General features: G+C 60.5%; 60 protein-coding genes and 1 pseudogene (2 of these 61 only partly in view). 32 read left to right on the top strand and 29 right to left on the bottom strand.

Annotation, left to right across the window (positions count from 1 at the left end):
• The 3 genes from KVG85_RS04225 to KVG85_RS04235 form a co-directional block, all read left to right on the top strand.
• Positions 1-546: the 3' portion of an acyltransferase family protein gene (locus KVG85_RS04225; RefSeq protein WP_217863052.1), read on the top strand. 480 nt of this gene lie to the left of the window's left edge; 546 of the gene's 1,026 nt are visible here — the last part of the coding sequence; its start codon lies beyond the left edge, outside the window; the stop codon is at positions 544-546.
• A 62-nt stretch (positions 547-608) separates the two neighbouring features.
• On the top strand, positions 609-1,166 hold the full coding sequence (locus tag KVG85_RS04230) for a YceI family protein (protein ID WP_217863053.1): 558 nt from the start codon (positions 609-611) through the stop codon (positions 1,164-1,166).
• 88 nt (positions 1,167-1,254) lie between these two features.
• Entirely contained in the window at positions 1,255-1,941 is a 687-nt protein-coding gene (locus KVG85_RS04235) for a GNAT family N-acetyltransferase (RefSeq protein WP_217863054.1), read from the top strand.
• A 64-nt stretch (positions 1,942-2,005) separates the two neighbouring features.
• On the opposite strand, the gene KVG85_RS04240 is transcribed toward KVG85_RS04235, so the two are convergent.
• Positions 2,006-2,446 (bottom strand): hotdog fold domain-containing protein, encoded by a 441-nt coding sequence (locus KVG85_RS04240; RefSeq protein ID WP_024013379.1) that lies wholly within the window; start codon positions 2,444-2,446, stop codon positions 2,006-2,008.
• A 159-nt stretch (positions 2,447-2,605) separates the two neighbouring features.
• Between KVG85_RS04240 and KVG85_RS04245 the strand changes: the two genes are divergently transcribed.
• A complete protein-coding gene (locus KVG85_RS04245; RefSeq protein ID WP_217863055.1) occupies positions 2,606-3,226 on the top strand; it encodes a TetR/AcrR family transcriptional regulator in 621 nt (206 codons plus the stop codon).
• A 216-nt stretch (positions 3,227-3,442) separates the two neighbouring features.
• Here the strand turns inward: KVG85_RS04245 and KVG85_RS04250 are convergent, their stop codons facing one another.
• On the bottom strand, positions 3,443-4,567 hold the full coding sequence (locus KVG85_RS04250) for a DmpA family aminopeptidase (RefSeq protein WP_217863056.1): 1,125 nt from the start codon (positions 4,565-4,567) through the stop codon (positions 3,443-3,445).
• Positions 4,568-4,640: 73 nt separating this feature from the next.
• On the bottom strand, positions 4,641-5,744 hold the full coding sequence (locus KVG85_RS04255; RefSeq protein WP_217863057.1) for a polyamine ABC transporter substrate-binding protein: 1,104 nt from the start codon (positions 5,742-5,744) through the stop codon (positions 4,641-4,643).
• A gap of 111 nt (positions 5,745-5,855) precedes the next feature.
• On the opposite strand from KVG85_RS04255, the gene KVG85_RS04260 reads away from it, so the two are divergent.
• Positions 5,856-6,635, top strand: a complete 780-nt coding sequence (locus tag KVG85_RS04260; protein WP_217863058.1) for a helix-turn-helix transcriptional regulator — start codon at positions 5,856-5,858, stop codon at positions 6,633-6,635.
• A 122-nt stretch (positions 6,636-6,757) separates the two neighbouring features.
• On the opposite strand, the gene KVG85_RS04265 is transcribed toward KVG85_RS04260, so the two are convergent.
• A complete protein-coding gene (locus KVG85_RS04265; RefSeq protein WP_217863059.1) occupies positions 6,758-7,699 on the bottom strand; it encodes a class I SAM-dependent methyltransferase in 942 nt (313 codons plus the stop codon).
• On the opposite strand from KVG85_RS04265, the gene KVG85_RS04270 reads away from it, so the two are divergent.
• From KVG85_RS04270 to KVG85_RS04290, 5 genes are all read left to right on the top strand, one after another.
• A complete protein-coding gene (locus KVG85_RS04270) occupies positions 7,698-7,880 on the top strand; it encodes a hypothetical protein (protein WP_217863060.1) in 183 nt (60 codons plus the stop codon). The genes KVG85_RS04265 and KVG85_RS04270 overlap by 2 nt on opposite strands.
• A gap of 18 nt (positions 7,881-7,898) precedes the next feature.
• Positions 7,899-8,312 (top strand): response regulator, encoded by a 414-nt coding sequence (locus KVG85_RS04275; protein ID WP_217863061.1) that lies wholly within the window; start codon positions 7,899-7,901, stop codon positions 8,310-8,312.
• Positions 8,313-8,369: 57 nt separating this feature from the next.
• On the top strand, positions 8,370-9,038 hold the full coding sequence (locus tag KVG85_RS04280) for an HAD-IA family hydrolase (RefSeq protein ID WP_217863062.1): 669 nt from the start codon (positions 8,370-8,372) through the stop codon (positions 9,036-9,038).
• Positions 9,039-9,413: 375 nt separating this feature from the next.
• Complete coding sequence (locus tag KVG85_RS04285) at positions 9,414-10,211, top strand: SDR family NAD(P)-dependent oxidoreductase (protein ID WP_217863063.1); 798 nt, start codon at positions 9,414-9,416, stop codon at positions 10,209-10,211.
• Between the two features lie 21 nt (positions 10,212-10,232).
• Positions 10,233-10,643 (top strand): SRPBCC family protein, encoded by a 411-nt coding sequence (locus KVG85_RS04290; RefSeq protein WP_122691913.1) that lies wholly within the window; start codon positions 10,233-10,235, stop codon positions 10,641-10,643.
• A 142-nt stretch (positions 10,644-10,785) separates the two neighbouring features.
• Here the strand turns inward: KVG85_RS04290 and KVG85_RS04295 are convergent, their stop codons facing one another.
• Together KVG85_RS04295 and KVG85_RS04300 are read right to left on the bottom strand one after the other, a co-directional pair.
• A complete protein-coding gene (locus tag KVG85_RS04295; RefSeq protein WP_110600882.1) occupies positions 10,786-12,180 on the bottom strand; it encodes a sensor histidine kinase in 1,395 nt (464 codons plus the stop codon).
• Positions 12,158-12,841 (bottom strand): response regulator transcription factor, encoded by a 684-nt coding sequence (locus KVG85_RS04300; RefSeq protein ID WP_016775228.1) that lies wholly within the window; start codon positions 12,839-12,841, stop codon positions 12,158-12,160. Before KVG85_RS04300 ends, KVG85_RS04295 begins: the two co-directional genes overlap by 23 nt.
• Positions 12,842-13,149: 308 nt before the next feature.
• On the opposite strand from KVG85_RS04300, the gene KVG85_RS04305 reads away from it, so the two are divergent.
• The gene (locus KVG85_RS04305; RefSeq protein ID WP_016775227.1) at positions 13,150-14,079 is read left to right on the top strand and encodes a hypothetical protein; all 930 of its coding nucleotides are present in this window, start codon (positions 13,150-13,152) and stop codon (positions 14,077-14,079) included.
• A gap of 179 nt (positions 14,080-14,258) precedes the next feature.
• Here KVG85_RS04305 and KVG85_RS04310 read toward each other — a convergent pair whose 3' ends face one another.
• Complete coding sequence (locus tag KVG85_RS04310; protein ID WP_073471264.1) at positions 14,259-14,618, bottom strand: DUF6124 family protein; 360 nt, start codon at positions 14,616-14,618, stop codon at positions 14,259-14,261.
• A 13-nt stretch (positions 14,619-14,631) separates the two neighbouring features.
• Positions 14,632-14,997 carry a DUF6124 family protein gene (locus KVG85_RS04315; RefSeq protein ID WP_217863064.1) on the bottom strand — a complete coding sequence of 122 codons (366 nt, stop codon included), beginning with the start codon at positions 14,995-14,997 and terminating at the stop codon, positions 14,632-14,634.
• Positions 14,998-15,488: 491 nt separating this feature from the next.
• On the opposite strand from KVG85_RS04315, the gene KVG85_RS04320 reads away from it, so the two are divergent.
• The 4 genes from KVG85_RS04320 (at position 15,489) to hcnC (ending at position 19,238) form a co-directional block, all read left to right on the top strand.
• The gene (locus KVG85_RS04320; RefSeq protein ID WP_217863065.1) at positions 15,489-16,028 is read left to right on the top strand and encodes a hypothetical protein; all 540 of its coding nucleotides are present in this window, start codon (positions 15,489-15,491) and stop codon (positions 16,026-16,028) included.
• A 237-nt stretch (positions 16,029-16,265) separates the two neighbouring features.
• Entirely contained in the window at positions 16,266-16,580 is a 315-nt protein-coding gene (locus KVG85_RS04325) for a (2Fe-2S)-binding protein (protein ID WP_095182029.1), read from the top strand.
• Positions 16,577-17,986, top strand: coding sequence for a cyanide-forming glycine dehydrogenase subunit HcnB (gene hcnB, locus KVG85_RS04330; RefSeq protein ID WP_217863066.1), 1,410 nt, complete (start codon positions 16,577-16,579; stop codon positions 17,984-17,986). The genes KVG85_RS04325 and hcnB overlap by 4 nt, the downstream gene beginning before the upstream one ends.
• Complete coding sequence (gene hcnC / locus KVG85_RS04335) at positions 17,979-19,238, top strand: cyanide-forming glycine dehydrogenase subunit HcnC (RefSeq protein ID WP_217863067.1); 1,260 nt, start codon at positions 17,979-17,981, stop codon at positions 19,236-19,238. Before hcnB ends, hcnC begins: the two co-directional genes overlap by 8 nt.
• A gap of 121 nt (positions 19,239-19,359) precedes the next feature.
• On the opposite strand, the gene KVG85_RS04340 is transcribed toward hcnC, so the two are convergent.
• On the bottom strand, positions 19,360-21,168 hold the full coding sequence (locus tag KVG85_RS04340; protein ID WP_024013370.1) for a monovalent cation:proton antiporter-2 (CPA2) family protein: 1,809 nt from the start codon (positions 21,166-21,168) through the stop codon (positions 19,360-19,362).
• A gap of 250 nt (positions 21,169-21,418) precedes the next feature.
• Between KVG85_RS04340 and KVG85_RS04345 the strand changes: the two genes are divergently transcribed.
• A complete protein-coding gene (locus tag KVG85_RS04345) occupies positions 21,419-22,333 on the top strand; it encodes a LysR family transcriptional regulator (protein WP_217863068.1) in 915 nt (304 codons plus the stop codon).
• On the opposite strand, the gene KVG85_RS04350 is transcribed toward KVG85_RS04345, so the two are convergent.
• Together KVG85_RS04350 and KVG85_RS04355 are read right to left on the bottom strand one after the other, a co-directional pair.
• Positions 22,323-23,093, bottom strand: coding sequence for a substrate-binding domain-containing protein (locus KVG85_RS04350; RefSeq protein WP_217863069.1), 771 nt, complete (start codon positions 23,091-23,093; stop codon positions 22,323-22,325). The two genes, KVG85_RS04345 and KVG85_RS04350, sit on opposite strands and share 11 nt — an antisense overlap.
• Before the next feature lie 12 nt (positions 23,094-23,105).
• Positions 23,106-24,398 (bottom strand): MFS transporter, encoded by a 1,293-nt coding sequence (locus KVG85_RS04355; RefSeq protein WP_016775219.1) that lies wholly within the window; start codon positions 24,396-24,398, stop codon positions 23,106-23,108.
• Positions 24,399-24,850: 452 nt separating this feature from the next.
• On the opposite strand from KVG85_RS04355, the gene KVG85_RS04360 reads away from it, so the two are divergent.
• Positions 24,851-25,159 (top strand): RcnB family protein, encoded by a 309-nt coding sequence (locus tag KVG85_RS04360; protein ID WP_217863070.1) that lies wholly within the window; start codon positions 24,851-24,853, stop codon positions 25,157-25,159.
• A gap of 88 nt (positions 25,160-25,247) precedes the next feature.
• Positions 25,248-25,760: a hypothetical protein gene (locus tag KVG85_RS04365; RefSeq protein ID WP_217863071.1), complete on the top strand. Its 513-nt coding sequence runs from the start codon at positions 25,248-25,250 to the stop codon at positions 25,758-25,760.
• A 1-nt stretch (position 25,761) separates the two neighbouring features.
• Here the strand turns inward: KVG85_RS04365 and KVG85_RS04370 are convergent, their stop codons facing one another.
• Together KVG85_RS04370 and KVG85_RS04375 are read right to left on the bottom strand one after the other, a co-directional pair.
• Positions 25,762-26,073: a protealysin inhibitor emfourin gene (locus tag KVG85_RS04370; protein WP_217863072.1), complete on the bottom strand. Its 312-nt coding sequence runs from the start codon at positions 26,071-26,073 to the stop codon at positions 25,762-25,764.
• A gap of 14 nt (positions 26,074-26,087) precedes the next feature.
• Positions 26,088-27,134: a M4 family metallopeptidase gene (locus tag KVG85_RS04375; RefSeq protein WP_217863073.1), complete on the bottom strand. Its 1,047-nt coding sequence runs from the start codon at positions 27,132-27,134 to the stop codon at positions 26,088-26,090.
• A 131-nt stretch (positions 27,135-27,265) separates the two neighbouring features.
• Here KVG85_RS04375 and KVG85_RS04380 point away from each other — a divergent pair, with 131 nt between their 5' ends.
• Positions 27,266-27,601 carry an FKBP-type peptidyl-prolyl cis-trans isomerase gene (locus KVG85_RS04380; protein WP_217863074.1) on the top strand — a complete coding sequence of 112 codons (336 nt, stop codon included), beginning with the start codon at positions 27,266-27,268 and terminating at the stop codon, positions 27,599-27,601.
• Between the two features lie 32 nt (positions 27,602-27,633).
• Positions 27,634-28,044: a hypothetical protein gene (locus KVG85_RS04385; protein WP_071172861.1), complete on the top strand. Its 411-nt coding sequence runs from the start codon at positions 27,634-27,636 to the stop codon at positions 28,042-28,044.
• Positions 28,045-28,077: 33 nt separating this feature from the next.
• Here the strand turns inward: KVG85_RS04385 and KVG85_RS04390 are convergent, their stop codons facing one another.
• From KVG85_RS04390 to ftrA, 3 genes are all read right to left on the bottom strand, one after another.
• Positions 28,078-28,389 carry a helix-turn-helix domain-containing protein gene (locus KVG85_RS04390; protein WP_071172860.1) on the bottom strand — a complete coding sequence of 104 codons (312 nt, stop codon included), beginning with the start codon at positions 28,387-28,389 and terminating at the stop codon, positions 28,078-28,080.
• A gap of 3 nt (positions 28,390-28,392) precedes the next feature.
• Positions 28,393-28,716: a type II toxin-antitoxin system RelE/ParE family toxin gene (locus KVG85_RS04395; protein WP_217863075.1), complete on the bottom strand. Its 324-nt coding sequence runs from the start codon at positions 28,714-28,716 to the stop codon at positions 28,393-28,395.
• A 191-nt stretch (positions 28,717-28,907) separates the two neighbouring features.
• Entirely contained in the window at positions 28,908-29,897 is a 990-nt protein-coding gene (ftrA, locus tag KVG85_RS04400) for a transcriptional regulator FtrA (protein ID WP_217863076.1), read from the bottom strand.
• Between the two features lie 101 nt (positions 29,898-29,998).
• Between ftrA and KVG85_RS04405 the strand changes: the two genes are divergently transcribed.
• The 4 genes from KVG85_RS04405 (at position 29,999) to KVG85_RS04420 (ending at position 33,675) form a co-directional block, all read left to right on the top strand.
• Positions 29,999-30,427: a rhodanese-like domain-containing protein gene (locus KVG85_RS04405; RefSeq protein WP_217863077.1), complete on the top strand. Its 429-nt coding sequence runs from the start codon at positions 29,999-30,001 to the stop codon at positions 30,425-30,427.
• 251 nt (positions 30,428-30,678) lie between these two features.
• Positions 30,679-31,458 carry an ABC transporter substrate-binding protein gene (locus tag KVG85_RS04410; RefSeq protein ID WP_071172858.1) on the top strand — a complete coding sequence of 260 codons (780 nt, stop codon included), beginning with the start codon at positions 30,679-30,681 and terminating at the stop codon, positions 31,456-31,458.
• A 206-nt stretch (positions 31,459-31,664) separates the two neighbouring features.
• Entirely contained in the window at positions 31,665-32,777 is a 1,113-nt protein-coding gene (locus tag KVG85_RS04415; protein WP_217863078.1) for a succinylglutamate desuccinylase/aspartoacylase family protein, read from the top strand.
• Between the two features lie 181 nt (positions 32,778-32,958).
• Positions 32,959-33,675, top strand: coding sequence for an alpha/beta hydrolase (locus KVG85_RS04420; RefSeq protein ID WP_217863079.1), 717 nt, complete (start codon positions 32,959-32,961; stop codon positions 33,673-33,675).
• On the opposite strand, the gene KVG85_RS04425 is transcribed toward KVG85_RS04420, so the two are convergent.
• Both KVG85_RS04425 and KVG85_RS04430 read right to left on the bottom strand, forming a co-directional pair.
• Entirely contained in the window at positions 33,665-34,222 is a 558-nt protein-coding gene (locus tag KVG85_RS04425) for a DcrB/PsbP domain-containing protein (RefSeq protein ID WP_122603026.1), read from the bottom strand. The genes KVG85_RS04420 and KVG85_RS04425 overlap by 11 nt on opposite strands.
• 85 nt (positions 34,223-34,307) lie before the next feature.
• On the bottom strand, positions 34,308-35,081 hold the full coding sequence (locus KVG85_RS04430; protein ID WP_217863080.1) for a hypothetical protein: 774 nt from the start codon (positions 35,079-35,081) through the stop codon (positions 34,308-34,310).
• A gap of 146 nt (positions 35,082-35,227) precedes the next feature.
• Here KVG85_RS04430 and KVG85_RS04435 point away from each other — a divergent pair, with 146 nt between their 5' ends.
• From KVG85_RS04435 to KVG85_RS04450, 4 genes and pseudogenes are all read left to right on the top strand, one after another.
• Positions 35,228-35,764, top strand: a complete 537-nt coding sequence (locus KVG85_RS04435; protein ID WP_041476996.1) for a chalcone isomerase family protein — start codon at positions 35,228-35,230, stop codon at positions 35,762-35,764.
• A gap of 131 nt (positions 35,765-35,895) precedes the next feature.
• A complete protein-coding gene (locus tag KVG85_RS04440; RefSeq protein ID WP_437182193.1) occupies positions 35,896-37,164 on the top strand; it encodes an Nramp family divalent metal transporter in 1,269 nt (422 codons plus the stop codon).
• Between the two features lie 166 nt (positions 37,165-37,330).
• Positions 37,331-38,551 carry a putative DNA modification/repair radical SAM protein gene (locus tag KVG85_RS04445; RefSeq protein WP_024013352.1) on the top strand — a complete coding sequence of 407 codons (1,221 nt, stop codon included), beginning with the start codon at positions 37,331-37,333 and terminating at the stop codon, positions 38,549-38,551.
• Positions 38,548-39,363 (top strand): annotated as a pseudogene (locus tag KVG85_RS04450) (TIGR03915 family putative DNA repair protein); the annotation flags it as partial. The gene KVG85_RS04445 and the pseudogene KVG85_RS04450, both read left to right, overlap by 4 nt.
• A gap of 276 nt (positions 39,364-39,639) precedes the next feature.
• On the opposite strand, the gene KVG85_RS04455 reads toward KVG85_RS04450, so the two are convergent.
• From KVG85_RS04455 to KVG85_RS04475, 5 genes are all read right to left on the bottom strand, one after another.
• Positions 39,640-40,659 (bottom strand): branched-chain amino acid aminotransferase, encoded by a 1,020-nt coding sequence (locus KVG85_RS04455; RefSeq protein ID WP_016775201.1) that lies wholly within the window; start codon positions 40,657-40,659, stop codon positions 39,640-39,642.
• 215 nt (positions 40,660-40,874) lie between these two features.
• Positions 40,875-42,248 (bottom strand): dihydrolipoyl dehydrogenase, encoded by a 1,374-nt coding sequence (gene lpdA, locus KVG85_RS04460; RefSeq protein WP_217863082.1) that lies wholly within the window; start codon positions 42,246-42,248, stop codon positions 40,875-40,877.
• Positions 42,249-42,252: 4 nt separating this feature from the next.
• Positions 42,253-43,527: a dihydrolipoamide acetyltransferase family protein gene (locus KVG85_RS04465; RefSeq protein ID WP_122603023.1), complete on the bottom strand. Its 1,275-nt coding sequence runs from the start codon at positions 43,525-43,527 to the stop codon at positions 42,253-42,255.
• Complete coding sequence (locus tag KVG85_RS04470) at positions 43,528-44,586, bottom strand: alpha-ketoacid dehydrogenase subunit beta (RefSeq protein WP_003224000.1); 1,059 nt, start codon at positions 44,584-44,586, stop codon at positions 43,528-43,530.
• Between the two features lies 1 nt (position 44,587).
• Positions 44,588-45,823, bottom strand: coding sequence for a 3-methyl-2-oxobutanoate dehydrogenase (2-methylpropanoyl-transferring) subunit alpha (locus KVG85_RS04475; RefSeq protein WP_130888718.1), 1,236 nt, complete (start codon positions 45,821-45,823; stop codon positions 44,588-44,590).
• A 185-nt stretch (positions 45,824-46,008) separates the two neighbouring features.
• Between KVG85_RS04475 and bkdR the strand changes: the two genes are divergently transcribed.
• On the top strand, positions 46,009-46,497 hold the full coding sequence (gene bkdR / locus KVG85_RS04480) for a Bkd operon transcriptional regulator BkdR (protein ID WP_041476986.1): 489 nt from the start codon (positions 46,009-46,011) through the stop codon (positions 46,495-46,497).
• Between the two features lie 87 nt (positions 46,498-46,584).
• Here bkdR and KVG85_RS04485 read toward each other — a convergent pair whose 3' ends face one another.
• Entirely contained in the window at positions 46,585-47,448 is an 864-nt protein-coding gene (locus KVG85_RS04485; RefSeq protein ID WP_217863083.1) for an MBL fold metallo-hydrolase, read from the bottom strand.
• Positions 47,449-47,540: 92 nt separating this feature from the next.
• Here KVG85_RS04485 and KVG85_RS04490 point away from each other — a divergent pair, with 92 nt between their 5' ends.
• The 3 genes from KVG85_RS04490 (at position 47,541) to KVG85_RS04500 (ending at position 50,104) form a co-directional block, all read left to right on the top strand.
• Positions 47,541-47,882, top strand: coding sequence for an ArsR/SmtB family transcription factor (locus KVG85_RS04490; RefSeq protein ID WP_016775194.1), 342 nt, complete (start codon positions 47,541-47,543; stop codon positions 47,880-47,882).
• Between the two features lie 166 nt (positions 47,883-48,048).
• Positions 48,049-49,293, top strand: coding sequence for an NAD(P)/FAD-dependent oxidoreductase (locus KVG85_RS04495; RefSeq protein WP_217863084.1), 1,245 nt, complete (start codon positions 48,049-48,051; stop codon positions 49,291-49,293).
• Between the two features lie 10 nt (positions 49,294-49,303).
• Positions 49,304-50,104 carry a sulfite exporter TauE/SafE family protein gene (locus tag KVG85_RS04500; RefSeq protein WP_217863085.1) on the top strand — a complete coding sequence of 267 codons (801 nt, stop codon included), beginning with the start codon at positions 49,304-49,306 and terminating at the stop codon, positions 50,102-50,104.
• 85 nt (positions 50,105-50,189) lie between these two features.
• Here KVG85_RS04500 and KVG85_RS04505 read toward each other — a convergent pair whose 3' ends face one another.
• The 5 genes from KVG85_RS04505 to KVG85_RS04525 form a co-directional block, all read right to left on the bottom strand.
• Positions 50,190-51,470, bottom strand: coding sequence for a TRAP transporter large permease (locus KVG85_RS04505; RefSeq protein WP_197891844.1), 1,281 nt, complete (start codon positions 51,468-51,470; stop codon positions 50,190-50,192).
• Entirely contained in the window at positions 51,470-51,997 is a 528-nt protein-coding gene (locus KVG85_RS04510) for a TRAP transporter small permease (RefSeq protein WP_110600937.1), read from the bottom strand. The genes KVG85_RS04505 and KVG85_RS04510 overlap by 1 nt, the downstream gene beginning before the upstream one ends.
• 75 nt (positions 51,998-52,072) lie before the next feature.
• On the bottom strand, positions 52,073-53,047 hold the full coding sequence (locus KVG85_RS04515) for a TRAP transporter substrate-binding protein (protein ID WP_130911358.1): 975 nt from the start codon (positions 53,045-53,047) through the stop codon (positions 52,073-52,075).
• Positions 53,048-53,108: 61 nt separating this feature from the next.
• Positions 53,109-54,002 (bottom strand): SMP-30/gluconolactonase/LRE family protein, encoded by an 894-nt coding sequence (locus tag KVG85_RS04520; protein ID WP_217863086.1) that lies wholly within the window; start codon positions 54,000-54,002, stop codon positions 53,109-53,111.
• A 43-nt stretch (positions 54,003-54,045) separates the two neighbouring features.
• A protein-coding gene (locus KVG85_RS04525) for an NAD-dependent epimerase/dehydratase family protein (protein WP_071172841.1) crosses the window boundary here: on the bottom strand, positions 54,046-54,351 show its 3' end. The gene runs 519 nt beyond the window's last position; 306 of the gene's 825 nt are visible here — the last part of the coding sequence; its start codon lies off the right edge, out of view; the stop codon is at positions 54,046-54,048.

Genomic DNA, 54,351 nt, shown 5'->3' on the forward strand with positions numbered 1-54,351 from the left:
GCGTGCCTTGGCTTTATCAATACCGACATCTATGGATATCGTCTGCTGCCGGGCGTGTTGTTCATTTTCCTGTGCGGCTGTTATCTGTACCAACGCAATATCAGAGCAATGGTCGTTGTCACCGGCACAGCCGTTGCGGCGGGACTGATGTTTCTAGCGATCATGGTCGGATGGATTGAGCGTCGTCCGTTCAATGCCGAAGTCACTCTCGGTATCGCCGTGGGCATTCCCCTGGTCTACCTGTTGACCAAACTCAAGTTCCACCGGATGGACGAGTTCCTGGGCAATATCAGTTATGGCGTGTTTCTCAACCACTTTGTGGTGATGTATCTACTGCGAGGTTTTTGGCCCGTCGCGTATGACGCCCACGTTGTAGGAGCGGTGCTGGCGTTGTCATTTTTCTGCAGTGGCCTGACGTATTACTGCGTCGAGCGTCCGGCGCTGAAGTTGCGACACCACCTGCGCGGCAGGGCGAAGGAAAGGCCGGTTCAACCGGATAGCGCCGAGAAAATTGCATCTCCTGTGGGTGAGCGTGAACTGGCATAACGCTCTGCTGTTTGCTTAAGTCAACCAAGGCCCTCGACGACACACGCCGCCAGGAGAATGTCATGACGTTGCGATTGCTGCTGTTTGCCGCGTTTACATCGTGCGTCATGGTCGGTGCGCAGGCCGCTGAATACAACCGGGTCAACACCAGCGCCAGCCAGATCAGTTTCACCTATCAGCAGATGGGCTCGCGAATGTACGGCACCTTCGGCAAGTTCGAGGCGACGCTGGACTTCGATACCGACGACCTCGGCAAAGCCCAAACCACGCTGCATATCGATCTCGCCAGCATTGATGCCGGCAGCGAGGACGCCAATACCGAACTGGTAAAACCGGCGTGGTTCGATACTGAAAAATTCCCGCTCGCGGTATTCAAGTCCTGCCGTTTCACCCAGGTGGCCGAGCATCGTTACCAAGTCGCCGGTCAGCTCACGCTCAAGGGCATCACTCGCGAGGTCGAGGTGCCGGTGCAGTTGAAACCGGACAACGCCATCGGCATCTTCGACGGTGAGCTGGTGCTCAATCGAGAGGAGTTCGGCCTCGGCGCAGGGGAGTGGGCTGACAGCGTGGTGTCGAGGGACATCAACATCAAATTCAGGGTGGTGGCGCCACAACAGTGACGGTTCAATAGATCCGGCCACGGTATGATGTCGCGGTTCGTCGACGGCTCTGATCATCGGCAACGTTTTTTATCGCCGGAGTTTGCCCATGCCACGCATCACCCACTACACCTCCCCATGCCCGGAAAGCGTCAACAGCCAGATCCTGCAAATGGTCGTCGATTACCTGACCGACATCAGTGCGGTCGGCCTCGGTCCAAGCAATCTGCTGTACAACGTTTATCAGTACGCGGTCGGTTATGAGGTGCATCTGTACCTTGAGGCGTTGAACGGGCAGAAGGGCACCGAGGTGGAATTGCTGGTGGCCACCGATGATGAGGATCCGGAGCAGGTCATCGGATTCCTCATCTGTCTCCCGGTGCAGGGCGACTGGGAGGCGTGCAGCGTCGCCTACATGGCAGTGCGTGAAGGCCATCGGCGTCAAGGTGTGGCGCGGGCGCTGCTCGCGGACATGGTCGGGCGCTATCCGCATGCGGAACTGGCCTGCAGCATTGGCAAGGTGCCGTATTTCGAGGCACTGGGTTTTGAAGTGATCGGCCAGCGCGAAACCCAGGTGCTGATGAGCACGCGGCATTACCGCAGCAACGGCCTGCGCGGGTTCATCGACACCACGCCGATCTATCGCTCGCTGGAAGTGCAGCAGATTCACACCTATCTGCTGCAGAAGAACGGCAAGCGCGCGATGCTCGATGCGGAAAAACAACGCGATCGCCATCTGGACCAGACCAGCCGCCACGTAGAAGAATTTGTCCGTCAGCGCCTGACCCTGCACTGATCGTCGGCCAATCAAAAGCCCTTGCTGCGCATCCCGCGGCAAGGGCTTTTTTGTGCCTGCAATCTCAACCGAGCTTGACGTTCATGGTGATGCGCGCGGTGAAGACTTTTTTACCCTCGCAATCGTGAATGTCGACGTTGACTACCTTGTCGCCATCACTTTGCCAATCCACACCTTCAGCGCTGGCCACAGCGGTGACGTCGGTTTTCGCCTTGGCCAGATATTCCACGGTCATGCCTTTGGGAATCCAGCGCGCGCCGGCCGGGATCGACACGTCGGTCATCATTCCGCCGGCCAGTTCTGCCGCGTTGCACATGGCGATCGCGTGCACCGTGCCGAGGTGGTTGGTGATTTCCTTGCGAAACGGCACTTGCACGGTGGCGGCATTCGGGCGCAACTCGGAAATCAGCGGATTGATGCTGCTGAAGTACGGGGCGAACTGGCAGGCCATTTTGCTGAATGCATCCGGGCCGACGCTGTTGAACATGCTGAGAGATTGACTCATGGGAAGCCTCGCTGGGTAGTTTGCAGAATGATGTTCCGTTACAGAATTATGTTCTGTAACGGAACGGTATTCTGTTCGCGGCAAATCTGTCAACCTAGGCGCGATTTGTTCACGGGCACGTGACGCCTTTATCAACCTCCTTTTTTGGACCCGAGCAGCATGGACACCGCCGATATACTGGAACGCAGCTACCCCGGCCGCCGCGCCGAACTCAAACGCGATATCTTTCGCAAGGCCCTGAGCCTGTTCAATGAACAGGGGATCGAGGCCACCACCATCGAAATGATCCGTGCCGAGTGCGACACCAGCGTCGGCGCGATCTATCACCATTTCGGCAACAAGGAAGGGCTGGTCGCGGCGCTGTTTTTCACCGCGCTGGAGGATCAGGCGCGTTTGCGTGATGCGTATCTGGACGCGGCCAATACCACTGAAGAAGGCGTGCAGGCGCTGGTCTTCAGTTATGTCGACTGGGTCGAGCAACAGCCGCAGTGGGCGCGTTTCCAGTACCACGCGCGGTTCGCCGTGACCAAAGGCCCGTTCAAGGACGAGCTGGCCGAGCGCAACAAGACGCGCAACCTGCGTCTGCGCCAATGGCTGACGCAATCGGGTCGCGCCGCCGAACTGCAGGATTTGCCTGCCGAGCTGCTGCCATCGCTGATCATTGGCCAAGCGGACAGCTACTGCCGAGCCTGGCTGGCAGGGCGAGTGAAAGGCAGCCCGAGCGCCTATCGCGAAGTGCTCGCGCAAGCGGCATGGCGTTCGATTCGCGTCGAGAACTGAAATACGTAGACAAAAAAGAGCCTCAAAGCTCTTTGATGGGGAGGAAGTAGAGCCCGTGAGGCTCAAGAGGCGTGTGAAGCAAAGCGTGGGCTTGATTGGGGTTCAGAACACCCACGCCTACGCAGCGCCGGATCAATCCAGTCACCGCGTACCTTCATCCTAGGAGCGTGCAATGGACGGCTCAAGTACCGCCAGTCGTCCCTGCACAATGCCGGTTCATGCCGGACGCGATCCCGGCCAACCGGATTTTTTCAGCGCCGCCAGAAGCGTCTGCCCATCCAGGCCCGGCACCGAATGGCCGTTGCCCTCGCTGCTGTCGCTGGCGAGCAGGGCATTGATGATCGCTTCTTCAACGGCTTCGGTCGCGGCCAGAAACAGCTCGCTGATGTGGTCGTTGTTAACCATGCGCAAACCGTCACAGGTGGCTGCGCGTTTAGCCTCGTAAGCGGCAGGCGGGACGTGATCATTGCCGGTGGCGAAGGCAATGAAGATGTCGCCGCTGTGGTCCTCGTTACCGCCGCCGGTACGCGCCAGGCCCAGGCTGGCACGCTGTGCCAGACGCGTGCATTGATGGGGCAGCAGCGGCGCATCGGTCGCCAGGCAGACGACGATCGAGCCCATGCCCGGGTGCGGCAGCGCTGCCCGCAGGAACGGTGAATCCTTCTGTTCCATATAGCGCCCGACCGGGTAACCATCGACGCGTAATTCACTGCGAATGCCGTGGTTGGCCTGCACGATCGCGCCGACGGTCCAGCCTCCCTGGGCAGCACTCAGACGGCGCGATGCGGTGCCGATGCCACCCTTGAACTCATGGCAGATCATGCCGCTGCCACCGCCCACCGCACCTTCGCGCACCGGCCCGTCCACGGCGCCGTTCAGCGCCTCGGCGACATGCTCGGGTTTGACGTGAAAGCCGTTGATGTCATTGAGCAGTCCATCGAAGGTCTCCAGCACCACCGGCATATTCCAGTAAAGCCGCCCGTCATCCGGCTGTTGCTCACGGTCCAGCACAATCAGCGCATCCCGCACTACACCGAGGCTGTGGGTGTTGGTAAAGGCAATCGGACTGGTCAGCAGACCGGCCTCGCGAATCCATTCCAGGCCGGTCGCATCACCGTTGCCATTGAGTACATGCACGCCGGCAAAGCACGGTTGCTGGCTGGTCGAGCCTGGGCGCGGCTCGATCAGCGTGACGCCGGTGCAGATGTCACGGCCGCTGCTGCCGCGCCCGCGTACATTGCTGTGACCGACGCGCACCCCCGGCACATCGGTAATGGCGTTGAGCGGGCCGGGTTGCATCTGGCCAATCAGGATATCGAGATCACGGGCACGCGGATTCATAAGATTCAGTCTCTTCATTCAAAAGGTCGGGCGGCTTACCGCTCGGATGAGGCAGGCAGATTTCTTGCGCGGACTATTGGCCGTTCTTGACCTTGCTCCACACCCGCGTACGCACGCGTTCGGCGGCTTTGGGCAAGGGTTCGAGGGTGTAGAGGGTGGCCATGGCGGCAGGGGACGGGTACACCGCCGGGTTGTCGCGAGTTGCTGCTGCCACCAGCGTTGTCGCGGCGCGATTGCCGTTCGGGTACGACAGGTGATCACTGACCGGCGCGATCACCTCCGGTCGCAGCAGGTAATCGATAAACGCCAGGCCTTGGGCGCGATTGGGGGCGTCCTTGAGCAGCACCAGAGTGTCGAACCACACCGGCGCGCCTTCCTTTGGCAGGCTGTAGGCGATCTTTACGCCGTTGTTGGCCTGCTCGGCGTTGGTCTTGGCTTCGAGCATCGCCCCGGACCAGCCAACTGCCACGCAGATATTGCCGTTGGACAGATCGCTGATGAACTTCGAGGAGTTGAAGTAGGCGATGTGCGGGCGCAGCTTGAGCAGCAGCGCTTCGGCTTTTTTGTAGTCTTCGGGGTTGGTGCTGTTCGGCGGCAAGCCCAGGTAATGCAGAGCGACCGGCAGCATCTCCGACGGCGAATCGAGCATCGCCACGCCGCACTCGCCCAGTTTGGCCAGATTGGCTTCGTTGAACAGCAACTCCCAGGAATCCACCGGCGCTTTGTCACCCAACGCCGCGCGGATTTTGTCGACATTGTAGCCAATGCCGTTGGTGCCCCACAGGTAAGGCACGGCGTATTGATTGCCCGGATCGTTGACCGCGAGTTTCTTCAACAGCTCGGGGTCGAGGTTCTGCCAGCCTGGCAGTTGATCGCGAGGCAACGGGGCGAGGGCGCCGGCCTTGATCAGGGTCGGCAGGCTGAAGTTGCTCGCTACTACAACGTCGTAGCCGCTGCGGCTGGTCATCAATTTGCCTTCGAGCACTTCGGCGCTGTCGAAGGTGTCGTACACCGGCCGGATGCCGCTGTCGCGCTGGAAATCATGCAGCGTGTTCGGCCCGATGTAGTCGTACCAGTTGTAGACATGCACGCTCGGTACGTCTGCCGCCATGGCAGCCGAGGAGAGACAAAAACAGGCCAGCAGGCTCGGGTTGATAGATCCACGGTGACGACGCATGATGCGGCACTCCTGGCCTGTCGCAGGCCGGTGATGAACTGGAGTGGTCAGGCTAACGGGCCGGTCACACCAGCCCCATTCCCATCATGGGTTACTCGAAAGGGGTAGTGCGTGGACGCGTTGTTGCAGGAATTGCCGGTGCATCAGAGTCTGGCGCGGGTATTTTCTCACCTCGGGCAGGACGGTTTCTGGCGCGCGCTGGTCGACACCCTGCGCCTGCTGGTGCCGCTGGACAATGCCCTCGTCGCCCTGATGCAGGCCGGCCAGCCGCCGCGTTTGCTGATCGACTTCGACAGCAAGGGCTACGTGGACGACCAGCAGGAGCTGGCCGGTTATACCGCCGGCATGTACCTGCTCGATCCGTTTTATCAAGCCGCCGTCAGCGGGATCAGCGACGGCCTGCACAGCCTGGCGTCCGTTGCGCCGGATCAGTTTCTGCTCAGCGAGTACTACCAGAGCTACTTTCGTGCCGTGGTGGGCGAGGATGAATTGCAGTTTCTGATCAACGTCGAAGGCGCGGTACTCGGCTTGTCCCTGGGCCGCTCGACCGCGTTTGGCATGGCCGAGCAGGGTCGCCTGTTGTGCGTACGTGACTGGGTATTGGCGGCGATGCATCGCCACATGCAGTTGCTGCCGCCCCAAGGGCCGGTGGCTGAAGCGGTGGTGGGTGATCTGGCGACGCTGCTGGACCGTTTCGATGCCCGGCTGACCGCACGCGAGATCGACACGGCGCGCCTGATCCTGCAGGGCTTTTCCAGCAAGGCGATGGCCCAGCAGATGGGGATTTCGCCGGAGACCGTGAAGGTGCATCGACGCAATCTCTATCACAAGCTCAACGTCACCGGGCATGGTGAGTTGTTTGCGCTGGTGCTGCGGCCGACGGTTTTTTGATCAACACAGAACTTGTGTGGGAGCGAGCCTGCTCGCGAAAGCGGTGTATCAGTCAACAAAAGTGTTATCTGACACTGCGCTTTCGCGAGCAGGCTCGTTCCCACAGGTGAACTTACGCTGTGTCAGTGGCTGCGCTGGAAGACCAGAGCTTTCAGGCCGCTCTCTGGATCGATATCGGGAAACTCCGGCGGATTGTCCAGCCGTTGCTCGAAGCGCAGGCTCGGCGCTTCCTGGGTCACGCCATCAATGAGAAAGTCGGAACCGAACGACGGGTCGTTCATGCACGCCAGCACCGTGCCTTGCGCGGTCAACAGTTCCGGCAAGCGGCGCAACACCCGTTGATAATCCTTGGTCAGCAAAAAGCTGCCTTTCTGAAACGACGGCGGGTCGATGATCACCAGATCGTACGGGCCGCTGTTGATCACCTTGCCCCAGGATTTGAACAGGTCGTGACCGAGAAAGCTGACCTTGCTCAGGTCGTGGCCGTTCAGGCGGTGATTGTCGCGACCTCGGCTCAGCGCGGCGCGGGACATGTCGAGGTTGACCACATGGCCGGCGCCGCCCTCGATTGCCGCCACGGAAAAGCCGCAGGTGTAGGCGAACAGGTTCAACACCCGCTTGCCCGCCGCCTGTTCGCGCACCCAGTTGCGTCCGTAACGCATGTCGAGAAACAGCCCGGCGTTCTGCTTGCGCCCCAGGTCGACGCGGTACTGCAAGCCACCCTCGACGATGGTCATTTCTTCGATTTCCTCACCGATCAGCCATTCGGCCGTGCTTTGCGGCAGATAGCGGTGCTGGATCAGCAAAGTGTGCGCGCCGGATTGCTGCCATTCGGCCGAGGCGGCGAGTTGCAGCAGTAAATCCCGCAGATCCTGCAGTTGCTCAGGCGCCGGTTCCTTGAACAGCGACACCAGCACCACGCCCTGCAACCAGTCCACGGTCAACTGCTCCAGCCCCGGCCAGCAGCGTCCGCGCCCGTGAAACAACCGACGGGTTTCGCTGGGCGCCGCCGCCAGTGCGGGTAGCAAATGAGCGTGGAGGGTAGCGATGGCTTGAGGGTTCATGGATTACGGTTCGGCCGTTCAAAGGGCCGGCATTTTAACCACAAATGAAGGTTTTCGACGGGCGCTGCGCTTCGAAAAACAACACCTTGGCGAAATCCTCTGTATCAAAAGTGAATTTCTACAAGGCGCGCTGCTCATACCTGATAAGCAGCGGATTCAAAACCGCTTATCAAAAATGTAATTCGGGGGAGTGCTGTTCATGTGCCCTACACCTACGTCGAGCGCGCACCTTCCTGGCGGGTTGATTCTGGTTGTCGAGGACGATCCGTTGATTCTGGAGTTTCTTTGCGAAATTCTCCAGGAGGAAGGGTTCAAGGTCGAACCGCAAACCAGCGCCGACGCCGCCTCACTGTACCTGGAAGAGAATGCGGCGGACGTCGCGTTGTTGCTGACCGACATCACCATGCCCGGCACGCTTAACGGCGCCGACCTGGCCAACCTGTTCGGCGATCGCTGGCCGGACAAACCGGTGATGGTCATGTCCGGCTACGAGACGCCCGAGACCTCCGGGGTCAAGCATTCGGTGGCGTTCATCAAGAAGCCATGGGCGATCGGTCAGTTGCTTGACTGTGTGGAAAGTGCGTTCAAATCCAAGGCCCCGCAGCTGCACTGACAAGTGCTACATTGCCGGGCCTGTCTGCCCCGGCCATCTGTCAGAGGATTTGTTCTCTTGTCTGCACAAACATCGGTTTTTGATCGCGCATTTGCCGCGTTCCTGTTCGACATGGACGGTACCGTCCTCAATTCCATCGCCGCCGCCGAGCGCATCTGGTCAGCGTGGGCGGTGCGCCATGGCGTTGATGTCGCGACGTTTTTGCCGACCATCCATGGTGCGCGGGCGATCGACACCATCACCCGGCTGAATCTGCCGGGCGTGGATGCCGAGGAACAGGCGGCGTTCATCACCGCAGCGGAAATCAATGACGTTGAAGGCATTGTCGAGATCCCTGCGGCGGCAGCCTTTCTCAACGCGCTGCCGAAAAATCGTTGGGCGATGGTGACGTCGGCGCCTCGCGATCTGGCGTTGCGGCGGATGGCGGCGGCGGGGATTCCGGAGCCGGCGGTGATGATCACGGCGGAAGATGTAAAGGCTGGCAAGCCTGATCCTGCGGGGTATCTGCTGGCGGCGGAAAAGCTCGGTGTCGAGCCGGCGGATTGCCTGATTTTCGAGGACGCTGCCGTCGGCATTCAGGCTGCGGAAGCGGCGGGCGCGGCGTTGATGATTATCACCACGACGCACCAGCACCCGATCGAAACGGCGCATGCGACGTTGGCCAGTTACGATGCGATCAGCGTCAGGGTCGGCGCTGATGGTTTGCTTCGTCTGACGGAAATCTGATCTGTTCCGAAATGCCCCTCACCCTAGCCCTCTCCCGGAGGGAGAGGGGACTGACCGGGGGATATTCAGGTAATACGCCGACGTGAAAGGTCTTCTCTGAATCCATAATCGCTATGGTCTTTCAGGTCGACGTCAAGTTCAGCACAACTCGATCGGTTCCCTCTCCCCCGGGAGAGGGCTAGGGTTAGGGGCTACGGTCTGCCAGACACAGGGGATCGTCGATCAAACAACATCCCCGTCACCGGTCGGCAGCTCAACCATGCCGGCAATATCGCAACTACGCTGATCCATGCTTCTGAAATCGCCGCCGAGGTCGAGCCCGTAACAGGCATCGACCGTCCGGCGCGATCCCTTGCCCACCGATGAGGTAAACGCATGAAGATTGATCTGAGTGGAAAGCTGGCCATTGTCAGCGGCAGTACCGGCGGCATCGGCCTGGGCATCAGCCAGTCGCTGGCCGAAGCCGGGGCAACGGTGGTGGTCATCGGTCGTGACACGGCCAAGGTCGAGCAAGCGCTGGCGGGCATTCGCCAAGCTGTCCCGGAGGCGCAACTGCGTGGTTTGACCGCCGATCTGGGCACGGCCGAGGGCGCTGAAAAGCTGTTCGCCGCCGAACCGCGCGCGGACATTCTGGTGAACAACCTGGGCATCTTCAATGACGTTGATTTCTTCGAAACGCCCGACAGCGAGTGGACGCGCTTCTACGAGGTCAACGTGATTTCCGGCGTGCGCCTGGCGCGGCATTACGTGCCGGCGATGGTCGAGCAGGGTTGGGGCCGGGTGATCTTTCTGTCATCGGAATCCGGGGTGGCGACGCCGGCGGACATGCTCAATTACGGCGTGACCAAAAGCGCCAACCTCGCGGTGTCCCACGGTCTTGCCAAGCGTCTGGCTGGCACCGGGGTCACGGTCAATGCGATCCTGCCGGGGCCGACTTTCACCGATGGCCTGCAGGAAATGCTCAAAGACGCGGCCGCCGAATCCGGGCGCGACCTGCGCGACGAAGCCGACGCCTTTGTGCGCAAGGCCCGTCCGACCTCGATCATCCAGCGCGTAGCGGATGTTTCGGAAGTGGCGCATCTGGTCACGTACATTGCTTCACCGCTGTCTTCGGCCACCACGGGCGCGGCCTTGCGCGTTGATGGCGGTGTGGTCGACAGCCTGACGATCTGAATTTTCCAAAAGAGAGGTTTTATGCCAACCGCATCCGCAACCATCGACATCCCGGCCGCGGCCGATCAGGTCTGGCAATTGATCGGCGGCTTCAACACGCTGCCGGACTGGCTGCCATTGATTACCCACAGTGAACTGAGCGAAGGCGGGCGCGTACGCACCCTGCAAACCGCTGACGGCGGCGTGGTCGTCGAACGTCTGCAGACCTTCGATAACGCCGCAAAAACCTACAGCTATTCGATTGAACAGGCACCGTTCCCGGCCAGCGATTATCTGGCGACGATCAAGGTTGAAGCCCAGGGGCAGGGCTCGCGTGTGACGTGGTCGGGGCGCTTCAATGCGCTCGGCGTGAGCGATGAAGAAGTGGTGGCGTTGTTCAACGGCATCTACCAGGGCGGTCTCGAAGCCTTGCGGGCGAATTACCCGACCTGATTGATTCACAAAGCGCCTATGAAGCATGGGACTTCCAGTGGGAGCGAGCCTGCTCGCGAAGGCGTCAGTTCAGTCAACATTGCTGTGACTGAACCACCGCATTCGCGAGCAGGCTCGCTCCCACCGGGTGGATTGCATTCCCTCAGGCCTGACTGATCAAACTCTGCCGACAATCCAGCACCAGTTTCGCCCCGCCCAGATCGCTGCTGCCGACTTCAAGACTGAAGCCGTGCAAGCTGACAATCGCTGCGACAATCGACAGTCCCAGACCAAAACCGCTTTGCGGCTGGCCACCCTCGGTGCGGTAAAACCGCTGGAACACCGCCTCACGTTCCGCCTCGGGAATCCCCGGGCCTGAATCGTGCACCTCGATCCGCGTCTGGCCATTGGCATTGACACCACGCAACATCACCGTGCCGCCGGGTGGGGTGAATTTGATCGAGTTGCTCAGCAGGTTCGCCAACGCTTCGAACAGCAACGCGCGGTCGCCATTGAGCGGCGGCAGCGTCTCCGGCATGTTCAGTTGAAAGCGCAGATCGCCTTCCTCGGCCAGCGGCAGATAGAACTCGTGCAACTCCTCCAGCAAACGCACCGGATCAAGTTCGACGAAACCTGAACGGCGCTGGCGATCTTCCAGTTCGGAAATCCGCAGCAATCCGCGAAACCGCGCCATCAGCGTGTCCGCCTCAGCCAGTACCAGATCCAGTTGCGCCGCCTCTTGCGAACCTTCACCCGCCTGTTGCTGCATCCGATACAACTGCGCGCGCAAACGGGTCAGCGGCGTGCGCAAGTCGTGGGCGATGTTGTCGCAGACGCCCTTGACCTCGTTCATCAAGCGCTCGATGCGCTCGAGCATGGCGTTGACGATGGCGGCGAGCATGTCCAGTTCATCGCGGCGATTGGACAGCGGCAAGCGGTGCGTCAGGTCACCGGCGACGATGGCCTGGGCACTGTTCTGAATCGCGCGGATGCGCTGCAACGGCCGACGCCGCAGCAGATGCCAACCGGCGACCCCGGGAATAATCGTCAGCGACACGCCCCAGAACAACGCGTGCAAAATGATCCGCGTCACCGCGAACAGCGAACCGTTGTCACGCAGCAGCACCAGCCAGCGCCCGTCGCGGGTTTGCGTGGCAACGGCATCGCAGCTGTCGTTCGGCAGGGTCGGATCGTCGGAATCGGCGCACTCGGCGAGCATGTGGATCTTGCCGTCGAGTGGCAGTCCTTCGGGAATTTGCTGAAGTGCGCCGCCCAGGTAAACGCCGTCCGCGCTGAACAGACCATAGGCGTCAATACCACGGATATCGAAGGTCATGCTGGCCGCGAGCGCGTCTTCGAGTTGCTCGCCGCGAAAATGCGAGAACAGATGCTGGCGTTGCATCAACGAATGTTTGGCCAGTTTGTCGAGGTAGCCGGATACCTCGTAGTACATGACCCCCATGAGGATCGCGCTCCACGCCACGAACAGCGAGCTGTACAGCGCCAGCAAGCGGCTGCTGGACGAGCGCCAGCCGTCAGACGGGTTCGGCAATGACATAGCCGGAGCCCCGTACCGTGCGGATCAGCGGAACGTTGCCGGCTGCGTCGATCTTCTTGCGCAGACGGCCGATGTGCACGTCGATCAGGTTGGTGCCCGGGTCGAAGTGATAACCCCAGACCTCTTCGAAAATCATCATCCGCGAGAGAATCTGGCCGCTGTTGCGCATCAGAAACTCGAGCAGTTTGTATTCGGTGGGCAACAGCGTCAGCACCTGTCCGGCGCGGCGGGCTTCATGGCTGATCAGGTCGAGTTCGAGGTCAGCGACGTTCAATGTCGTGGCCTGGGTGGCGACGCTGTTCTGTCGGCGCAGCAACACTTCCACCCGCGCGGCCATTTCATCGGTGGCGAACGGTTTGGTCAGGTAGTCATCGCCACCGGCGCGCAAACCGCGCACGCGCTCATCGACATCGGAGAGGGCGCTGATCATCAGAATCGGCGTCGCCACGCCCATGGTGCGCAGGGTGGTGACGATGGCCAGACCATCCAGCTCGGGCAACATGCGGTCGAGGGTGATCAGGTCGTAGTTGCCGCTGACGGCACGGTCGAGGCCCTCGCGGCCATTGTCGACCCAGTCGACATCCAGCCCGTGGCTGCTGAGTTCGGCAACGATTTCCCGCGCGGTCACGGCGTCGTCTTCGATGGTCAAGATACGAGTCATAGGCAGGCCTGCTGATCGGTTCAAACGGAATGGCAGCATTTTGCCAAGAATTTACCGTGACGCTTTAAATTAACTTTCATCTTCGTCGCGACGGTGAATCGGAATTGATCGGATTTGCCTGTCAGCCATCAATGCAGAAAACCCGCAGGCGCTGACCATTTATTGCAAATTGCACGGATCAGCGAAGTTCAAACTTTATAACCTGTTGAAAATAAAGAGTTTATTTAGTTTCTGTAACTGGCACGGTCACTGCAATTCCTCACCTGACGAGTTGTAACACCATTTTTCATGCCTGGAGCAGTACAACAATGAATAGATCCCCTGATGGCTATTATCCTGCCGTGGAAGAGTCGAGCAGCGTCTCAGGCGTGTCCTGGGGCGCGATCTTCGCCGGTGCTGCGGCGGCCGCTGCGCTGTCGATGATTCTGGTGCTGCTCGGTTTCGGTCTGGGCTTTTCGGCGGTTTCACCGTGGGCCGGAGAGGGCGTCAGCGCCAAGGGCCTGGGCATTTCGACGATTGTCTGGCTGGCTGTGACGCAGATCATTGCTTCCGGCATGGGCGGCTACATTGCCGGTCGTCTGCGGGTGAAATGGGCGAACATGCACGGTGACGAAGTCTACTTCCGCGACACCGCCCACGGCTTCCTCGCCTGGTGCGTCGCCACGCTGGTCACCGCTGTGCTGGTGGTCGGTTCGGTCAGCAGCGTCGTCAGCGGCGGTGTGCAGGCTGGGGCTAACGTCGTCGGCGGTGCTGCCGGTGCCATGAGCCAGGCGGCCGGTTCTGCCGCAGCCAATACTGACAGCGATCAGTACGGCTACTTCGTTGACAGTCTGTTCCGTGACGACCGTCCGGCTGCCGTCAGCGATGACGCCGCACGCGGCACCGTGACCCGCATCTTCGCCCAGAGCCTGGCCAACGGTCAGCTCAGCGCCGAAGACCGCACCTACCTCGCACAACTGGTATCGCAACGTACCAACCTGAGCCAAGCGGATGCTGAACGTCGTGTCGACGAAATTTACGCCAACACCCAGAAAGCCATCGCTGACGCCAAACTGAAAGCTCAGCAAGCGGCCGATACCGCCGCGAAAGTCGCTGCCTACACCTCGCTGTGGATGTTCGTCGCGCTGCTTGCCGGTGCGTTCTTTGCCAGCCTCGCAGCCACCTTCGGCGGTCGTCGTCGCGATGCGGTCGAGTACGTCGAAGTCGACACCTACACCACTACCACTCCGGTCCGTTAAAAAGGAGAGTCACCATGCGCTCATTACTGCTGTTTTTCCTCGGCGTACCGATCCCGATCATCATCCTGATCGCCCTGTTCGTACACTGATCCCTCTGAGGCAGGATGCCTCTGCCGCTTTCATCTTCGGGTGAAAGCGGCTTTTTTGCGTTTGGGAACTGCAAACGCAAGCTTGGTGAATTACCCGGTCGGCACGACATTATCCAGCGCTTTGTTCACGGCCAATTCTCCCAACATCACCACTTGCGCAATGCCCAACAGGGTATTGCGCCGTGAGCCTTCGAGCATCCCGGCAAAGTCACCGAGCATCACCGTGGCGGACGCCAGGGATTCGCACGCGTTGACCAGCAAGGATTCGGTGTCGGATTGCGGGTTGACCATGAACAGAGTATTGGGGCTGTACGGCGTGGCGTTGATCCTGGCCGGCGGATTGGAAGGTATGTGTGACATCAGCTGAAACTCCGATGAGAGCCGCTTGGTGTGAGAGAGAACGCCACGGGGTGACGTGCACGCTGGCAGTGAGGGAGCACGCCCCCTCATACCTCGGTTGCGGCTAGTTCGACACGCGTCGGCTGTCGAGCACGCGATTGACGACCAGCTCACTCAGCATGATCACCTGCTGCAACATCAGCAGCGAACGGCGCTGTGCAGGCTCGATGACGTTGCTTATTTCGCGGGCCATGTCGTTCGCCGCAGCCAGCGATTCACAGGCTTCGAGGAGCAAGGTTTCCTCGTCCACCGTTGGGTCGACGAGAAAGATCCGGCCCGGTTGACGATTGGGAATCGTAGTCTTCAGGGTTTGCGGATCGAGATAAAAGTTGATGGCGCGAGTGGCGGCGTCTTTTATGCGCTGAGGCTCCAGAGCGGGGTCGTACGGGATCGAATCGGCTTCTGGCGGGTTTGGCGTTACTTTGAACATGGATGACTCTCTATCTTGAAGGAATGAAGAGCCGTCACTATCGCTACCAAACGAAGGGTGGCGGCCACGCGCAGGTTGGTAGACCGGTCAAGATAGTTAACCCCGGCGCTCACGAATGAGCCCCACGCATGGTCACCATGAAGAGCTGACCCTCAAAGGAGGGGCCGCTTAAAGGGACGCGATACAACTATCAAGAAACGGGCTACCAAACCCGATCACTGTTTTGCAGTGACAGGGAAACGATATAGCCCTACCGATAGCCGTGTAAGCCGGCGGATTCTGATGCACCCGTAGGCAGCGACGCAAGGCGTTGTAGGTCCGATGCCGTAACAGCGTGTGTGATTTAAACATGATCGAAAAAATTGCGTTTATCCACTGCGCAAGGGCCGGCATGCCTGAGCCTTTTGCTTTCGGCAACTCAACAAAGCGACAATCGGTTCCCGAAGTGCCCTAGCTTCACTCCCCCGATTTTTCAATTAAGGAAGAACACGTTGGACAAGAAGGAAACCAAACGCCAGGTCAGCGAAATGCTCGATGGGGGGCGCTCGAAAACCGAGACTTTCAAGGCATTCTCCGGTGGTGCGCTGAAAGACAAGGCGCTGGCGTACCTGATCGGCTCACGCCCCGATCCGAATCTGATTGAACGACACGCCGGCAAGATCAAGATCCTTCTCGGACTGACTTACGTTCAGGCGCTGATCGGTCTGGTGGGCGGCTATCTCCTCGGGCTGACCATCAGCACCGGTTTCGCCATCGGACTTGGTTTGTTCGCCGGTGGCGTGCCTTTGCTTTTTGCCTGGGGTTTCTATCGCAACGCGGCCCATGCCTATACGGTGTACGTGATGCTCTCGATCAGCCAGATGCCGCGCATGTTCAAGGAATATGCGGATGACCCGATCGGTACGGTGGTCGGCGTGGCGATCACGCTGGCGATGATCTTCTACGTCGCTTGGCTGAAAAACCTGCTGTTCCCGGACCTTGCGTTGATCGGCGCAAAGAAGATCAAAGGCCAGTACGTCTTCTCCAACTAACCGTTTCCATCCCGCCATTTTCACTGGCCTGGATCAATATTTCGCCTGGCGATATCGCCTACCGTAAATGATCCAGGCCTTTGCTGAGGTATGAGCTACAGTGCTTCTCGCGCACCTCGTTGCGCTGACGAAGTATCCGCGTCGACGTTGAAAACACAGCAAGAAAAGCGTCGACGAGGCGTAGTGCAGCAAGGAGCTGACACAACCTCAACTGAATCTTCACGGACGAACACCGTAATGAACTGCCTAGAAAGAACCTTCGATATCCAGCCCTTGGTGCAGGCGGACATGACCGTGCACATCAATGGCCAAGCGGTCAGCGCCGCCATCGGCGAAACCGTCCTCAGCGTCATCCAGTCCCTCGGCGTGCGCCAGATCGCACGCAACGACCACGATCAGATCAGCGGCGCCTATTGCGGCATGGGCGTGTGCCAGTGCTGCCTGGTGAAAATCAACGGTCGCCACAAACGCCGCGCCTGCCAGACCGTAGTGCGCGACGGCATGCTGATTGAAACCCAGATCAACCGCGTCGTCGCGCAGGAGGTCGTATGAGCCTGCAACCGTTGATCGTCGGCGGCGGGCCGGCGGGGATGGCGGCGGCCATCGAACTGGCGCGCCACGGCGTGCGCTGCACCTTGCTCGAAGAGGCTTCGCGCCTCGGCGGAGTGGTCTATCGCGGGCCGTTGCGCGACGGCGTGCAGCTGGATTATCTCGGCCCGCGTTATTCCGAAGCACTGGACAAACTGCACGGTGAATTTCAGCAGCAGTCAGGGCTGATCGACGTGCGCCTCAACCATCGCGTGGTCGGCGCTGAAGGCACCCGCGCAGTGGTGGTGCTCGACGGTGATGAGCAACTGCACGAGATCGCTTATCCGCAACTGCTGCTGGCCGCCGGTTGCCATGAGCGCAGTGTGCCGTTTCCCGGCTGGACGTTGCCGGGAGTGATCCTGCTCGGCGGCCTGCAGTTGCAGATCAAGAGTGGCGTGGTCAAGCCGCAAGGGCCGGTGATCATCGCCGGCACCGGGCCGTTGCTGCCGCTGGTTGCGACCCAGTTGCATGCCTCTGGCGTGCGCGTCGCCGGCGTCTACGAGGCTTGTGCGTTCGGCAAGATCGCCCGCGAGAGTCTGGCGCTGTTGAACAAACCGCAGCTGTTCCTCGACGGTTTGAGCATGCTCGCTTACCTCAAGTTGCACGGCATCACGATGAACTACGGTTGGGGGGTAGTCGAAGCCCACGGCGAGGGCGAATTGAAAAGCGTCAGCGTCGCGCCGTATTCGCCGACGTGGGAGGCGGATCTGTCGCGGGTCGAGCGTTTCGAAGCGCAGACGCTGGCGGTCGGTTACGGTTTTATTCCGCGCACGCAATTGAGCCAGCAGATGGGCCTTGATCACGGCTTCAGCGCCGATGGCTACCTGCGTGCCAACGCCAATGTCTGGCAGCAAAGCAGCGTGGCGCATGTGCATCTGGCCGGCGACATGGGCGGGATCCGCGGCGGCGAAGCGGCGATGCTCGCCGGCAAGATCGCCGCCACTTCGATCCTGCTGCAACGCGGTGTGCTCGACGCCGAGCTGGCCCGGGTGCGCCGCGATCGTTACGCGAGCAAGCTCAGAGCGATCGTGCGCTTTCGGGCGGCGGTGGATCGCTACACCGAGCGCGGCGTTGGTCAGATCGCTTTGCCCGCAGCCGACACGGTGATCTGCCGCTGCGAACATGCGACCCGCGCCGACATCGATCTGGCGCTGGAGCAGGGTGTGCAAGACATCGCCAGCCTGAAAATGCGCACCCGCGTGAGCATGGGCGATTGTCAGGGGCGGATGTGCGTCGGCTATTGCAGCGATCGCCTGCGCCAGGCCACCGGACGTCAGGATGTCGGTTGGCTGCGCCCGCGCTTTCCAATCGATCCGGTACCGTTTTCCGCGTTCCAGTCCCTCGGCACGGAGGGCGCTTGCCATGAGTAAGTTCTACGACGTGGTCATTGCCGGTGGCGGCGTGATCGGCGCCTCCTGCGCCTACCAAATGTCCAAACGCAAAGATCTCAAGGTGGCACTGATCGACGCCAAGCGCCCCGGCAATGCGACCCGTGCTTCGGCGGGGGGGTTATGGGCGATCGGCGAGTCGGTCGGCCTCGGTTGCGGGGTGATTTTCTTTCGCATGATGTCGGCCAACCGCAAGCGCGAAACCCAGGGCGCTGCGGTAGCGGTGGACGCCAGTACGCCGCATATTCTGCCGCAGTCGTTTTTCGATTTTGCCTTGCAATCCAATGCGCTGTACCCGGCGCTGCATCGCGAGCTGAAAGACAACCACGGCATGGATTGCAAGTTCGAAAAGACCGGATTGAAATTCGTGATCTATGACGACGAAGATCGGCTCTACGCCGAGCACATCGTCGGCTGCATTCCGCATCTGGCCGATCAGGTGCGCTGGCTCGATCAAGCGGCGTTGCGCGCGGCCGAACCGAGTGTCAGCCATGAGGCGCGCGGGGCGCTGGAGTTTCTCTGCGATCATCAGGTCAGTCCGTTCCGCCTCGCCGATGCCTACATGGAAGGCGCGCGGCAGAACGGCGTCGACATCTTCGTCAACACCAACGTCACCGGCGTGTTGCATCACGGCACTCGTGTGACCGGCGTGCAGACGGCAGAAGCGGGCGTGTTTCACTGCAAGACGCTGATCAACGCCGCCGGTGCCTGGGCGGCGGATTTGAGCGAGTGGGCGACGGGAATTCGTATTCCGGTGAAACCGGTGAAAGGGCAGATCCTGCTGACCGAACGCATGCCGAAAATCCTCAACGGCTGCCTGACCACCAGCGATTGCTACGTGGCGCAAAAGGACAACGGCGAAATCCTTATCGGCAGCACCACCGAAGACAAAGGCTTCGACGTCACCACCACCTACCCGGAAATCGCCGGGCTGGTGCAGGGCGCGGTGCGCTGTCTGCCGGAGCTTATGGACGTCAATCTGAAGCGCACATGGGCGGGGCTGCGTCCGGGCTCTCCGGATGAGTTGCCGATCCTCGGGCCGATGCGTGAGGTCGAGGGTTATCTGAATGCTTGCGGGCACTTCCGCACCGGCATTCTGACCTCGGCGATTACCGGGGTGTTGCTGGATAAACTGGTGAATGACGAACCGCTGCCGCTGGATATCACGCCGTTTCTGGCGGATCGGTTTGCAGTCGCGCCGGTCGAGCCCGCCCCCGCGCTGGAACGGGCCTGACCCAATCCCCTGTGGGAGCGAGCCTGCTCGCGAATGCAATCTGTCAGTGAAGTATTGGGTGACTGACACGACGCTTTCGCGAGCAGGCTCGCTCCCACAGTTGGATCTGCGCAAGGCACGATCAGGACTTGCGCGCTTCTTCTTCGAGCTGATCCGATTCAAACAATTTGGCCAGTTCCGCCCGGGCTTCCTGGGCGGTCTGCAGGACTTTGGCGGCGTCGTCGTAGACGGCGTGTTGCGCCTCCAGCACCTGTTCGTCGTGATGCTTGAAACGCTTGATCCGCGCATCGGCCTGGGCTTGGGTCAGACCGAGGCCGACCAGCGTGCGCCGGCTCATTTCCAGGCTCGAATAATAGGTCTCACGAATCGCTTCCGCGCCGACATCCACCAGGCGATGCACGTGCTGACGGTTACGCGCGCGGGCGATGATTTTCATGTGCGGATAGAGCTTGTGCACCACTTCGGCAGTCTTGATGTTGGTCTCCGGATCGTCCGTGGCAATGACGAAATATTCCGCTTCGCCAACCTTCGCCGCGTGAAGGATTTCCGGGCGCATCGGGTCGCCGTAGAACACTGGCACACCGCCGAAGCTGCGCGACAGTTCGATGGTTTCCACCGAGGTGTCCAGCGCAACGAACTTGATGTTCTGCGCGCGCAGAATCCGCGCCACGATCTGGCCCATCCGGCCCATTCCGGCAATCACCACACGCGGCGCTTCGGTGTCGATTTCGCGGAATTTCTCCGGCACTTCCACCGGCTGTACTTTCGGACTGACCAGCCGTGCGCAGATCAACAGCAACAACGGCGTCAGCGCCATTGACAGGGTGATGGTCAGCACCAGCAGGTCGTACAGACGCGGCTCGAACAGGCCTTGATCGCGGCCGATCTTGAACACCACAAACGCAAACTCACCGCCGGCAGCGAGGACGATGCCGAGGCGAATTGCGCTGATTTTGTTCAATCCTCCTGCCAGACGTCCGACGACGAACAGCAGCGGCAATTTCAGACCGATCAGCAGCAGAGTCAGTCCCAACACGGTGATCGGCGCGCTCAACAACAGGCTGAGATTGGCGCCCATGCCGACGCTGATGAAAAACAGCCCGAGCAGCAGGCCCTTGAACGGTTCGATCTGCGCTTCCAGCTCATGCCGGTATTCCGAGTCCGCCAGCAGCAGACCGGCGAGAAACGCGCCCAACGCCATCGACACACCGACCAGATCCATCAGCCACGCCGTGCCGATCACCACCAGCAACGCGGTGGCAGTGGATACCTCGGGCAGACCGGTTTTCGCGACCACGCGGAACACCGGACGCAGCAGATACCGCCCGCCGATCACCACCACGGCAATGCCGCCGAGCACCTGCAAGCTGTGACGAATATCGTCGGCGGTGCTGGTGTGGTGATCGACGCCGGCGAGCATCGGCACCAAGGCAATCAGCGGAATCGCGGCGATGTCCTGGAACAGCAGAATCGCAAACGCGAGACGCCCGTGGGGGCTGGTCAGTTCCTTGCGTTCGGCGAGGCTTTGCAGGCCGAACGCCGTAGAGGAGAGCGCCAGACCGAGGCCCAGCACAATGGCGCTGTTCAGCGGCTGGCCGAACACCGACAGTGCCAGCACGCCGATCACCGATGCAGTCAACAGCACCTGCGCCAGACCGACGCCGAACACCGATTTGCGCATCACCCACAAGCGGCGCGGCGACAGCTCCAGGCCGATGATGAACAGCAGCAACACCACGCCCAGCTCGGAGATATGCGCAACGCTTTGCGGGTTGCCGATCAGGCCGAGCACCGACGGGCCGATGATCACCCCGGCAAACAGATAACCGAGCACCGCGCCCAGTTGCAGACGTTTGGCCAAAGGCACGGTGAGCACGGCCGCGAACAGAAACACGACAGCGGCTTGCAACAGATTGCCTTCATGGGGCATTGGAACGACTCCTGACTACGGGTACGGCGGGGGTGACAAGGATAAGGGTTACGCGGTCTCCAGACCATTCGAGATCCAATGTGGGAGCGAGCCTGCTCGCGAATGCGCTGGGTCAGTCACCTATCCATAGACTGATGCTCCGCATTCGCGAGCAGGCTCGCTCCCACAAGGGCAGCTTTCATCAGGCCTGTAATAATTTGCATCAACTGGTTACATTTATAACCCCTGCGCATCAATTTCCGGAAACGCCATGGCCATCAACTTCGACCTCAACGACCTGCAAGCCTTTCGCGCGGTGGTCGAGCAGGGCAGTTTTCGCAAGGCTGCCGACACCGTGCGCCTGTCGCAACCGGCGCTGAGCCGGCGCATCGAAAAGCTCGAAGACGCCCTTGGCGTGAAACTGTTCGAGCGCACCACCCGCAAGGTCAGCCTGACCCAGGCCGGGCGCGGCTTCATGCCCAGCGTCGAGCGCTTGCTGGATGATCTCGACATTGCCTTGCTCGGCATCAGCGAAGTCGCCTCGACCCGACTGGGCCATGTCACCGTCGCCTGCGTGCCGTCGGCGGCGTACTACTTCATGCCCCGCGTGGTCGCGCGCTATCACCAGCAGTTTCCACGGATCAAGGTCAAAGTCCTCGATTCCAGCGCCCACGATGTGTTGAGTGCGGTGGTCAATGGCGAGGCGGATTTCGGTTTGAGTTTTCTCGGCACGCAGGATGCCAAAGTCGAGTTCGAACCGCTTGTGCAGGAGTGCTACGTTGTCGCCTGTCGTCGCGATCATCCGCTGGCCGGGCGCAGCAGCGTCAGTTGGGACGAGTTCTATCAGCAGGATTACATCGCGCTGGACAAGACTTCGGGCAATCGCTTTCTGCTCGATCAGGCCTTGGGCGGGGTGGTGCCGCAGCGTCAGAGTATCTGCGAGACGCGGCATGTGACGACGATGATCGGCTTGGTGGAGGCGGGGCTAGGCGTGGCGGCGGTGCCGTTGATGGCGATGCCCGGGCCGGATCATCCGATCCTGACGCGGGTGCCACTGATTGAGCCGCAGGTGATGCGCAGTGTCGGCATCATCAAGCGCCGGTATCGCACGTTGACCCCGGCGGCACTGGAACTGGAGCGGCTGGTCGTGGAAATGCGCGTCCAGCCGCCAACGATCAACGCTTGACCGAATCCAGCCCGGTGGCCTGCACGTCAGCCTGAGCGGCCGGTGCCGCGAGGTAGGCGAGCAGGGCCTTGGCTTCTTGCGGATGCTCGGCCTTGACCGGAATGCCAGCGGCAAAACGTGTCACCGACTGTACCGATTCCGGAATTTTCGCGACGAAGCTCACGCCCGGCACCGGCAGCAATTCGCTGACCTGCTGGAAGCCCAACTGATAGTCGCCAGTGGCAACCACCGAGCCGACCGGTATCCTGGCGATCATCTTGGCTTTCGGTTTCAACTGATCTTCGATGCCGAGCTTCTTGAACAGCTGCTGCTGGATGTACACGCCGCTGGCGCTGTCGGAGTAGGCCACCGACTGCGCATCAAGCAGGGTTTTCTTCAGGCCGTCGACGCTGCTGATGTCCGGTTTCGCCGCGCCTTCGCGAACCACCATGCCGATCCGCGAATCCGCCAGTTCAACGCGGGAGGCCGGGTCGACCTTGCCTTGTTTGATCAGCTCATCAAGAGCGTAACCGACCATGATCACCACGTCGGCGTGCTCGCCGCGCGCCAGACGGTTGGGAATCGCTTCCGGCGCCTTGCCCATCGACGGGCCGAGGCTGGTGGTCAGCGTGTTGCCCGTTGCGGCGGCGAATTTCGGCCCGAGGATCTTGTAGGCGGCAGTGAAACCACCGGAGGTCATCACGCTGAGTTCTTCGGCCTGGGCCGCGAAGTTGAACGCGAGACCGGCGAGCAGGGTGGTGACAGTAAAGAGTTTTTTCATGGCGAGTATTCCTCAGGCCGCGACAGGTTGCAGACGACCACCGGCACGGCGGTACAGATAAAGAGTGGCGCACAGGGCGCACAGGGCACCGATGCTCATCCAGTAGCCTGGCGCGGCTTTGTCGCCGGTGTACTGGATCAGGAAGGTCGACATCGCCGGGGTGAAACCGCCGAAGATCGCCGTGGCCAGGCTGTAAGCCAGGGAGAAACCGGCGACGCGCACTTCCACCGGCATGATTTCGGTCAGCGCCGGAATCATCGCGCCGTTGTACAAGCCGTAAATGAAGGACAACCACAGCAGCGACAGCAGCATGTTGGTGAAGCTCGGCGCCTGCACCAGGAACGACAGCGCTGGATAAGTCGTGGCCAGCGCCAGCAGGGCCATGCCTATGAGCACTGGGCGACGACCGATACGGTCGGACAACGCACCACCAATCGGCAGCCAGAAGAAGTTCGACACACCCACCAGCAGCGTCACCAGCAGCGCGTCGGAAGTGCTCAGGTGCAGCACGGTTTTACCGAAGGTCGGCGCGTACACGGTGATCAGGTAGAACGCGGTAGTGGTCAGCGCCACCATCAACATCCCGCCGAGTACCACGCCCCAGTTCTGGCCAAGGGTGCGGAACACTTCGCGCATGCTTGGACGGTGTTTGCGTGCGGCGAATTCTTCGGTTTCCGCCAGATTACGGCGCAGGAAGAAGATGAACGGGACGATCATGCAACCGACGAAAAACGGAATGCGCCAGCCCCAGGCTGCCACGGCTTGCGGCTCCATCCACTGGTTCAGACCGTAGCCCAGCGCGGCAGCAACAATGATCGCCACTTGTTGACTGGCCGACTGCCAAGCGGTGAAAAAGCCTTTGCGGCCCGGCGTGGCGATCTCGGACAGGTACACCGAAACACCACCCAATTCCGCACCGGCCGAGAAGCCTTGCAGCAGCCGCCCGATCAACACCAGCGCCGGGGCGAACAGGCCTATGGTTTCGTATCCGGGCACCAGCACAATCAATATCGTGCCGCTGGCCATGATCGACAGGGTGACGATCAGACCTTTGCGCCGGCCGACGTCATCGATGTAGGCGCCGAGCACGATGGCGCCCAGCGGACGCATCAGGAAGCCTGCGCCGAACACCGCGAACGTCATCATCAGGGAGGCGAACTCGCTGCTCGCCGGGAAGAACACCGCCGCGATCTGCGTGGCGTAGAAGCCGAACAGAAAGAAGTCGAACTGTTCGAGGAAGTTGCCCGAGGTCACCCGGAAGATGGCACCGGCCCGCGAGCCGTTGGTAGGGATTGAGGCTGTCATTGAAAAGTACTCCACCGCTTTTATGACGTGCGCTACGGAGAAGCGGCGCACGGTTTTTATTGAGGTGGATGGTGGCGCAGATGTAACAATCTGTTAATTGCATTGTTGGCATGAATTGATGCGTGGGGCGGATCAATGGCTTCACAGCTTGGCGGATTTGTGGGAGCGAGCCTGCTCGCGATGGCGGCCTGACAGCCGACCTGTTCTTGAGTGGTGCGCCATCCAACTGTAGGAGCTGCCGAAGGCTGCGATCTTTTGATCTTGCTTTTGCTCTTGTAGTGAGCTCATGTCAAAAAATGTGGTGCAACACAACCCCCTGTGGGAGCTGGCTTGCCAGCGATGGCGATCTATCGACAAAGCCCTCTAGCGTCCATCTCCAGCAAAAAACAAGGAATGTTTCCCGCGCCGCGCAGTCCGAGTTCAGGTACTACCTATCCGAAAGAGGTTCACCGATGAACAGCAAAACCCTAATCGCCAGCCTGGCCCTTGTTGCGGGCATTGCCGGAATCACACCCATTGTTCAAGCGGCGCAAACCTCCAGCGAACCCGCCGTGCAATCGCCGACCAGCGACCGCCAGCTGAAGGTCAACGACCGCGCGCCGGAAATGTACCAGCGCGAAGACAAGGCTTTGAAGAACTGGAAAGCCAAAGGTCTGAAAGCGCCGATCGACCAGGCGCAGTGGGTGCAGATCAATGACAAGTACGTGATGGTGATGATCACCAACGGCACGATTGTCGAGATGCAACCGGTTGAGCGATAAGCCCGGTTTTACAATTGGCCATGGATGGCTGATTGCATTCGAGCGCCGTTCCGGTAAAAGAGCGGACGTCTGGATGAGGAACAAGGGATTGGACAAGAAACCGCTCTACCGCAAAGTGAACACTCGTACGTGGGGTGTTCGTCGCCACGAATCAGTTGCGCATTATCGCGATCAGCGCAACAGCAAAGCTGCAAGCCGTGACGAAGGCATGCGAAGTTCGATGCACGCAGGCAAACAATACGGGCGAGATTACACGCCGTTGTTTCGCTTCCTGGTGTCTCGGGTTGGAGGTGCTTGGGATGCCATTTTCAGCGAAGCTGTGGCGCGACTGGATCAATCAGCGCCGGTGTTCTGGATGGTTGCCATCCATGAGAAGGATCGTGAAGAAGTCGTGCGACTGGGTGAGTCCAGTTATTTCAACGGGCTGTACGTCGACGAGCAAAATCTCCTGCAAATGGTCAATCCGAACCTGAAGGCGCAGGACATGACGCCGAGCTGCGAGTGCTGTACGCACACATTCAACGGTGTCGTATTCGGCCAGACCGCGGGCTTTGGCCCGCGCACATCGTCAGTTGTCGACGCAGAAGAGCCGCCAGCGTGAATCAGAGCAACTCTCCCTTGTCCCACAGACTCACCAACTCCCCAGGCGCCCGATCCTCCGGCACCTTCAACACCATTTCCCCGGACTGATAGCGCACTTCAATCTGGTAGAAGCGCTGATCCCCACGTCCCGATTCGCTGCTGTCCAATGGCAGGCAACCCTCAAGCACCGAGCAGATCCTTGAACGCTGACTGACATCGCACTGGGAAAATTCAATTTCCCGTGGGCGGCTCAGGCTGTGAATCGCTGCAACGCCACCCTGGCGAGATACGCGTAAAACGGAATCTTTATCCAGCTCGGGTAGCGTTTTCATATGGTCTCCTCGGATTATTCGATACCGACCTGTGCCCAGGCTTGCTGCACTGTGTCGGCTGCTTCGGCGCCGAAGCGCTGGGCGGCGTGGTCGATCGTCAGTTTTGCGAACGCGTCGAACGTTGCGTCCTGTTTCAAGCGGTCATCACACAGCGTGTCGTACCAGATGCGTCCGGCCTTTTCCCAGGCGAAGCTGCCAAACGCTCGGGCTGCCAGGTAAAACGCGCGGTTGGGAATGCCGGAGTTGATGTGTACGCCGCCATTGTCTTCGCTGGTGATGACGAACTTGCGCATGTGATCCGGTTGCGGATCCTTGCCCAGCATCGGGTCGTCGTATGCCGTGCCGGGGTGCGACATCGAGCGCAGGCCCTTGCCTTGAATCTGTGGCATCAGCAGGTCGGCGCCGATCAACCAGTCTGCCTGCTCGGCGGTTTGGCCAAGGGTGTATTGCTTGGTCAACACGCCGAATACATCCGAGAGCGACTCGTTCAGCGCGCCGGACTGGTTGGCATAAATCAGCCCGGCTTCGCTTTCGGTGACGCCGTGGGCCAGTTCATGGCCGATGACGTCCAGCGAGCGGGTGAAGCGCTGGAAGATTTCGCCATCGCCGTCACCGAAGACCATCTGCGCGCCGTTCCAGAATGCGTTCTCGTAGCCCTGGCCATAATGCACACTGCCGATCAGCGCGAATCCCTGATTATCGATCGAGTCGCGACCGAGCACCTTCCAGAAGAAATCATAGCTGGCGCCCAGCGCATCGTAAGCCTCGTCGACCGCCGGATCCCCCGATGCCGGCTGGCCCTCGAGACGCACCGGCATGCCCGGCAAGAGCATTTTGTTCTGCGCATCATGCACGCTGCGCCGCGCCAGGCCAGGCTTGCTCGCCTCCGGCAGAATCGCCCGCGCCGGCGGCTGCGAAGGACGGCCGGGGTTGGGCAGCAGGCTGCGCACATGATTGAGCGTCTGCATCGCGGCGTTGCGCTGCGGCTCGGAACCGTGGGCAATGATGCGGTTGAGAATGTAGGGCGGGATGAAACTGCGCAGCAATCGAGAGTCGGTCATCTAAGCATCCTTGTCGTCATACGATGTCGATACACATGTGAGCGGCAAGGCGTGTTTTCGGTTCCATGGATTGCCATCGACGCCGGATTCTGCGAAAAACGCCGCCTGCGAACACCTCAAGAGCCAACGACATGACAGACGAACTGCAAATCATCGACCTGCAACCGGGCAACGGCAAAGCCGCGGTGAAAGGCGCGCTGATCACCACCCAATACACCGGCTGGCTGGAAGACGGCACTGAATTCGATTCGTCCTTGAGCCGAGGCAAACCTTTTCAATGCGTGGGCACTGGGCGCGTGATCAAAGGCTGGGATCAGGGGCTGATGGGCATGCAGGTCGGCGGCAAACGCAAATTGCTGGTACCGGCGCATCTGGGCTACGGCGAGCGGACCATGGGCAAGATCCCGCCGAATTCGAATCTGGTGTTTGAGATTGAGTTGCTGGAGGTTTTGACGCGGGAGGATTGAAACGGGGAGTTTTTAGCACAGGACTAAGAGTGATGGATATTTGGCAAGTAGTCTCGCAAGTCACCGATTGGCTGATTGAAAAGCATGGTACGCGTGGTAGATCAAGCTACAACTACATGTACGTATTGTCCGTCGCCGCTGGAGTGGGCAGTTGGGTGGCTAGTAAAGAACTGCTTGCCAAGCGCAAAAAGCTCAAAGCGAAGGTGGCTGGCAATCTGCAGTTCAAGCCAATAAGCGTGACCTCTTTTTCTCAGGAGAATGGGATGGCAATAAAGGTAACCGGGACACTTGTTCAAAAGGATGGAATGTTTATCGTAACTTTGGTTCGTCAGGACGATGCGTCCAATATCGAGTCATCCAGTGGAGCATTGCATTCGCTGGATGACGTCGACGGTTACCTTCGAACTCACACGACCTTTGTGCTCGCTGACTTCCGCATATAGGTCAATCGACGACTGTCCTAAACAGATCGTCAGTCAGGCCCATTGCAATGTAGGACCTGACGGAAAGCAAATGTCCACCTCCAGCCTTGCAGCAGCTGACAGGTTGACCAATGCATCGAGCGAGAATTTGTCGATTTTCCCGTTGAGTACATCATTGAGGCGCGGCTGCGAGATTCCCAATCTCTGTGCCGCGTCCTTTTGAGGGAGCTCCCACGCTCGAATGGTTTCGCAAAGCGAACGCATGAGCTTGGCTCGCAAACGCATGTTGGCGGCTTCCTGAGGCGTGTCCTCCAATGCATCCCATACACTGGAAAATCGTTGGGATGAGTCTTGATGTTCCTTCATGGCTTAACCTATTTCCTGATATCTGGCGCGGGCCAGTTCTATGTCTCTGATTTCCGTTTTACGCGTGGTTTTGTGCATGGCGTGAAGCACATAGATTGCTTCAGATCGATTGACTACATAAAACACGCGAAACGCCCCTGAGTCCTCGGTGATCCTGATTTCGTTGACACCGCGTCCTACGGTTTTCATAGGGCGCCAATCGAGTGGGGCATCACCCTGTTGCAACAGGTCCAGCTGAAACCCCGCCGCTCTTCGGGCATCAACCGGGAACGCTTTAAGATCTTTCAACGCGCTCCCCACGAACACCACATCCTTGTGTTTCGGCATCGGCTAGTCCTGTGTCAAAAGGAAAAGCGTAATAGCTGAACGTAAGCGGCGACGGTGAGTTGTATTGCAAGAAGTGCCAGTGCGCGTTTGATTTTCAGGTTATATCAGAATCAATATAAAGCAAGCCGCATTTTCCGTTTCACAATTTTCACCGCGAGCGTTTCTGCCGGCCTGGCCGTCAACGTCAGCGCTTAAAACGCTGTGGGATGGAGCGAAAGCTTGTTGCTTCGCCCAAACCGCTCCCGATAAACCGACGGCGGTACGCCCACCACGCTGCGGAACGCCACACGAAAACTCTCCACCGAGCGATAGCCGCAGCGCTGGGCGATCTGCTCGGTGTGTTGATGGGTGCTCTCGAGCAGCTCCCGCGCTCGCGCCAGGCGTTCATGTTGCAGCCAGGCCTTGGGCGTTTGCCCGCTGGCTTCGGTGAAACGCCGTAGAAAGGTGCGCTCGCTCATCGCCGCTTCACTGGCCAGATCGCGGACTTCCAGTGGTTCGTGCAGGCGTTCGCGGGCCCATTGCATGATGCGCGACAGGTCGCTGCGGGGTGTCGGGCTGACCGGGGTGGGGATGAATTGGGCCTGGCCGCCGGTGCGTTGTGGCGACATGACCAGGCGCCGCGCGACGGCGTTGGCGACCTGCGTGCCGAAGTCGCGTGTCACCAGATGCAGGCAGGCGTCGATGCCGGCGGCGCTGCCGGCGGAGGTGATCAGCTGACCGGCGTCGACGTAGAGCACGTCCGGATCGACCTCGATGGCCGGGAAGCGTTGCGCCAGTTCGCTGGTGTAGCGCCAGTGCGTGGTGGCGCGGTGGCCGTCGAGCAGGCCGCTGGCGGCGAGGACGAACACGCCCGAGCAGATCGACAGCAATCGCGCGCCTCGGTCGTGGGCCTGACGCAACGCGTCGATCAGCGCAGGCGGTACCGGGGCATTGCGGTCGCGCCAGCCGGGAATGACGATGGTGCGCGCTGCGGCGAGCAGTTCCAGGCCGCCATCGGCCAGCACCTGAATTCCCCCCATGGCGCGCATCGGACCTGGATCGACTGCGGCAATCGCATGCTCGTACCAAGGGAAATCGAACTCTGGTCGGGCCAGGCCGAAGATCTCCACGGCAATGCCGAACTCGAACGTGCAGAGGCCATCGTAGGCCAGAATGGAAACCAGATTGGGCTGAGTGGGCATTTGGCGGAAAACTCCCGGTCGGTGTCTTGCGCGCCACTGTAGCGGCAGGCGCCGTCTCGATAAAGTCTGTTCATCCCCCACAGACAAAGGAGCAACACAACATGACCAGCCTGGTTCGCGAAATCCCCGCCGCACCTTCGGCGATTGCCCTGATGCATTTCAGCAATCGTCTGACCTTCGAAACCGATTGTTCCGACGTGTTCAGTAGCCAAGAGGCCGGGGAGGTCGACTTCGTTCTGGTGGATGTGCGCGGCCCATTGGCGTTCGAGCGCGGCCATGTACCCGGCGCGATCAATATCCCGACCCGCTTGCTCACGGCGGAGCGCTTGGCCGATTACCCGAAACACACTTTGTTCGTGGTCTATTGCGCCGGGCCGCATTGCAACGGCGCGAACAAGGCGGCGGTGAAGCTGGCGGCGTTGGGCTATCCGGTCAAGGAGATGATCGGCGGTGTCACCGGATGGCTGGATGAGGGTTTCGAACTGAGCGTGGCGTCAGTGACCAATACACCTGTCGCCTGCGAATGCTGACGTTTCTGTAGAGGATCGGCGTTTCTTGCTCTGAAAACAGTCTTGTCCTACAGCCTTCGCACCACCACGGCGCACGCCTTGACCCCAGTCAATGCGTGCGCCGATGTTCTGTAAGTAATTGTCGCTTAAAAACAATTGCCTCCGTGCGCGCCGCCATAGACTGCCGGCCACGTCGGTTTTTGCCGTTAGAACGCCATGACCGAACGCTGACTCGAAAGCTGCCAATAAAAGCCTCCGCACGGGAGTAATAAATGAAAAAGCTAGTGATGTTCGGTGCCCTGGCACTGTCGATGTTGTCCCTGACCGCCGTGGCCGAAGACGCCAAGCCGATCCGCATCGGTATCGAAGCCGGGTACCCGCCATTCTCGATGAAAACCCCTGACGGCAAACTCACTGGTTTTGACGTGGACATCGGTGACGCACTGTGCGCGCAGATGAAGGTTAAATGCACGTGGGTCGAGCAAGAGTTCGATGGCCTGATCCCGGCGCTGAAAGTGAAGAAGATCGACGCGATCCTGTCGTCGATGACCATCACTGACGATCGCAAGAAAAACGTCGATTTCACCATCAAGTACTACCACACCCCGGCGCGCTTCGTGATGAAGGAAGGCTCGGGCGTGAAAGACCCGCTGACCGAACTCAAGGGCAAGAAAGTCGGCGTGCTGCGCGCCAGTACTCACGACCGTTACGCGACCGAAGTGCTGGTTCCGGCCGGGATCGAACTGACGCGCTACGGCTCGCAGCAGGAAGCCAACCTCGACATGGTGTCCGGGCGTATCGACGCGATGCTCGCTGACTCGGTCAACCTCAGCGACGGTTTCCTGAAAACCGACGCCGGCAAAGGGTTCGAATTCGTCGGCCCGACCTACGAAGACGCCAAGTACTTCGGCGGCGGCGCTGGCATCGCGGTGCGCAAGGGCGATACCGCACTGGCTGAGCAGTTCAACAAAGCCATCACCGAAATCCGCGCCAATGGCGAGTACAAGAAAGTCCAGGACAAGTACTTCGACTTTGACGTATACGGCCATTAATACGCCGTGAAAAAAAAGTGGCCCCGTTTGCGCGGTGGCCACTTTTTTTATGTTCTTTTATTGATGGAAATTCTCTGTGGGAGCGAGCCTGCTCGCGAAAGCGGTCTGACATTCGACATCGTCATCGTCATCGTCTGACCTGACGCATTCGCGAGCAGGCTCGCTCCCACAGGGATTTGCGTAATCCAGCTATTGAGGAGATTTTCATGCAACGCATCGACCACGTTCTGCCCTGGAGCCACTTGGGCAGCGAGCGCTCCCTCAGCGTTTTTCGCTACGGCGCCGGCAGCCGCAAGGTGTATATCCAGGCCAGCCTGCACGCCGATGAACTGCCGGGCATGCGCACCGCGTGGGAACTCAAGCTTCGCTTGAACGAACTGGAACGGCAGGGCCGTTTGCAGGGCGTTATCGAACTGGTGCCGGTGGCCAATCCGATTGGCCTGGATCAGCATCTGCAAGGCAATCACATGGGCCGCTTCGAACTGGGCAGCGGCAAGAATTTCAACCGCGCATTCGTCGAACTCAGCGCCCCGGTCGCTGCGCTGGTGGGCGAGCGTCTGGGCGCGGATGCCGAGGCCAACGTCGCGCTGATCCGCCAGGCCATGGCTCAGGTCTTCGAAGAATTGCCGGCGCCGGCATCGCAACTGGAAGCCTTGCACCGCTTGTTGCTGCGCCACGCCTGCGACGCCGACATCACCCTCGATCTGCATTGCGACTTCGACGCTGCGATTCACCTCTACGCGCTGCCGCAACACTGGCCGCAGTGGCAATCACTGGCGGCCCGGCTGAAGGCGGGCGTGGCATTGCTCTGCGAAGATTCCGGCGGCAGCTCATTCGATGAGTCGTGCTCGACGCCGTGGCTGCGTCTGGCCAAAGCATTCCCGGACGCGGCGATTCCGGCGGCGAATCTGGCGACGACGCTTGAGCTGGGCAGTATGGGCGACACCCGCGTCGATCAGGCTCAGGCCAATTGCGAAGCGATTCTGGGTTTTCTCGCCGAGCAGGGTTTCATCAGCGGCGAATGGCCGGCGGCGCCGAGCGAATGTTGTGAAGGTCTGCCGTTTGAAGGCACCGAATACCTGTTCGCCCCGCACCATGGCGTGGTCAGTTTCTTGCGCAATGCCGGCGAGTGGGTAGAGCAGGGCGATGCACTGTTCGAGGTTGTTGACCCGTTGCAGGATCGCGTGACCACCGTGCGCGCCGGCACCAGCGGGGTGCTGTTCGCGATTGATCGCGGGCGTTATACCGAGCCGGGGATCTGGCAGGCGAAAGTGGCGGGGCGGGTGCCGTTTCGTACCGGCAAGCTGACCAACGACTGACAGGTTGCGGTGAAGGTGCGGGCCTCTTCGCGAGCAGGCTCGCTCCCACAGGGGGAACGCATTTCAACGGTGGGAGCGAGCCTGCTCGCGAAAGGGCCATCAGCCACTCCACAAAATTTGGATCCTCAGCCGAGAATGTTAGGCTCCCCCGCGAACCCGACACTCTGTGAAGGAGCGCTCCATGCTGAAATTGTTCGCCCTGCTGACCCTGCTCGCATCCACCGCCGTCCATGCGCAAACCACCCTGCAATCCGACCTGCCGCTCAAATACCTCGAACAGGTCCATGCCGACGCCGAACCACGTCCGCTGGTGATTTTCCTGCACGGTTACGGCAGTAACGAGGCCGATCTGATCGGCATGAAATTTCAGCTGCCGCCGCAGTACAACTACCTATCGGTGCGGGCACCGATGACGTTGGGTGAAGGACGTTTCCAGTGGTTTCGCAAGAAGGGTGAAGGCGCCTACAACGGCGAAACCGATGATCTGAAGGCCAGCGGCCAGAAGCTGCGCGACTTTATCGCCCAGGCAGCGAAGAAATATCACGCCACGCCGGACAAGGTGTACCTGATCGGCTTCAGCCAGGGCGCGATGATGAGCTACGAAGTGGGCCTGCGCCCGCCGGTGGTCGTGGGCGGGTTTGCCGCGTTGAGCGGGCGCTTGTTGCCGGTGCTCAAAGCCGAACTCAAGCCCGGGCAAGCGCCACTGCCGCTGAGCATATTTATCGGCCACGGCACCGCTGATGATCCGGTGCCTTACCGTCACGGCACCGAGGCCAACACGCTATTGCACAAGCTCGATTACCAGCCCGAGTTTCACGCGTATCCGGGCGTCGGCCACAGCATTAGTGCGGCCGAATTGCGCGATCTGTATGGCTGGCTGCAGCGGCTCAATCCTTGACGATGGCTTTGACCAGGGCATCGTGACCTTTTTTGTCGCTGGCGCGGGAAATCACCTGCACCAACGCCATCTTCGTCCCCGAGCCGGCCAGCAATGTGGTGTTCAGCGTCTGGCCACCGCCCTGGGTGGCGGTGCTGTCAACCTGACGCAGTCCGAGGCCGGTGCCTTTCTGGGTCAGGCTTTTCTCGCTGAGTTTGTTGAAGTCCGGCAGAGCCTTGCGCTGATCGTCGATGAAACTCGACACGCTGCCGTCGAGAAACTCACCGTCGTTGTCCTTGACGTTCTGCCCAGCCGGGATCTGGTTTTCGGCGGCGATGACCACGGTCTTGGTGGTCTGGTTAGTGTACATCGTGCCCTTGGCCCCGCTCGGGCTGGCGGGCAGCGGGTCAGCGACAAAGCCTTTGGGCAGGACGAAGGCGAATTTGCCGTCGAGCAGCGTAACCTTCTCGGTTTTGACCTTTTCCTTGGCGGCGTGTGCGTTGATCGCGGCGAAACCGGCGATGGCCGCCAGCATCAGGACGACGGCTTTTTTGCTCAACAATGACATCTGAAATCTCCGGGAAATGGTCGCGCGAGGCGGGCGATCATCCCACGGAGCGTGCCGGGCGTTCCAGCGCGATTCGTCCGGGCGGTTATTGCGCTTGCGCCTTGGCCAATGGCCGCGCCAGCAGACGCCGGGTCACCCCGAGCATCGCCACCGACACTGCCACGCCTACGACAAAACCGCTGAGGCCCATGCTCGGCAGCGTCAAGGCGGACACCAGGCAGAACGCCGAGAACGAATACATGCCGGTTGCCGTTGCGCGCAATAACGCAGCGGTAAACGCCGGGCCGCGGGTTTGTTGCGAGAATACCGCCATGACGCTGCCAAGCACCGGGAACACCGCGAGCAGGCCGCTCCAGCGTTCGCCGACGGTGCTGGCGAGCATCGTCACCACCAGCGTCAGCGCCGCACCGGCGATCATCCGCCAGATCAGTTTGTCCGACTTCGGTGCTGGCCCGTTCAACACCGGCTGCACTTCGGGAAACAGATAAGGCGAAGCGAGCAGTGCTACCGCTGCCGCAATCACCGAGAACGGCAAGGACGCCGGAATCATCGACAACACCGTCGCCAGCGCGGCCCACACCGCCAGTGAAATGGTCAACGCCCACGGCCAGTTCGCCCGCTGCGCCACCTGCGCATAAGTGATGCAGAAAGCGATCATCGCGAACATTGCCGACAGCGCCGCCACCGCCGATTGCGCGGCAAACTGCGGCCCTTGTTCAATCGCCAGAAAGAACAGAATCGGCCCGACCACTACCGGCAATCCTGACAGCCACCCGGCCACGCTCGGCCCCCAACGTTTGCCTGCCAGGGAAATCAGCAGGAGAAAACCGGGAATCAGCAGCAGTTTGAGGATCAGCACGCGGGTGTCTCCATCGGGTCAGGATGAGCCACGTTAGCACTGCCGATTAAAGATTGCTGCCTATGTTCGCAATTTTTGTATACAAAAATTCAGGCGCGAATCCGGCTATGCTTTGATCATCACAATGCAGCGGAGACGATACGGCGATGAACAGAACACCCAAGCTCGTACGTGGCTGTTGTGGCATCGGCTTGTGGGCACTGTTGCTGACGCCGACATGGGCCAATTGGCAGGACGCTGTGCCAGGGGCGCAAATCATCGGCAGTGGCGATTTCAGCGTGTTCGGCTTCGATGTTTACAGCGCGCGCTTGTGGAGTGCCGCGCGGCCTCTGGCGGACGGCCAGCCGTTTGCTCTGGAGCTGATCTACCGGCGCAACATCTCGCGAGACGATCTGGTCAGCACCAGCGTCGATGAGATCAAACGCCTTGCCGGTCCTCGGGTCACTTCAGCGCAATTGGCCGGCTGGCAGAAGCAGATGCAGCAATCCTTTGTCGACGTCCAGGCCGGCACGCGCATAACCGGCGTGTATTTGCCGGGGCAGGGCGCGCGGTTTTTTGTCGGGCAGAAGCTCCAGCATGAGATTGAGGATCCGCAGTTTGCCAAGGCGTTTTTCGATATCTGGCTGGATCCGCGAACACGCAGTCCCGAGTTGCGCGAGCAGTTGCTGGGGGTGAACCCATAGGATCAGCGATCTTTGCGCTTCAAGGCTTCAGGCGAAACGTCTAAGCTGCCGGGCTCCCGTTTTTGTTTCTGGATGTGTGCGTGAAATTCAGCTTGCCCAAAATCGCCACCGCGCCGTTTTGCCCGCCGGAAGTGGCCGGCAGCGTTGCGGTCGATCCGACTGCCACGTTCTTCAAACGTGTGCTGCGCTTCGCCGGCCCCGGTTTGCTGGTGTCGATCGGCTACATGGACCCGGGCAACTGGGCGACCGCGATCGAGGCCGGTTCGCGTTTTGGCTACAGTCTTTTATTCGTCGTGTTGCTGGCGAGTCTGGCCGGCATGGTGGTGCAGTGCCTGTGTTCGCGGCTGGGCATCGCCACTGGTCGCGATCTGGCGCAGTTGTCCCGCGAGCGCTACAGCACCCCGACCGCGCGCCTGCAGTGGCTGCTGGCGGAAATCTCAATCATCGCCACCGACCTCGCCGAAGTGCTTGGCTGCGCTCTCGCGTTTCACTTGCTGCTCGGTTGCTCGCTGAGCTTCGGTATCGCCCTCACGGCTTTCGACACGCTGCTGGTGCTGGCCCTGCAGAACCGGGGATTCCGCCGGCTCGAAGCGATCATGCTGGTGCTGGTCGCGACCATCGGCGTGTGTTTCTTCGTTGAGTTGTTGTTGATCAAACCCTATTGGCCAGACGTGGCGCTGGGCTTTAAACCCTCGCTGTCCGCGATCAGCGATGCGGCGCCGCTGTATCTGGCCATCGGCATCCTCGGCGCCACCGTCATGCCGCACAACCTTTATCTACACACCTCGATCGTGCAAACGCGGATGATCGGCAAGGACCTGGCGAGCAAACAGGACGCGGTGAAACTGGCACGCATCGACACCATCGGTTCGCTGGCCCTGGCGTTGCTGGTCAACGCGGCGATTCTGATTCTCGCCGCGGCGGCCTTTCACCAGTCCGGGCACACCGATGTGGTCGACATTCAGGACGCTTATCATCTGCTCGATCCGCTGGTGGGCGGTGCGCTGGCCAGTGTGTTGTTCGGCGTGGCGCTGCTCGCGTCGGGGCAGAGTTCGACCTTCACCGGGACCATCGCCGGGCAGGTCATCATGGAAGGCTATCTGAACCTGCGCATCCCGTGCTGGCAGCGGCGTTTGATCACCCGCGGGCTGGCGCTGATTCCGGCGTTCATCGGCGTATGGCTGCTCGGTGATGGCGCTATCGGCAAGCTGCTGGTGTTGAGCCAGGTCGTGCTCAGCCTGCAACTGCCGTTTGCCTTGTACCCGCTGATTCGCATGACCAACGACCGGCAGTTGATGGGGCCGTTCGTCAATCGCTGGCCCACGCGGGTGCTGGCCTGGGGGCTGTTTGTGTTGATCAGCGGGGCGAACAGTTGGTTGATATTGCAGTGGGCGGTTTGATCACTGTGTTGCGGTGACTGGCAGGGCCTGTTCGCGAGCAGGCTCGTTCCCACTGGTTGCGCGGGTGATGGCAATTCAGGTGATCAGCCGACGAGGGGTCATCCATCAACTTGTTTCGCGGCGGGCGAGCCTATACTGTATATGCACACAGTAAAGAGCCCGCGCCATGCAAATCATCGACAAGCTCAGCATCCTCGCCGACGCCGCCAAGTACGACGCCTCCTGCGCCAGCAGTGGTGCGCCCAAGCGCAGCTCCGAGGGCAAGAGCGGGCTCGGTTCGACGGACGGCATGGGCATTTGCCACAGCTACACGCCGGACGGGCGCTGTGTGTCGTTGCTGAAAATCCTGCTGACCAACTTCTGCCTTTACGATTGCCAATATTGCGTCAACCGCCGTTCCAGCGATGTGCCGCGTGCGCGCTTCACCCCGGAAGAAGTCGTGACGCTGACCATGGATTTCTACCGCCGCAACTGCGTCAGCGGCCTGTTTCTCAGCTCCGGGATCATCCGCTCCGCGGACTACACCATGGAGCAACTGGTGCGCGTCGCCAAGTTGCTGCGTGAAGAGCACGAATTTCGCGGCTACATCCATTTAAAGACCATTCCGGAAGCCGATCCGGCCTTGATCGAAGAAGCCGGGCGTTACGCCGACCGCCTCAGCGTCAACATAGAATTGCCCACCGATGCCAGCCTGCAGACCCTGGCGCCGGAGAAGGACATCACCTCGATCAAGCAAGCGATGAACACCATCTACACCGGCGTGCAAACAGTGTTGAACGAGCCGCGCTCGGCAAAATTCGCCCCGGCCGGGCAAAGCACGCAGCTGATCGTCGGTGCCGATGACACCGATGACAGCACCATCCTCCACAGCGCTCAATCCCTGTATGGCAACTTCCGTTTGCGCCGGGTCTATTACTCGGCATTCAGCCCGATCCCCGACAGCCCGAAAAGCGTACCGCTCGCCGCGCCGCCGCTGATGCGCGAGCACCGTTTGTATCAGGCTGATTTCCTCCTGCGCAGCTACGGCTACAGCGCTGACGAACTGCTCAAAGGCCCGGGCAATCTGGCGCTTGATATCGACCCGAAGCTGGCCTGGGCGCTGGAAAATCGCGAAGTGTTTCCGCTGGACCTGAACCGTGCCGATGCGACGTTGATCGCACGCATCCCGGGCATTGGCTTGCGCACCACCGAGCGCCTGGTCGAGCTGCGCCGTCAGCGCCGCATCCGTTACGAAGACGTCGCGCGGATGCGCTGTGTGCTGGCCAAGGCCAAGCCGTTCATCATCACCAGCGATTACCACCCGCAACAGGCGGAAGTCACCAGCCACATGCTCTACCAGCAATTGCGCGACCGGCCGATGCCGCAGCAGATGGGGTTGTGGGGATGATCAGTCTCGATTGTGACGATCTGTTCGACACCTGGCGCCAGCAGGCGCGCTGGTTGCTCAGCCATGAGATCGATCCGAGTCTGGTGAGCTGGGCGGCGGAAGGCGTTGGCGATCTGTTTGCCAGTGATGATCACATGCCCGAAGGGCAGGGGCCGTTTCAGGCGCGTATTCCCCGTGCGCTGCTTGCCACCCTCGAACAAGCGGCGCGCTATCGCGGCGAACAGCGCTGGAGCCTGTTGTATGAAGTGCTCTGGCGGGTCAGTCACGGCGACCGCACGGCGATGATGGCCGGCGACAAACTCGGCAGTGAGTTGCAGCGCCGCATCAAGCAGGTCAGCCGCGAGGCCCATCATCTGCATGCGTTTGTGCGTTTCATCGAGCGGCCCAAGGATCTGCCTGGTCCACAATACGTGGCGTGGCACGAACCGGCGCATGACATTCTGCACAGCGCCAGCGAGCACTTTATCGGGCGCATGGGCCAGCATCGCTGGTTGATCGCCACACCGCGTGACGGCGTTTATTACGACGGTGAGCAATTGATTCACGAGCGGCAATGCCCGATTGAATGGCAGCAACTGGCACAGAACGTCGATGACCCCCACGGCGATTTGTGGTTGACCTACTACAGCCACATCTTCAACCCGGCGCGGTTGAACCCGAAGGTCATGCAAGGGCATTTGCCGGTGCGGTTCTGGAAGAATCTGCCGGAGGGCGAGTTGATACCGGGATTGATCACCCAGGCGCGGATGGGCAAGCAGCAGAATGGACAGGCGAGTGGGATTGCTGATCGGACGGGTAAACGCATTACCTCCAAAAATCAAAAGCAGACCCTCACCCCAGCCCTCTCCCGGAGGGAGAGGGAGCCGAGCGAGGTGTTCTCGCAAAATACATCGACGTGAATCACCGAGTCGAACTCAGTGTTGAAAAGCACACGGATCGGCTCCCTTTCCCCCTCGCCCCCTTGGGGAGAGGGCTGGGGTGAGGGGGAAAGATCTCCAGTCTTACACAAAAAAAACCAACACCCACAAGCAAACAAGCCCCCCACCAATCACTCGGTGGAGGGCTTTTGAGCATCAGCAGTCGTCAGATCAAACCTTGACGATCCAGCCCGCCGGCGCTTCGATGTCGCCGGTCTGCACGCCAGTCAGCTCTTTGTAGAGCTGCTGGGTTACCGGGCCTACCTCGGTTTCGCTGTGGAACACATGCAGGTGATCGTTGTAGCTGATGCCGCCAATCGGCGTGATCACCGCAGCGGTACCGCAGGCACCGGCTTCCTTGAAGTCCGACAGCTTGTCGATCAGCACGTCGCCTTCAACCACTTCCAGGCCCAGACGCGATTTCGCCAGTTCGATCAGCGACAGGCGGGTGATGCCTGGCAGGACCGACGGCGAGTTCGGGGTGACGAACTTGTTGTCGTGGGTGATCCCGAAGAAGTTGGCCGAACCGACTTCTTCGATCTTGGTGTGGGTCATCGGATCGAGGTAGATCGCGTCGGCGAAGTTGGCTTTCTTGGCTTTCGAGCCCGGCATCAGGCTGGCGGCGTAGTTGCCACCGACCTTGGCCGCACCGGTGCCTTGCGGGGCCGCGCGGTCGTAGCTGGAGATCTGGAAGTTGTGCGGGGTCAGGCCGCCCTTGAAGTAGGCGCCGACCGGGATGCAGAAGATCGAAAAGATGAACTCGGGCGCGGTGCGCACGCCGATGTTGTCACCGACGCCGATCACGAACGGGCGCAGGTACAGCGCGCCGCCGGTGCCGTACGGCGGGATGAAACGCTCGTTGGCGCGCACCACGGCTTTGCAGGCTTCGATGAACTGCTCGGTGTCGACCGTCGGCATCAGCAGACGCGCACAGCTGCGTTGCATGCGCAGGGCGTTCTGGTCCGGGCGGAACAGGTTGATCGAGCCGTCCTTGCAGCGATAGGCCTTCATGCCTTCGAAGCACTGCTGACCGTAGTGAAGGGCAGTGGAGCCTTCGCTGATGTGCAGGACGTTATCTTCGGTCAGGGTGCCTTTGTCCCACTCGCCATCGCGAAAGTACGACAGATAGCGCTTGTCGGTCTTGATGTAGTCAAAACCCAGCTTGTCCCAATTGATGCTTTCGTTACCCATGACACCCTCTATCACTGAACAACCGCCGAAACGGTTCAAGGCTTCTGACGTTTTTTTGGATGGGCACAACAATACTTCATTCTTGAGCGGTTTCGCAGCCCGGACTATCGGATGGCACACAGATAAATCGTGTTGCCCTCAGGAATTCGCGAGCAGGCTCGCTCCCACAGGGGAATGCATTCCAAATGTGGGAGCGAGCCTGCTCGCGAAGGGGCCTACAGATGCAGCGCATTCCCCAGCGCCCGCAATGCCGCTTCCTGCACCGCTTCGCCCAAGGTCGGGTGCGCATGAATGGTGCCGCCGATGTCTTCCAGTCTCGCGCCCATTTCCAGGCTCTGCGCAAAAGCCGTCGACAGTTCGGAAACCCCAACGCCCACCGCTTGCCAACCGACAATCACATGATTATCCCGACGAGCAACCACGCGGACGAAGCCGCTTTTCGATTCCAGGGTCATTGCGCGGCCGTTGGCGGCGAACGGGAAGCTTGCAACGATGCAGTCCATCCCGGCAGCCTTGGCCTCGTCCGGAGTTTTGCCGACCACCACCAGTTCCGGGTCGGTAAAGCACACCGCGGCGATGGCGGTCGGGTTGAATTCGCGGCGCTTGCCGCTGATCAGCTCGGCAACCATTTCGCCCTGAGCCATGGCGCGGTGGGCCAGCATCGGTTCGCCGCTCACGTCGCCAATGGCGTAGACGTTGCGCATGCTGGTCTGGCAACCGCTGTCGATCCTGATCGCCGAACCGTTCATGTCCAGATTCAACGCTTCGAGATTGAAGCCCTGCGTATTGGGTTTGCGTCCGACCGCGACCAGTACCTGATCGGTTTCCAGATTGAGGGTTTCGCCTTCGGGATCGCGCACCTGCAACTTGCCGTCGAAACCCAGCACGCTGTGCTTGAGGTACAGCTTCACACCCAGTTGCTTGAGCGCCTCATGCACTGGTTGCGTCAGTTCTGCGTCATAGGCCGGCAGGATGCGGTCCTGCGCCTCGACCACACTGACCTCTGCGCCGAGCTTGCGATAGGCGATGCCCAGCTCCAGACCGATGTAACCACCGCCGACCACCACCAGCCGTTTCGGCACAGACGTCGGCGCCAGCGCTTCGGTGGAGGAGATGATTGGCCCGCCAATCGGCAGGATCGGCAGGTTGACGCTGGTCGAACCGGTGGCCAGCACCAGATGTTCGCACTGGATACGCGTATCGCCGACTTCCACGGTTTTGCCGTCGATGATTTTCGCCCAGCCGTTGATGACCTGAACCTTGTTTTTCTTCAACAGCGCGGCGACGCCAGTGGTCAGGCGATCAACGATGCCATCCTTCCACTCGACGCTTTTGCTGATATCCAGGGTCGGCGCGGAAACGCTGATGCCGAGCGCCGAATGCTGGCTGTGATGCTGCGTCTGATGAAACTGCTCAGCCACATGAATCAGCGCTTTCGACGGAATGCAGCCGATATTCAGGCAGGTGCCGCCCAACGATTGGCCTTCGACCAGGATGGTCGGGATGCCCAGTTGCCCAGCGCGGATCGCCGTGACGTAACCGCCGGGGCCGCCGCCGATGATCAGCAAAGTGGTGTTCAAAGTCTGCATTCCATTACTCCACAAACAAGGTCGCGGGTTGTTCGAGCAAGCCACGGATGGCCTGGATGAAAAGCGCCGCGTCCATGCCGTCGACCACGCGGTGATCGAAGGAGCTGGAGAGGTTCATCATCTTGCGGATCACTACCTGGCCTTTGACCACCATTGGCCGCTCGACGATTTTGTTCACGCCGACAATGGCCACTTCCGGCAGGTTCAGCACCGGCGTGCTGACAATGCCGCCCAGCGCACCGAGGCTGGTCAGAGTAATGGTCGAACCGGACAGCTCATCGCGGCTGGCCTTGCCATTGCGCGCGGCGTTGGCCAAACGTGAAATTTCCGCGGCGCTGTCCCACAGGCTGCGCGCCTCTGCATGACGCACCACAGGCACCATCAGGCCGACATCGCTTTGCGTGGCGACGCCGACATGTACCGCGCCGAGGCGAGTGATGACTTGCGCTTCGTCATCGTAACGGGCGTTCATTTGCGGGAAGTCGCGCAGGGCCACAACCAGCGCGCGAACGAGGAACGGCAACAAGGTCAACTTGCCACGGCTGGCGCCATGTTTTTCATTCAGATGCGCACGCAGTTCTTCGATCGCGGTGACGTCGATTTCTTCGACATAACTGAAGTGCGCGGCACGCTGCGTGGCGTCCTGCATGCGCTGGGCGATCTTGCGGCGCATGCCGATCACTTGAATCTGTTCTTCGTCGTGGCGCTGGGCATAAGCGGCAGCGGCCGGCGCCGAAGCGTTCGACTGACCTTGCGCCAGATAGGCCTCAAGATCCTCATGCAACACGCGACCGGCCGGGCCGGTGCCGCGCACCAGACGCAATTGAATACCCAGATCCAGCGCGTGTTTGCGCACGGCCGGCGAGGCAAGCGGGCGTTCATCCGCTTCGCGAGCAACCATCGGACCCTGGCAAACGGTCGCCGGACGTGGTGCGGCGGCTGCGGCGGGTTTGCTTTCGACAGCGGCTTCAACTTTCGGCGCAACCGGTGCTTCTTTGACAGCCGCGGGTGCGGCGGACTCTTTAAGGTTGCCAGCCCCTTCGACTTCGATGCTGATCAGCACACTGCCGACCGCCATCACTTCACCCGGCTGACCACCAAGGGCAATCACCTTGCCATGCACCGGCGACGGAATATCGACCATCGCCTTGTCGGTCATCACATCCGCCAGCACCTGGTCTTCAACCACCAGATCGCCAACCTTGACGTGCCACTGCGACAGTTCTACTTCTGCGATGCCTTCGCCGATGTCCGGCATCTTGATAACGTGCGTGCCCATTCAGACCTCCATGACCCGTTTCAACGCCGCGCCCACGCGGGACGGCCCTGGGAAATACGCCCACTCCTGCGCGTGCGGGTAGGGAGTGTCCCAACCGGTGACGCGCTCGATCGGCGCTTCCAGGTGATGGAAGCAATGCTCTTGCACCAGCGATACCAGCTCGGCGCCGAAACCGCAGGTGCGGGTAGCTTCGTGAACCACCACGCAGCGGCCGGTTTTCTTCACCGACTTGACGATGGTTTCCAGGTCCAGCGGCCACAGGCTGCGCAGGTCGATGACTTCGGCATCGACGCCGGATTCTTCGGCAGCGACTTGCGAGACGTATACGGTGGTGCCGTAGGTCAGCACGGTCACGTCCTTGCCCGGGCGAGTAATCGCGGCAACGTCCAGCGGCACGGTGTAGTAACCGTCCGGCACTTGGGCTTGCGGGTGTTTCGACCACGGGGTTACCGGGCGGTCGTGATGGCCATCGAACGGGCCGTTGTACAGGCGTTTCGGCTCGAGGAAGATCACCGGGTCATCGTTTTCGATGGAGGCGATCAGCAAACCTTTGGCGTCGTACGGGTTGGACGGCATCACCGTACGCAGACCGCAGACCTGAGTGAACATCGCCTCGATGCTCTGGCTGTGGGTCTGGCCGCCGTAGATGCCACCGCCGCATGGCATGCGCAGAGTCATCGGTGCGGTGAACTCGCCGGCCGAGCGATAACGCAGACGCGCTGCTTCGGAAATGATCTGGTCGGAGGCGGGGTAGACGTAGTCGGCGAACTGGATTTCGGCGACCGGGCGCAAACCGTAGGCGCCCATGCCGACGGCGACACCGACGATGCCGCTTTCCGAGATCGGCGCGTCGAACACTCGCGAGGTGCCGTACTTGGTCTGCAGGCCTTCGGTGCAGCGAAACACGCCGCCGAAGTAGCCGACGTCCTGACCGAACACGACGACGTTGTCATCGCGCTCAAGCATCACATCCATGGCCGAGCGCAGGGCCTGGATCATGGTCATGGTGGTCGTGGTCATGGCGGTTTCCAACTGAATATTGTTGTTGTGATCGTTCATGTCAGATCCCCAACTGCTGACGCTGGCGCTTCAAGTGCTCCGGCATCTCTTTGTAGACGTCTTCGAACATGGTCGCGGCGCTTGGAATCTGCCCGCCGGCGAGGGTGCCGTACTGTTCGGCCTGTTTCTGCGCGGCAATCACTTCGGCTTCAAGTTCAGCGCTGACGGCGCTGTGCTCTTCCTCCGACCAGTGGCCTACCTTGATCAAGTGCTGTTTCAGACGCGCGATCGGGTCGCCGAGCGGGAAGTGGCTCCAGTCATCGGCCGGGCGGTATTTCGATGGGTCGTCGGAGGTCGAGTGCGGGCCGGCGCGGTAGGTGACCCATTCGATCATGGTCGGGCCGAGGTTGCGCCGGGCGCGTTCGGCAGCCCAAGCGGAAGCGGCGTAGACCGCGTAGAAGTCGTTGCCATCGACCCGCAGCGAGGCGATGCCGCATCCGACACCGCGTCCGGCGAAAGTCGTGGCTTCACCGCCGGCGATGGCCTGGAAGGTGGAAATCGCCCACTGGTTATTCACGACATTGAGGATCACCGGCGCGCGATAAACGTGAGCGAAGGTGAGGGCGGTGTGGAAGTCCGATTCGGCGGTGGCGCCATCGCCGATCCATGCCGAGGCGATTTTCGTATCGCCCTTGATCGCCGAGGCCATGCCCCAGCCGACGCCCTGAATGAATTGGGTGGCGAGGTTGCCGGATATGGTGAAGAAACCGGCGTCCTTGACCGAGTACATGATCGGCAACTGGCGGCCCTTGAGCGGATCGCGCTCGTTGGACAGCAGTTGGCAGATCAGGTCGACCAGCGGCACATCGCGGGCCATCAGGATGCTCTGCTGGCGGTAGGTCGGGAAGCACATGTCGTCGATGTTCAGCGCCAACGCCTGGGCGCTGCCGATGGCTTCTTCGCCAAGGCTCTGCATGTAGAACGACATCTTTTTCTGCCGCTGGGCGACGACCATGCGGTTGTCGTAGATGCGCGTCTTGAGCATCGCGCGCATGCCTTTGCGCAGGATCTCGACCGGCACGTTTTCGGCCCACGGGCCGAGGGCGTTGCCCTGATCGTCGAGCACGCGAATGAGGCCACGGGCGAGGTCGGCGGTGTCGGCAGGTTCTACATCGATGGGAGGTTTGCGCACCGTACCGGCATCGGTCAGATGCAGGTAGGAAAAGTCGGTCTTGCAGCCGGGACGGCCCGAGGGTTCAGGGACGTGCAGGCGCAGCGGTTCATACGCTTGGGTCATGGCTTCTACGCTCGATCTTGTGAATTTCTTGTAGTGAGCTGGCAGTCATTCCCGGGTAGGGGAAATCTTGTCCTACAACAATCATAGGCGTGGCCAAGAAGAATATTTCTCTGTGTTTCGTTGCGCTGGCGACCATTTGCAGATAGAAATTCTGCATAAACATAAAAAACAGGTGGTTTTGTCTCATGCGCAAACTGGACCGTACCGACATCGGCATTCTCAACAGCCTTCAGGAGAACGCGCGCATCACCAACGCCGACCTCGCCCGTTCGGTGAACCTGTCGCCGACGCCATGCTTCAACCGGGTCAAGGCAATGGAAGAATTGGGCCTGATTCGCGAGCAGGTCACGCTGCTGGATGCCGATCTGCTGGGGCTGCACGTGAACGTGTTCATTCACGTCAGTCTGGAAAAGCAGGTAGAGGAGGCGTTGCAGCACTTCGAGGAGGCGATTTCTGATCGGCCGGAGGTGATGGAGTGCTATCTGATGGCCGGCGATCCGGATTATCTGATCCGTGTGCTGGTGCCAAGCATTCAGTCGCTGGAACGCTTCATGATGGATTTTCTGACCAAGGTGCCGGGGGTGGCGAACATTCGCTCCAGCTTTGCGCTGAAGCAGGTGCGCTACAAGACCGCGTTGCCATTGCCGGCGAATGGCCTGACCCTGGGCGCATGAAGATCAAAAGATCGCAGCCTTCGGCAGCTCCTACAGTTGCACCGCATTCCAAATGTAGGAGCTGCCGAAGGCTGCGATCTTTTGACGTTAAAGTTTGTTGAGCGGAATCTTCAGGTAAACCACGCCATTCCCCTCAGGCGCCGGCAGATTCCCCGCCCGCACGTTCACCTGAATCGCCGGCAGCAGCAACGTCGGCATGCCTAACCCAGCGTCACGTGTCGTGCGCATCTCGACGAACGCCGCTTCATCGATCCCGTCATGCACATGAATATTGCTTTTGCGCTGTTCGCCGACAGTGGTCTGACACTGTGAGGCGCGGCCCTCGGGCGGGTAATCGTGGCAGACGTAAAGCTTCACGCTGGCCGGAAACGCCAACAGCTTCTGGATCGACTTGAACAAATGCTGCGCATTGCCGCCGGGGAAATCACAGCGCGCGGTGCCAACGTCCGGCATGAACAGCGTGTCACCCACCAGGATCTGCTCGCCGTCGATCAGGTAGGCCATGTCCGCTGGCGTATGGCCGGGGACGTGCAGGGCGGTAGCCTTGAGGTTGCCGATCATGAACGACTCGTTCGGCGCGAACAGATGATCGAACTGCGAGCCATCGACGCAAAATTCCGGCTCCAGATTGAACAGCGCCTTGAACACATTCTGCACTTTGCTGATCGATTCACCGATGGCGATCTTGCCGCCCAGTTCCCGACGCAGGTACGGCGCGGCGGACAGGTGATCGGCGTGGGCGTGGGTTTCCAGCAGCCATTGCACTTGCAGCCGGTGCGCACGCACGAAAGCGATGATCTTGTCCGCCTGCGCCGTGCCGGTGCGCCCGGCGGCGCCATCATAGTCGAGCACCGGGTCGACGATCGCGCACTGGCCGCCGTCGGCTTCAAAGACCACGTAGCTGTAGGTCGAGGAGGCGGGGTCGAGGAACGCTTCAATCTGGGCGGACATGGCAGAAACCTGTGCTGAGGAATTTCGGGTTGCAACAGTTTATGTAAAAACATAATGTTCGCAGCTTAAGTGACCTTCAAGGCCTCGTGCAAATGCAATCCAGTCTGACCGAATGTGAAGTCGCCCAACTGCGCGCCTCGGCGTCCAAAGCCTGCGCCTTGCTCAAAGCCCTGGCCAATGAGGATCGTCTGTTGATTCTCTGTCAACTGACCCAGGGCGAACGCAACGTCGGCGAGCTGGAAAAAATGACCGGCGTACGCCAGCCGACGCTGTCCCAGCAACTGGGCATCTTGCGCGATGAAGGCCTGGTCGCGACTCGCCGTGAAGGCAAATACATTTTCTATGGCCTGGCCAGTCACGAAGTGATCCAGGTGATGAAAACCCTCTCGGGGCTGTATTGCGGGGCGGTACTCAAGAGCTGGGAACAGCCATAAATGCCAGCCCTCACAAACACCTCCTGTGGGAGCGAGCCTGCTCGCGAAGGCGGCGTGTCAGCCGACGAATAGTTGACTGAGCCACCGCTTTCGCGAGCAGGCTCGCTCCCACATTAGTTGTTGTGGTGAGCCAAAAAATCCTTGCGTGCAGCAAAAGGAACAAGCAATGAACGATCAACACTGGGGCCCATCCATCAGTGCGGACATCGTGGTCATCGGCGGTGGCACGGCCGGCATCGGTTTTGTCGCCAGCCTGCTCAAGCGTGACCCGCAGCTCAAAGTCACCGTGATCGAACCGAGTTCACAGCACTACTATCAACCGGCGTGGACGCTGGTCGGCGGTGGCGCGTTTGATGTGAAAGACACCGTCAGGCCGATGAGCCAAGTCATGCCACGGCAGGCGACGTGGATTCAGGCCAGTGTCAGCGCCATCGACCCGCAAAGCCGCCAACTCACCCTCGACGACCAGCGCACCGTCAGCTATCAGAACCTGATCGTCTGCCCCGGCCTGCGCCTGGCCTGGGAGAAAATCGAAGGTTTGCAGGAAAGCCTCGGCCAGCACGGCGTCACCTCCAACTACAGCTATCAGCACGCCCAGTACACCTGGGATCAAGTGCAGAAACTGCGCGACGGCCGGGCGCTGTTCACCCAACCAGCGATGCCGATCAAATGTGCCGGCGCGCCGCAGAAGGCCCTGTATCTGTCTTGCGATTACTGGCGCAAATCGGCTGTGCTGAAAGACATCAAGGTTGAATTCAATCTCGCTGGCGCTGCGCTGTTTGGCGTGCCGACCTTCGTTCCGCCGTTGATGAAGTACATCGAACAGTACGACGCGCAACTGGCGTTCAACTCGAATCTGGTCAAGGTCGACGGCCCGGCGAAAACCGCGTGGTTTGCCGTCAAGGACGCCGACGGCAACGTCAGCCGCGTGGCAAAAACCTTCGATCTGCTGCACGTCGTGCCGCCACAAGTCGCGCCGGATTTCATCGCCCAGAGTCCGCTGGCCGATGCCGGCGGTTGGTGCGAGGTCGATCCGCAGAGCCTGCAGCATCCGCGTTATCCCGAGGTGTTCGCACTGGGCGATGTCTGCGGTACCAGCAACGCGAAAACGGCGGCGGCGGTGCGCAAGCAGGTTGTCGTCGTTGCGCAGAACCTGCTGGCCGCGCGCAAACAACAGCCGCTGCCGCTCAAGTACGACGGCTACGGCTCGTGCCCGCTGACGGTGGAGAAGGGCAAGGTGATCCTCGCCGAGTTCGGTTATGGCGGCAAACTGCTGCCAACTTTCCCGCTGGACCCGACCGTGGCCCGCCGTTCGGCATGGTGGCTGAAAGCGACGCTGCTGCCGTGGTTCTACTGGCACGGCATGCTCAAGGGTCGCGAGTGGCTGACGCGTCTGTCCAGGATCGACTGAGAAAACCCCTATGTTGCTGGCAAGTCTGTTTGGCGTGGTGATGGGTTTGGTCCTCGGCCTGACCGGTGCGGGCGGCGGGATTCTCGCGGTGCCGGCGCTGGTGCTCGGGCTCCGCTGGACGATGACGCAAGCGGCGCCGGTGGCCTTGTTTGCGGTCGGCAGCGCGGCGGCGGTCGGGGCGATCGATGGTTTGCGCCATGGCCTGGTGCGTTACCGCGCGGCGCTGTTGATTGCCGCGTTGGGCGCGGTGTTTTCGCCGCTGGGGATCTACTTCGCACATCAGTTGCCGGAAAAGATTCTGATGATCCTGTTCAGCCTGCTGATGGTCCTGGTCGCCTGGCGAATGTTCAGAAAGGAGCGTCAGCAAGCGGGGCCGAGCGATCACGGCCATGCCAGTTGGGGCCAGAAAAACTGCATGCTCAACGAGCAGACCGGGCGCTTCGACTGGACCGCCAAATGCACCGCTACCCTGGCTGCACTGGGGGCGGTTACTGGCGTGGTTTCGGGTTTACTTGGCGTCGGCGGCGGCTTTCTGATCGTGCCGGCGTTCAAGCAACTGACCGATGTGCAGATGCGCGGCATCGTTGCGACGTCGTTGATGGTGATCAGTCTGATTTCCGCGATCGGCGTGATCGGCTCGTTTCATGCGGGGGTGCGTATCGACAGCCAGGGCGCGGCGTTCATCGTTGCCAGCATTGTCGGCATGATCATCGGTCGCAGGCTTTGTGCGCGAGTTCCGGCGCGGGCGTTGCAGGTGGGGTTTGCCAGTGTCTGTCTGGTGGTCGCGGGGTACATGTTGGTGCGGGCGTGAAGATCAACAGATCGCAGCCTCGTTGCACTCGACAGCTCCTACAGGGGAATGCGATTCCTGCAGGAGCTGCGATCTTCTCAGCGGGTTACAACACCAGATGCGGCAGCCACAGCGAAATCGCCGGCACGTAGGTCACCAGCAGCAGCACCAGGAACAGCACGGCGTAGAAAGGCAGCAGCGCTTTTACGGTGCTTTCGATACTGACCTTGCCCACCGCCGAGCCGACGAAGAGCACCGCGCCCACCGGCGGTGTTATCAGTCCGATTCCCAGGTTGACCAGCATGATCATGCCGAACTGCACCGGATCGACGCCAATACCCATGATCACTGGCATCAGGATCGGCGTGAGGATCAGGATCAGCGGCGCCATGTCCATCACCGTGCCAAGCAACAGCAGCATGACGTTGATGCACATCAGAATCACGTAGCGGTTGTCCGACAGGGTCAGGAACAGCGTGGTGATTTTCGCCGGGATCTGCATCAGCGTCATGATGTAGCCGAAGCTGGCGGCGAAACCGATCAGGATCATCACGATGGAGATGGTGCGCACCGTGCGATGCATGAGCTTGGGCAACTCGCTCCATTTGTAATCGCGGTAGATGAACATGGTCACGAAGAATGACCACAGCACCGCGATGGCCGCCGATTCAGTGGCGGTGAAAATACCCGAGAGAATGCCGCCGAGGATGATCACCATCGCCATCATGCCCCAAAGGGCTTCGCCGACGATCTTCAGCGCCTGGCGCATCGGGATAACTTCGCCCTTGGGGTAGTTGCGCTTTTTCGCGAAGATCAGGCACAGCACCATCAGGCAGGCGCTCATCAGCAGGCCCGGGACGATGCCGGCCATGAACAGCGAAGCGATCGAAACGGTACCGCCGGCGGCCAGCGAGTAGAGCACTGAGTTATGACTTGGCGGGGTCAGCAGGGCTTGCACCGAACCGCTGACGGTCACGGCGGTGGAGAAGTCCCGTGGATAACCCTTGCGCTCCATCTCCGGAATCAGCACCGAACCCACCGACGCGGTGTCGGCCACTGACGAACCGGAGATCGCACCGAAGAACGTCGAGGCAACAATGTTGACCAGCGACAGACCACCACGGACGAAACCTACCAGCACCCCGGCACACGCCACCAACCGCCGGGACATGCCGCCCTCGGCCATGATCGCGCCGGCGAGGACGAAGAACGGAATGGCCAGCAGCGAGAATTTGTTCACCCCCGAGGCGACCTGAATCATCACCGCTTGAAAGGGGATGTCGATCCACCATGCACCGATCAGTGCAGCGGCGCCCAATGCGTAGGCGACCGGCATGCCGATCAGGATCAATACGATAAAACTGCCCAGCAGGATCAGAGCGTCCATTAAACGGCACCTTCGCTTTCTTCAACCAGGTCGAACTGCACGACCCGACGTTTGCTCTGGTCACCGAGCAAGAGTTTTTCCACGACAAAAATCAATGTCAGCAAACCGCCCACGGGGATCGGCAAATAGGTCACGCCAACGCGCAGATCGGGCAGGGCGGCCATGAACTGGTTCCAGGTGGACATGCACAGCTTGGTCCCCCAGATGGTCATGAAGATGCAGATGGCCGCCATCAGCAGTTGCGAAAAAATCGCCGCTGCGGATTTCAGCTGCGGTGGCATGCGGTCGGTGAGCATGGCCACGGCCATGTGCGCACCGGCGCGGTAACTGGCGGCGGCGCCGATGAAGGTGAACACCATCATCAGCAGGATCGCCGTCGGCTCTGGCCAGCTGGAGCCGGTGCCGAGCACGTAACGGGCGAAGACGCCCCAGGGAATCATCAGGGAAATCGCCAGGACGGAGAGGCCGGCGACCCAGATGCACGTCATGTAGATCTTGTCGTTGATACGCAGCAGCAGATTCTTCATCGGGTTCCACCGTAACCGGGCACGCCTGAACCGCTGGCGCGCCGGGCCTTTTTCATGAGTACAGAACGGGAGGCGTTACTGAACGGCTTCGATCTTTTTGATCAGGTCGGCGTACTTCGCGCCGTACTTTTCCCGTACCGGTGCGGTGGCGTCGTAGAAGGGTTTTTTGTCAACGGTGATGAACTCGACGCCAGCGGCCTTGAGTTTTTCTTCACTGGCAGCGGACTTCTTGTCCCACAATACGCGTTCTTCAGCCTGGGCGGCCTTGGCGGCTTTTTTCACCAGTTGCTGTTGATCCGGAGTGAGTTTTTCCCAGGTGATTTTCGACATCACGATCGGCTCTGGCAGGATCAGGTGACCGGTCAGGCTGTAGAACTTGGCGTTCTGGAAGTGGTTGTGTTCGAGCAGGGTCGGCGGGTTGTTTTCCGCGCCGTCGATCACGCCGGTCTGCAGGGCGCTGAAGATCTCCCCGGTGTCCATGGCGATGCCGTTACCGCCCATGGCGTTCATCATGTCGATGAACATCGGGTTGCCTTGTACGCGGATCTTCATGCCCTTGAGGTCTTCGAGCTTGCGCACCGGTTTCTTGGTGTAGATGTTGCGCGTGCCGCCGTCCATCCAGGCCAGGGCCACCAGGCCGAATTCGGAGTTGGTGATCTTGTCGAGAATCTCATCGCCCACCGGGCCATCGATGACGTTACGCATGTGTTGCTGGTCGCGGAAGATGAACGGCATGTTGAACACGTTCACATCCGGTACCACAGGGCCGACGATGCCCAGACTGACGCGCGACAGCTGCACCGCGCCGACCTGCATCTGCTCGATGACTTCCTTCTCGGAGCCAAGCACACCGCCCGGGAAGTATTGGAAGGTCAGTTCGCCGTTGGTTTCCTTGGTCAGGGTGTCGCCCATGGATTTTTCAGCCACCACGGTTGGGTAACCGGCGGGGTGAATGTCGGCAAATTTGAGTTTCATTTCCGCCTGAGCGGCACCAGCGAAGGTGAACATCAGCGGGAGTGCAGCGGCGAGCAAGGTGCGTTTGAAGTTCATGGGGGGTGAGTCTCCAGTCTTGTTATTTTTGTGTTCAAGGCGCAGCGGTGCAGCGGAGGGTCTAAAGCAAATCGTTGAATTGCGGTTCGGCGATGCCTTTGACGCCTGGCTTCAGGGCGAACACACCGCCGGCCAGGGATTGCGGGTCGTGGTCATCGCCGGGGCGAATCGAGGCGACAAACAAGGTGTCCAGGTTGCTGCCGCCGAAGGCGCACATGGTCGGTTTCTTCACCGGTACTTCCAGCGAGAAATCCAGTCGGCCGTCCGGGGCGAAGCGGTGGATCAGGCCGGCGTCGTTGGCGCAGATCCAGTAGCAGCCTTCGGCATCCACGGCGGCGCCATCGGGGCGGCCGGGGAAATGATTCATGTCGACGAAGATTCGGCGATTCGATGGCGTGCCGGTCTCGGTGTCGTAATCGAAGGCCCAGATCAGTTGCACATTGGGGTGCGAATCCGACAGGTACATGGTTTTGCCGTCAGGGCTGAAAGCGAGGCCGTTGGGCACGATGAAGCCATCCAGCTGCGCTTCGATCACGCCCGTCTGCCCGGCGCTGTAGCGATAGAGCCGGCCTTCAGGCGCGTTCAGGCCCATGTTCAGCACCATGCTGCCCGCCCAGAAACGCCCTTGGCGATCACAGCGACCGTCGTTGAGGCGCATGTCCGCACGGCTGTGCCCGACAGTCGCGAGCAACTCGCTGTCGAGGCTGCCGTCGCTGTGCGGGTGCAGGCGAAAGAATCCGCTTTCCATGCCAGCGACCCAGCCGCCACTGCGGTGGCGGGTGATGCAGGCGAGCATTTCCGGGGCCTTCCACGAGGCAACATGCCCGCTGTCAGCGCTCCAGCGTTGCAGCCCGCCGTTGGGAATATCGACCCAGTACAGAGCGTTTTCCTGCGGCACCCAGACCGGGCTTTCACCGACCGCGTTGCGGGCGTCGACGATCAATTCGGCTTGCATACTCATTCCCATGGTTTTTATTGGAGGGGATCAAGTCGAACGGTCAGTCGCCGAACGGGCCTGCTGCGACGAAGGCGCCGCCCTGATAGATCCGCGCCGGATCATCGTCGGCCGGCATCGGTTGCGCTTCGACCTTGTCGCGGAAGATTTCCGAGGTGTCCTTGGCTTCGAAACCGAGGTGGCTGGCGTAGCGGTTGTCCCACCAGACGTCTTTGTTGGCGGACATGCCGTAGACCACGGTGTGGCCGACGTTTGGTGTGTACAGCGAGCGTTCGAGCAGTTGCGTGAGATCGTCGAAGCTCAGCCAGGTGTGCATCATCCGGCGGTTCTGCGGTTCGGGGAACGAGGA

It is taken from the genome of Pseudomonas triticicola (genome assembly GCF_019145375.1).
GTDB lineage: Bacteria > Pseudomonadota > Gammaproteobacteria > Pseudomonadales > Pseudomonadaceae > Aquipseudomonas > Aquipseudomonas triticicola.

What these genes read in the sequence shown, in the direction of transcription:
- KVG85_RS04230 (WP_217863053.1), top strand. Translation starts at nt 609, where the DNA reads ATGACGTTGCGATTGCTGCTGTTTGCCGCGTTTACATCGTGCGTCATG.
- KVG85_RS04235 (WP_217863054.1), top strand. Translation starts at nt 1,255, where the DNA reads ATGCCACGCATCACCCACTACACCTCCCCATGCCCGGAAAGCGTCAAC.
- KVG85_RS04240 (WP_024013379.1), bottom strand. Translation starts at nt 2,446, where the DNA reads ATGAGTCAATCTCTCAGCATGTTCAACAGCGTCGGCCCGGATGCATTC.
- KVG85_RS04245 (WP_217863055.1), top strand. Translation starts at nt 2,606, where the DNA reads ATGGACACCGCCGATATACTGGAACGCAGCTACCCCGGCCGCCGCGCC.
- KVG85_RS04250 (WP_217863056.1), bottom strand. Translation starts at nt 4,567, where the DNA reads ATGAATCCGCGTGCCCGTGATCTCGATATCCTGATTGGCCAGATGCAA.
- KVG85_RS04255 (WP_217863057.1), bottom strand. Translation starts at nt 5,744, where the DNA reads ATGCGTCGTCACCGTGGATCTATCAACCCGAGCCTGCTGGCCTGTTTT.
- KVG85_RS04270 (WP_217863060.1), top strand. Translation starts at nt 7,698, where the DNA reads ATGGATTACGGTTCGGCCGTTCAAAGGGCCGGCATTTTAACCACAAAT.
- KVG85_RS04265 (WP_217863059.1), bottom strand. Translation starts at nt 7,699, where the DNA reads ATGAACCCTCAAGCCATCGCTACCCTCCACGCTCATTTGCTACCCGCA.
- KVG85_RS04275 (WP_217863061.1), top strand. Translation starts at nt 7,899, where the DNA reads ATGTGCCCTACACCTACGTCGAGCGCGCACCTTCCTGGCGGGTTGATT.
- KVG85_RS04285 (WP_217863063.1), top strand. Translation starts at nt 9,414, where the DNA reads ATGAAGATTGATCTGAGTGGAAAGCTGGCCATTGTCAGCGGCAGTACC.
- KVG85_RS04290 (WP_122691913.1), top strand. Translation starts at nt 10,233, where the DNA reads ATGCCAACCGCATCCGCAACCATCGACATCCCGGCCGCGGCCGATCAG.
- KVG85_RS04295 (WP_110600882.1), bottom strand. Translation starts at nt 12,180, where the DNA reads ATGTCATTGCCGAACCCGTCTGACGGCTGGCGCTCGTCCAGCAGCCGC.
- KVG85_RS04300 (WP_016775228.1), bottom strand. Translation starts at nt 12,841, where the DNA reads ATGACTCGTATCTTGACCATCGAAGACGACGCCGTGACCGCGCGGGAA.
- KVG85_RS04305 (WP_016775227.1), top strand. Translation starts at nt 13,150, where the DNA reads ATGAATAGATCCCCTGATGGCTATTATCCTGCCGTGGAAGAGTCGAGC.
- KVG85_RS04310 (WP_073471264.1), bottom strand. Translation starts at nt 14,618, where the DNA reads ATGAGGGGGCGTGCTCCCTCACTGCCAGCGTGCACGTCACCCCGTGGC.
- KVG85_RS04315 (WP_217863064.1), bottom strand. Translation starts at nt 14,997, where the DNA reads ATGTTCAAAGTAACGCCAAACCCGCCAGAAGCCGATTCGATCCCGTAC.
- KVG85_RS04325 (WP_095182029.1), top strand. Translation starts at nt 16,266, where the DNA reads ATGAACTGCCTAGAAAGAACCTTCGATATCCAGCCCTTGGTGCAGGCG.
- hcnB (WP_217863066.1), top strand. Translation starts at nt 16,577, where the DNA reads ATGAGCCTGCAACCGTTGATCGTCGGCGGCGGGCCGGCGGGGATGGCG.
- hcnC (WP_217863067.1), top strand. Translation starts at nt 17,979, where the DNA reads ATGAGTAAGTTCTACGACGTGGTCATTGCCGGTGGCGGCGTGATCGGC.
- KVG85_RS04340 (WP_024013370.1), bottom strand. Translation starts at nt 21,168, where the DNA reads ATGCCCCATGAAGGCAATCTGTTGCAAGCCGCTGTCGTGTTTCTGTTC.
- KVG85_RS04345 (WP_217863068.1), top strand. Translation starts at nt 21,419, where the DNA reads ATGGCCATCAACTTCGACCTCAACGACCTGCAAGCCTTTCGCGCGGTG.
- KVG85_RS04350 (WP_217863069.1), bottom strand. Translation starts at nt 23,093, where the DNA reads ATGAAAAAACTCTTTACTGTCACCACCCTGCTCGCCGGTCTCGCGTTC.
- KVG85_RS04355 (WP_016775219.1), bottom strand. Translation starts at nt 24,398, where the DNA reads ATGACAGCCTCAATCCCTACCAACGGCTCGCGGGCCGGTGCCATCTTC.
- KVG85_RS04360 (WP_217863070.1), top strand. Translation starts at nt 24,851, where the DNA reads ATGAACAGCAAAACCCTAATCGCCAGCCTGGCCCTTGTTGCGGGCATT.
- KVG85_RS04370 (WP_217863072.1), bottom strand. Translation starts at nt 26,073, where the DNA reads ATGAAAACGCTACCCGAGCTGGATAAAGATTCCGTTTTACGCGTATCT.
- KVG85_RS04375 (WP_217863073.1), bottom strand. Translation starts at nt 27,134, where the DNA reads ATGACCGACTCTCGATTGCTGCGCAGTTTCATCCCGCCCTACATTCTC.
- KVG85_RS04380 (WP_217863074.1), top strand. Translation starts at nt 27,266, where the DNA reads ATGACAGACGAACTGCAAATCATCGACCTGCAACCGGGCAACGGCAAA.
- KVG85_RS04385 (WP_071172861.1), top strand. Translation starts at nt 27,634, where the DNA reads ATGGATATTTGGCAAGTAGTCTCGCAAGTCACCGATTGGCTGATTGAA.
- KVG85_RS04390 (WP_071172860.1), bottom strand. Translation starts at nt 28,389, where the DNA reads ATGAAGGAACATCAAGACTCATCCCAACGATTTTCCAGTGTATGGGAT.
- KVG85_RS04395 (WP_217863075.1), bottom strand. Translation starts at nt 28,716, where the DNA reads ATGCCGAAACACAAGGATGTGGTGTTCGTGGGGAGCGCGTTGAAAGAT.
- ftrA (WP_217863076.1), bottom strand. Translation starts at nt 29,897, where the DNA reads ATGCCCACTCAGCCCAATCTGGTTTCCATTCTGGCCTACGATGGCCTC.
- KVG85_RS04405 (WP_217863077.1), top strand. Translation starts at nt 29,999, where the DNA reads ATGACCAGCCTGGTTCGCGAAATCCCCGCCGCACCTTCGGCGATTGCC.
- KVG85_RS04410 (WP_071172858.1), top strand. Translation starts at nt 30,679, where the DNA reads ATGAAAAAGCTAGTGATGTTCGGTGCCCTGGCACTGTCGATGTTGTCC.
- KVG85_RS04415 (WP_217863078.1), top strand. Translation starts at nt 31,665, where the DNA reads ATGCAACGCATCGACCACGTTCTGCCCTGGAGCCACTTGGGCAGCGAG.
- KVG85_RS04420 (WP_217863079.1), top strand. Translation starts at nt 32,959, where the DNA reads ATGCTGAAATTGTTCGCCCTGCTGACCCTGCTCGCATCCACCGCCGTC.
- KVG85_RS04425 (WP_122603026.1), bottom strand. Translation starts at nt 34,222, where the DNA reads ATGTCATTGTTGAGCAAAAAAGCCGTCGTCCTGATGCTGGCGGCCATC.
- KVG85_RS04435 (WP_041476996.1), top strand. Translation starts at nt 35,228, where the DNA reads ATGAACAGAACACCCAAGCTCGTACGTGGCTGTTGTGGCATCGGCTTG.
- KVG85_RS04445 (WP_024013352.1), top strand. Translation starts at nt 37,331, where the DNA reads ATGCAAATCATCGACAAGCTCAGCATCCTCGCCGACGCCGCCAAGTAC.
- KVG85_RS04455 (WP_016775201.1), bottom strand. Translation starts at nt 40,659, where the DNA reads ATGGGTAACGAAAGCATCAATTGGGACAAGCTGGGTTTTGACTACATC.
- lpdA (WP_217863082.1), bottom strand. Translation starts at nt 42,248, where the DNA reads ATGCAGACTTTGAACACCACTTTGCTGATCATCGGCGGCGGCCCCGGC.
- KVG85_RS04465 (WP_122603023.1), bottom strand. Translation starts at nt 43,527, where the DNA reads ATGGGCACGCACGTTATCAAGATGCCGGACATCGGCGAAGGCATCGCA.
- KVG85_RS04470 (WP_003224000.1), bottom strand. Translation starts at nt 44,586, where the DNA reads ATGAACGATCACAACAACAATATTCAGTTGGAAACCGCCATGACCACG.
- KVG85_RS04475 (WP_130888718.1), bottom strand. Translation starts at nt 45,823, where the DNA reads ATGACCCAAGCGTATGAACCGCTGCGCCTGCACGTCCCTGAACCCTCG.
- bkdR (WP_041476986.1), top strand. Translation starts at nt 46,009, where the DNA reads ATGCGCAAACTGGACCGTACCGACATCGGCATTCTCAACAGCCTTCAG.
- KVG85_RS04485 (WP_217863083.1), bottom strand. Translation starts at nt 47,448, where the DNA reads ATGTCCGCCCAGATTGAAGCGTTCCTCGACCCCGCCTCCTCGACCTAC.
- KVG85_RS04490 (WP_016775194.1), top strand. Translation starts at nt 47,541, where the DNA reads ATGCAATCCAGTCTGACCGAATGTGAAGTCGCCCAACTGCGCGCCTCG.
- KVG85_RS04495 (WP_217863084.1), top strand. Translation starts at nt 48,049, where the DNA reads ATGAACGATCAACACTGGGGCCCATCCATCAGTGCGGACATCGTGGTC.
- KVG85_RS04500 (WP_217863085.1), top strand. Translation starts at nt 49,304, where the DNA reads ATGTTGCTGGCAAGTCTGTTTGGCGTGGTGATGGGTTTGGTCCTCGGC.
- KVG85_RS04505 (WP_197891844.1), bottom strand. Translation starts at nt 51,470, where the DNA reads ATGGACGCTCTGATCCTGCTGGGCAGTTTTATCGTATTGATCCTGATC.
- KVG85_RS04510 (WP_110600937.1), bottom strand. Translation starts at nt 51,997, where the DNA reads ATGAAGAATCTGCTGCTGCGTATCAACGACAAGATCTACATGACGTGC.
- KVG85_RS04515 (WP_130911358.1), bottom strand. Translation starts at nt 53,047, where the DNA reads ATGAACTTCAAACGCACCTTGCTCGCCGCTGCACTCCCGCTGATGTTC.
- KVG85_RS04520 (WP_217863086.1), bottom strand. Translation starts at nt 54,002, where the DNA reads ATGCAAGCCGAATTGATCGTCGACGCCCGCAACGCGGTCGGTGAAAGC.